At 48.9% G+C, this 57,671-nt stretch carries 51 protein-coding genes, 2 tRNA genes and 3 pseudogenes (1 of these 56 running past the window's edge); 38 read left to right on the top strand and 18 right to left on the bottom strand.

The features are described from left to right. Positions 1-451, top strand: partial view of a bifunctional phosphoribosylaminoimidazolecarboxamide formyltransferase/IMP cyclohydrolase gene (gene purH / locus L3J94_05665; protein ID MCF6218237.1) — the final stretch only. It extends 1,115 nt beyond the left edge of the window; 451 of the gene's 1,566 nt are visible here — the last part of the coding sequence; the start codon falls outside the window, past its left edge; its stop codon occupies positions 449-451. Between the two features lie 47 nt (positions 452-498). Here the strand turns inward: purH and L3J94_05660 are convergent, their stop codons facing one another. The 5 genes from L3J94_05660 to hemC form a co-directional block, all read right to left on the bottom strand. Beyond that, positions 499-870: a hypothetical protein gene (locus L3J94_05660; GenBank protein MCF6218236.1), complete on the bottom strand. Its 372-nt coding sequence runs from the start codon at positions 868-870 to the stop codon at positions 499-501. A gap of 27 nt (positions 871-897) precedes the next feature. Next, complete coding sequence (locus tag L3J94_05655) at positions 898-1,383, bottom strand: hypothetical protein (GenBank protein ID MCF6218235.1); 486 nt, start codon at positions 1,381-1,383, stop codon at positions 898-900. Positions 1,384-1,667: 284 nt separating this feature from the next. Beyond that, positions 1,668-2,849, bottom strand: a complete 1,182-nt coding sequence (locus L3J94_05650; protein MCF6218234.1) for a hypothetical protein — start codon at positions 2,847-2,849, stop codon at positions 1,668-1,670. After that, positions 2,846-4,780 (bottom strand): uroporphyrinogen-III C-methyltransferase, encoded by a 1,935-nt coding sequence (locus tag L3J94_05645; protein ID MCF6218233.1) that lies wholly within the window; start codon positions 4,778-4,780, stop codon positions 2,846-2,848. The genes L3J94_05650 and L3J94_05645 overlap by 4 nt, the downstream gene beginning before the upstream one ends. Next, positions 4,767-5,696, bottom strand: coding sequence for a hydroxymethylbilane synthase (hemC, locus tag L3J94_05640; GenBank protein ID MCF6218232.1), 930 nt, complete (start codon positions 5,694-5,696; stop codon positions 4,767-4,769). The genes L3J94_05645 and hemC overlap by 14 nt, the downstream gene beginning before the upstream one ends. Before the next feature lie 245 nt (positions 5,697-5,941). Here hemC and L3J94_05635 point away from each other — a divergent pair, with 245 nt between their 5' ends. The 5 genes from L3J94_05635 to serB all read left to right on the top strand — a co-directional run bounded on the left by L3J94_05635 (position 5,942) and on the right by serB (position 12,287). Continuing rightward, on the top strand, positions 5,942-6,946 hold the full coding sequence (locus L3J94_05635; protein MCF6218231.1) for a class 1 fructose-bisphosphatase: 1,005 nt from the start codon (positions 5,942-5,944) through the stop codon (positions 6,944-6,946). A gap of 214 nt (positions 6,947-7,160) precedes the next feature. Beyond that, entirely contained in the window at positions 7,161-9,989 is a 2,829-nt protein-coding gene (locus tag L3J94_05630) for a class I adenylate cyclase (GenBank protein ID MCF6218230.1), read from the top strand. A gap of 68 nt (positions 9,990-10,057) precedes the next feature. After that, positions 10,058-10,177, top strand: a complete 120-nt coding sequence (locus L3J94_05625; GenBank protein ID MCF6218229.1) for a lipoprotein — start codon at positions 10,058-10,060, stop codon at positions 10,175-10,177. 8 nt (positions 10,178-10,185) lie between these two features. Next, positions 10,186-11,442 carry a diaminopimelate decarboxylase gene (lysA, locus tag L3J94_05620; protein MCF6218228.1) on the top strand — a complete coding sequence of 419 codons (1,257 nt, stop codon included), beginning with the start codon at positions 10,186-10,188 and terminating at the stop codon, positions 11,440-11,442. Between the two features lie 5 nt (positions 11,443-11,447). Continuing rightward, positions 11,448-12,287 (top strand): phosphoserine phosphatase SerB, encoded by an 840-nt coding sequence (serB, locus tag L3J94_05615; protein MCF6218227.1) that lies wholly within the window; start codon positions 11,448-11,450, stop codon positions 12,285-12,287. A 105-nt stretch (positions 12,288-12,392) separates the two neighbouring features. Here the strand turns inward: serB and L3J94_05610 are convergent, their stop codons facing one another. Together L3J94_05610 and glnK are read right to left on the bottom strand one after the other, a co-directional pair. Beyond that, positions 12,393-13,637 (bottom strand): ammonium transporter, encoded by a 1,245-nt coding sequence (locus L3J94_05610; protein MCF6218226.1) that lies wholly within the window; start codon positions 13,635-13,637, stop codon positions 12,393-12,395. A gap of 18 nt (positions 13,638-13,655) precedes the next feature. Further along, a complete protein-coding gene (glnK, locus tag L3J94_05605; protein ID MCF6218225.1) occupies positions 13,656-13,994 on the bottom strand; it encodes a P-II family nitrogen regulator in 339 nt (112 codons plus the stop codon). A gap of 257 nt (positions 13,995-14,251) precedes the next feature. Here glnK and L3J94_05600 point away from each other — a divergent pair, with 257 nt between their 5' ends. From L3J94_05600 to L3J94_05575, 6 genes are all read left to right on the top strand, one after another. Then, the gene (locus tag L3J94_05600) at positions 14,252-14,503 is read left to right on the top strand and encodes an accessory factor UbiK family protein (GenBank protein ID MCF6218224.1); all 252 of its coding nucleotides are present in this window, start codon (positions 14,252-14,254) and stop codon (positions 14,501-14,503) included. 48 nt (positions 14,504-14,551) lie between these two features. Next, on the top strand, positions 14,552-16,063 hold the full coding sequence (locus L3J94_05595) for a YifB family Mg chelatase-like AAA ATPase (protein MCF6218223.1): 1,512 nt from the start codon (positions 14,552-14,554) through the stop codon (positions 16,061-16,063). 243 nt (positions 16,064-16,306) lie between these two features. Then, positions 16,307-16,765 carry a cytochrome c gene (locus L3J94_05590; protein ID MCF6218222.1) on the top strand — a complete coding sequence of 153 codons (459 nt, stop codon included), beginning with the start codon at positions 16,307-16,309 and terminating at the stop codon, positions 16,763-16,765. A gap of 19 nt (positions 16,766-16,784) precedes the next feature. After that, the gene (locus L3J94_05585; protein MCF6218221.1) at positions 16,785-17,177 is read left to right on the top strand and encodes a DUF302 domain-containing protein; all 393 of its coding nucleotides are present in this window, start codon (positions 16,785-16,787) and stop codon (positions 17,175-17,177) included. A 79-nt stretch (positions 17,178-17,256) separates the two neighbouring features. Further along, positions 17,257-19,116, top strand: coding sequence for a dihydroxy-acid dehydratase (gene ilvD / locus L3J94_05580; GenBank protein ID MCF6218220.1), 1,860 nt, complete (start codon positions 17,257-17,259; stop codon positions 19,114-19,116). A gap of 152 nt (positions 19,117-19,268) precedes the next feature. Beyond that, a complete protein-coding gene (locus L3J94_05575; protein ID MCF6218219.1) occupies positions 19,269-19,859 on the top strand; it encodes a c-type cytochrome in 591 nt (196 codons plus the stop codon). A gap of 127 nt (positions 19,860-19,986) precedes the next feature. On the opposite strand, the gene L3J94_05570 is transcribed toward L3J94_05575, so the two are convergent. From L3J94_05570 to L3J94_05545, 6 genes are all read right to left on the bottom strand, one after another. Then, entirely contained in the window at positions 19,987-21,531 is a 1,545-nt protein-coding gene (locus L3J94_05570; protein ID MCF6218218.1) for a hypothetical protein, read from the bottom strand. Between the two features lie 352 nt (positions 21,532-21,883). Beyond that, the gene (argF, locus tag L3J94_05565) at positions 21,884-22,807 is read right to left on the bottom strand and encodes an ornithine carbamoyltransferase (protein MCF6218217.1); all 924 of its coding nucleotides are present in this window, start codon (positions 22,805-22,807) and stop codon (positions 21,884-21,886) included. A gap of 21 nt (positions 22,808-22,828) precedes the next feature. Beyond that, positions 22,829-24,001, bottom strand: coding sequence for an aspartate aminotransferase family protein (locus L3J94_05560; protein MCF6218216.1), 1,173 nt, complete (start codon positions 23,999-24,001; stop codon positions 22,829-22,831). A 414-nt stretch (positions 24,002-24,415) separates the two neighbouring features. Next, positions 24,416-24,910 (bottom strand): Rrf2 family transcriptional regulator, encoded by a 495-nt coding sequence (locus L3J94_05555; protein ID MCF6218215.1) that lies wholly within the window; start codon positions 24,908-24,910, stop codon positions 24,416-24,418. Positions 24,911-25,254: 344 nt separating this feature from the next. Further along, positions 25,255-26,265: a M14 family metallopeptidase gene (locus L3J94_05550; protein ID MCF6218214.1), complete on the bottom strand. Its 1,011-nt coding sequence runs from the start codon at positions 26,263-26,265 to the stop codon at positions 25,255-25,257. Positions 26,266-26,275: 10 nt separating this feature from the next. Continuing rightward, the gene (locus L3J94_05545) at positions 26,276-27,712 is read right to left on the bottom strand and encodes a glutamate--cysteine ligase (GenBank protein ID MCF6218213.1); all 1,437 of its coding nucleotides are present in this window, start codon (positions 27,710-27,712) and stop codon (positions 26,276-26,278) included. Positions 27,713-27,872: 160 nt separating this feature from the next. On the opposite strand from L3J94_05545, the gene glyQ reads away from it, so the two are divergent. The 5 genes from glyQ (at position 27,873) to L3J94_05520 (ending at position 32,559) form a co-directional block, all read left to right on the top strand. After that, positions 27,873-28,808 (top strand): glycine--tRNA ligase subunit alpha, encoded by a 936-nt coding sequence (gene glyQ, locus L3J94_05540; GenBank protein ID MCF6218212.1) that lies wholly within the window; start codon positions 27,873-27,875, stop codon positions 28,806-28,808. Continuing rightward, positions 28,808-30,910, top strand: coding sequence for a glycine--tRNA ligase subunit beta (gene glyS, locus L3J94_05535; protein ID MCF6218211.1), 2,103 nt, complete (start codon positions 28,808-28,810; stop codon positions 30,908-30,910). The genes glyQ and glyS overlap by 1 nt, the downstream gene beginning before the upstream one ends. Before the next feature lie 7 nt (positions 30,911-30,917). Further along, positions 30,918-31,472 carry a D-glycero-beta-D-manno-heptose 1,7-bisphosphate 7-phosphatase gene (gmhB, locus tag L3J94_05530; protein ID MCF6218210.1) on the top strand — a complete coding sequence of 185 codons (555 nt, stop codon included), beginning with the start codon at positions 30,918-30,920 and terminating at the stop codon, positions 31,470-31,472. 6 nt (positions 31,473-31,478) lie between these two features. Next, on the top strand, positions 31,479-32,198 hold the full coding sequence (locus L3J94_05525) for a 1-acyl-sn-glycerol-3-phosphate acyltransferase (protein ID MCF6218209.1): 720 nt from the start codon (positions 31,479-31,481) through the stop codon (positions 32,196-32,198). Positions 32,199-32,334: 136 nt separating this feature from the next. Then, positions 32,335-32,559 carry an acetyltransferase gene (locus tag L3J94_05520; protein MCF6218208.1) on the top strand — a complete coding sequence of 75 codons (225 nt, stop codon included), beginning with the start codon at positions 32,335-32,337 and terminating at the stop codon, positions 32,557-32,559. 157 nt (positions 32,560-32,716) lie between these two features. Here the strand turns inward: L3J94_05520 and L3J94_05515 are convergent, their stop codons facing one another. Beyond that, the gene (locus L3J94_05515) at positions 32,717-33,043 is read right to left on the bottom strand and encodes a hypothetical protein (protein MCF6218207.1); all 327 of its coding nucleotides are present in this window, start codon (positions 33,041-33,043) and stop codon (positions 32,717-32,719) included. 274 nt (positions 33,044-33,317) lie between these two features. Between L3J94_05515 and L3J94_05510 the strand changes: the two are divergent. Further along, positions 33,318-34,172: pseudogene (locus L3J94_05510) on the top strand (IS1595 family transposase). 126 nt (positions 34,173-34,298) lie between these two features. After that, positions 34,299-34,985, top strand: a complete 687-nt coding sequence (locus L3J94_05505) for an NAD(P)H-dependent oxidoreductase (protein MCF6218206.1) — start codon at positions 34,299-34,301, stop codon at positions 34,983-34,985. Here L3J94_05505 and L3J94_05500 read toward each other — a convergent pair. Continuing rightward, entirely contained in the window at positions 34,960-35,616 is a 657-nt protein-coding gene (locus L3J94_05500) for a CDP-alcohol phosphatidyltransferase family protein (protein ID MCF6218205.1), read from the bottom strand. The genes L3J94_05505 and L3J94_05500 overlap by 26 nt on opposite strands. A gap of 116 nt (positions 35,617-35,732) precedes the next feature. Here L3J94_05500 and L3J94_05495 point away from each other — a divergent pair, with 116 nt between their 5' ends. The 11 genes from L3J94_05495 (at position 35,733) to L3J94_05445 (ending at position 47,879) form a co-directional block, all read left to right on the top strand. Further along, positions 35,733-36,155 (top strand): adenylyltransferase/cytidyltransferase family protein, encoded by a 423-nt coding sequence (locus L3J94_05495; GenBank protein ID MCF6218204.1) that lies wholly within the window; start codon positions 35,733-35,735, stop codon positions 36,153-36,155. 990 nt (positions 36,156-37,145) lie between these two features. Beyond that, positions 37,146-38,618, top strand: a complete 1,473-nt coding sequence (locus L3J94_05490) for an MFS transporter (protein ID MCF6218203.1) — start codon at positions 37,146-37,148, stop codon at positions 38,616-38,618. Between the two features lie 108 nt (positions 38,619-38,726). Next, positions 38,727-40,430, top strand: a complete 1,704-nt coding sequence (locus tag L3J94_05485; protein MCF6218202.1) for a bifunctional protein-serine/threonine kinase/phosphatase — start codon at positions 38,727-38,729, stop codon at positions 40,428-40,430. A 190-nt stretch (positions 40,431-40,620) separates the two neighbouring features. Beyond that, positions 40,621-41,115, top strand: a complete 495-nt coding sequence (locus tag L3J94_05480) for a DUF2780 domain-containing protein (GenBank protein ID MCF6218201.1) — start codon at positions 40,621-40,623, stop codon at positions 41,113-41,115. 43 nt (positions 41,116-41,158) lie between these two features. Further along, positions 41,159-42,010, top strand: coding sequence for a mechanosensitive ion channel (locus L3J94_05475; protein ID MCF6218200.1), 852 nt, complete (start codon positions 41,159-41,161; stop codon positions 42,008-42,010). A gap of 578 nt (positions 42,011-42,588) precedes the next feature. After that, positions 42,589-43,041 (top strand): recombination regulator RecX, encoded by a 453-nt coding sequence (locus L3J94_05470; GenBank protein ID MCF6218199.1) that lies wholly within the window; start codon positions 42,589-42,591, stop codon positions 43,039-43,041. 68 nt (positions 43,042-43,109) lie between these two features. Beyond that, the gene (gene alaS, locus L3J94_05465) at positions 43,110-45,740 is read left to right on the top strand and encodes an alanine--tRNA ligase (protein ID MCF6218198.1); all 2,631 of its coding nucleotides are present in this window, start codon (positions 43,110-43,112) and stop codon (positions 45,738-45,740) included. A 72-nt stretch (positions 45,741-45,812) separates the two neighbouring features. Then, positions 45,813-47,033 carry an aspartate kinase gene (locus L3J94_05460; protein MCF6218197.1) on the top strand — a complete coding sequence of 407 codons (1,221 nt, stop codon included), beginning with the start codon at positions 45,813-45,815 and terminating at the stop codon, positions 47,031-47,033. 229 nt (positions 47,034-47,262) lie between these two features. Next, positions 47,263-47,466: a carbon storage regulator CsrA gene (csrA, locus tag L3J94_05455; GenBank protein ID MCF6218196.1), complete on the top strand. Its 204-nt coding sequence runs from the start codon at positions 47,263-47,265 to the stop codon at positions 47,464-47,466. Between the two features lie 144 nt (positions 47,467-47,610). Further along, positions 47,611-47,700: transfer RNA gene (locus tag L3J94_05450), tRNA-Ser, on the top strand. A 102-nt stretch (positions 47,701-47,802) separates the two neighbouring features. Next, positions 47,803-47,879 (top strand) — tRNA-Arg (locus L3J94_05445). A 361-nt stretch (positions 47,880-48,240) separates the two neighbouring features. On the opposite strand, the pseudogene L3J94_05440 reads toward L3J94_05445, so the two are convergent. Continuing rightward, positions 48,241-49,468 (bottom strand): annotated as a pseudogene (locus tag L3J94_05440) (ISL3 family transposase). Positions 49,469-49,671: 203 nt separating this feature from the next. On the opposite strand from L3J94_05440, the gene L3J94_05435 reads away from it, so the two are divergent. The 3 genes from L3J94_05435 to L3J94_05425 are packed head-to-tail and all read left to right on the top strand — an operon-like array spanning position 49,672 to position 50,668. After that, positions 49,672-50,001, top strand: coding sequence for a type II toxin-antitoxin system RelE/ParE family toxin (locus L3J94_05435; protein ID MCF6218195.1), 330 nt, complete (start codon positions 49,672-49,674; stop codon positions 49,999-50,001). Between the two features lie 10 nt (positions 50,002-50,011). Then, positions 50,012-50,320, top strand: coding sequence for a putative addiction module antidote protein (locus tag L3J94_05430; GenBank protein ID MCF6218194.1), 309 nt, complete (start codon positions 50,012-50,014; stop codon positions 50,318-50,320). A gap of 12 nt (positions 50,321-50,332) precedes the next feature. Then, positions 50,333-50,668, top strand: a complete 336-nt coding sequence (locus L3J94_05425; GenBank protein ID MCF6218193.1) for a carboxymuconolactone decarboxylase family protein — start codon at positions 50,333-50,335, stop codon at positions 50,666-50,668. Here the strand turns inward: L3J94_05425 and L3J94_05420 are convergent. Beyond that, on the bottom strand, positions 50,658-51,023 hold the full coding sequence (locus L3J94_05420) for a hypothetical protein (protein MCF6218192.1): 366 nt from the start codon (positions 51,021-51,023) through the stop codon (positions 50,658-50,660). The genes L3J94_05425 and L3J94_05420 overlap by 11 nt on opposite strands. An 11-nt stretch (positions 51,024-51,034) precedes the next feature. Further along, the gene (locus L3J94_05415; protein ID MCF6218191.1) at positions 51,035-51,409 is read right to left on the bottom strand and encodes a metal-dependent hydrolase; all 375 of its coding nucleotides are present in this window, start codon (positions 51,407-51,409) and stop codon (positions 51,035-51,037) included. Positions 51,410-51,759: 350 nt separating this feature from the next. On the opposite strand from L3J94_05415, the gene L3J94_05410 reads away from it, so the two are divergent. The 5 genes and pseudogenes from L3J94_05410 (at position 51,760) to L3J94_05390 (ending at position 57,477) form a co-directional block, all read left to right on the top strand. After that, entirely contained in the window at positions 51,760-52,629 is an 870-nt protein-coding gene (locus L3J94_05410; GenBank protein MCF6218190.1) for a WYL domain-containing protein, read from the top strand. A gap of 11 nt (positions 52,630-52,640) precedes the next feature. Next, positions 52,641-55,931, top strand: coding sequence for an SNF2-related protein (locus L3J94_05405; GenBank protein ID MCF6218189.1), 3,291 nt, complete (start codon positions 52,641-52,643; stop codon positions 55,929-55,931). 2 nt (positions 55,932-55,933) lie between these two features. Further along, entirely contained in the window at positions 55,934-56,617 is a 684-nt protein-coding gene (locus L3J94_05400) for a DUF4391 domain-containing protein (protein MCF6218188.1), read from the top strand. Positions 56,618-56,712: 95 nt separating this feature from the next. Further along, complete coding sequence (locus tag L3J94_05395; GenBank protein MCF6218187.1) at positions 56,713-57,093, top strand: GxxExxY protein; 381 nt, start codon at positions 56,713-56,715, stop codon at positions 57,091-57,093. Positions 57,094-57,198: 105 nt separating this feature from the next. Further along, positions 57,199-57,477 (top strand): annotated as a pseudogene (locus L3J94_05390) (site-specific DNA-methyltransferase). The last annotated feature ends 194 nt before the right edge of the window (positions 57,478-57,671 follow it).

Below are 57,671 nucleotides of genomic sequence, written 5' to 3'. Positions count from 1 at the left end.
ACGTGTCAATAGCGGTCTGTTAGTACAAGATCGTGACCTGGGTATGGTCGAGATGAGTGACCTTAAAGTGGTCTCAAAACGCCAACCCACTGAGCAGCAGCTGCAAGACCTTATGTTTGCATGGAAAGTAGCAAAATTTGTAAAATCAAACGCCATTGTCTACGTAAAAGATGGATCAACTATCGGCGTGGGTGCCGGTCAGATGAGCCGAGTCTATAGTGCCAAAATTGCCGGCATTAAAGCGGCTGACGAAGGACTTGAAGTACCGGGATCGGTCATGGCATCCGATGCCTTTTTCCCCTTCCGTGACGGCATCGATGCTGCCGCCGCTGCGGGCATCAGCGCCGTGATTCAGCCGGGGGGGTCAATGCGTGATGAAGAGGTTATCGCCGCCGCTGATGAGCACGGCTTAGCCATGGTACTCACCGGAATGCGTCACTTTCGCCACTAAATCACTGACAGCGCCACCGCAAAAAGGGCTGCCTTAGCAGCCCTTTTTTAGGTTTCGTTCTTTTCCATATGCTTGATGATCTGGAATAGCGGTGGATTATTGGGAATAAGCGTCCCTTTAACATCAAAGCTTGGAAAACCAGTACCGCCCACAGAGAAACCGGCCTGATTCAATTTGCCGGTTAACTCATCACTGGCGAACTGTTGACGGTCCACCACATATTCAACATACGGAATATTCGCACGCTGTAACTCGCCCCGTTTCTCCTCACAAGAGCTACAACCGGTCAGTGAGTACATAATCAGCTGATCATGCTGCGTTAGTTGCACTTCGGGATGCTCAACCATCAAATTATCCAGCGCGAGGTAAACAACCAGTGCCGCGAAAGTTAATATCACAATATAAAATTTACGTTTCATTCCATTCCTCTTCTGAAAATAGATCCACTATTCACGCAAGCGCCAAGTGGGTTGCTGCTGCTGATCAATCAGCCCACGACTCAACATCCACTGTTGTGTATCTTCAGCATCCTGCTCAAACCATGCTTGTGCTGAACCAAGGCGAAAACTGTAGCCCCACGTATCCATATCTGCAAACATTCGCCCACGACCACACTGAGGAATATATTCAGCGAGCAGAATCTGCAGATAGTTCACCCCGTTCTCTTCATCATAATCACCCCCCGCATCGGTGTGCAGTCCATCACGGCGCGGCTGATCCATACAGACGTAGTGACACGCCTCATGAAATGCAGAGTGTAGTGGCGTATCGCCCCGTATCAGCAGTCGATTACCTATCAAACCCGCCTCACACTCCCCCCAATAGCTCCCGGGAATAGCCGCACCGTCGGGTACCCACTCGATCACCAGATGATAGCGTGCCAATAGCGCCTCAAATACAGACCGGTCTAAATCACGACATAACAGGACCATTTAGCCTCCTTTGAAAGAGTTATTATCAATGCCGCATTTTAATACCATAAAGGGGAATAACCACTGAAATCAAAAAGCCCAGATAGAGCTCAACCACTCTGCACTCAATGACTACCCTGACCCCCGAATAGAAGCGCGGGGTGATAGGTAACGCATTGGCATTACATAAGGCTCGAAGCTCACTCCTTCGGGCGATTCTGTGGCACTCCGCCTCGGCGTTATAGCGCTTGTCAAGGGAGTAACCATTACCTGCGAGCTATGCCTTGATGCGATAGGTTGCTGCACTAACCCTTAGTCAGCAGCTTCACCCCTTTTCGGCAATACTCCTGTGCCAGTTCATCATCGCCCAGCTGCTCCAATACTTCGGCCAGCAGCGGAAAGGCCTCTTGCTGACCCAAGTCGACCGCCTTCTGCAGATACTCTTTGGCTTTACCCCATAACTGGTTGTTGATGCAGATACGGCCTAGGGCTAACAACAGCTGGGGGTCATTTTTGTGAGTGAGAAGCCACTGCTCAGCGTGGATTAACTGTGCTTGACTCTTACTGGTCTTAATTCGCCCATAGAGTGTCAGCAGCTCGCCATGCCACTGTTTTTGCAACACTGTGCGGAGTAGCTGCTCTGCTTCATCTTCTCTTTTCAGGCTCAGTAGTATGCCGACATAGTGTTGAATAATACCGGGGTCCTGGCGCAGCGATTTAGGGATACGGTGCCACAATTGATTGAGTGTAGGGTAGTCGTGTATTTTTGCGTAGTGGGTCAATAGATGTGAGTAGCAGCCATGTTGCAGCTGTTGCAACTCGTTACTACTAAAAACCTGGTGGCGCTGAAGTGCTGGCAACAGATCTTCCAGCCGCTGCCACTCGTTAAGTTGTTGATAGAGTGGTGCCAGTAGCCGTAATACTGAGGGGTGTTTGGGCACTTTGTGGTAGATGTTTTCCAACAAGGCGAGCGCCTCTTCATACTGCTTATGCTCTAATTGCAAACGCGCCCGGGTGAGCCCTACCACAATGTTTGAGGTCGCCTCTACTTGTGCTGCCTGATTCAAGTATTTATCACGGCGCTCAAAAGCGCCCAGCTCATGAGCAGCGCGGGCGGCTCCCAGATAACTGAGTTGTGGCGAGTGGCTCTGTTTTATATATTTGATCAGCTGTTTTTCTGCCCGTTTCCAATCCCCCTCAAAAAGCGCAAGTATACCGTTATTAAGCGCTGTTTCAGAACGAATAGCCTGTTTATTGCAGCGCCATGCACCGAAACGCTGAGGCGCACCCAGCATACCGGCCAGTGATCGAATGGTGTAGTAACCGATGATCATACTCACCGCTATTGTAGCAACCAGCAGTGTGAGTGAAGTCTCGATACTCCACCCTTGATAGACAATTAAAACATAGCCCGGCTCCTGCGTTGCCACTAAGGCCAGCAGCACTGAGCCGATCAGAACGATCAACAATATTATTAGCCATGTCATAGGGCCGCCTCACCCTCGGTTGATATAACCGGGCTACTGCTTTTTTTCAACTGCTCACGCTGCTGTTGCAATGTTCTGAGTGACCTTGAAATATCAGGCAATGCAGGCGATATCTCTATTTTTTCGAGCTGGTTAATCGACTCAAGGGTGCTTTTGACTGAGGCGACTTCATGGTCAAAGTAGTCATTGAGCCAGTTGCGCGCATGGCTTAGGCTTGATAGCCATATCTGCTGGTCACCCTTAAACAGTGCCATCCGTGCCGTTTCCAGCTGTAGCTCGATGTTGTGGTAGAGATAGCTCTGCTGAGCGGCTGGAATCAACGGTGCAATCAGCTTGTCGTGATGGGTAATCACCACAAGTGAACGCAGCTCCCCCCAAACCCGCGAGACGATACCTTGCCAGCCCTCACCTGTAGGCTCTGTGGATACCTCTTCACTCTGCTGTGACTCAACTAACTGAGCCCCCTTAATGGGCAGTTTGCGGGCGCTCTCGGCCAACCCCATCAGCTGGGCAGAAATCCCTTCTATATCAACCTCTTCAACCATTTTCAGCTGGGTCAGTTCACGGGCAATCTGCTCACGCACCGGTAGCAGCACCGGGTCAGCCATTTGCTTTAGAATGAGGTCTGCACTCTGCAAGCCAATTAACGCCCCCTCTGTATCACCTTGCAGTTGTAGACGGTGGTTTGCCAGGCGCAAAAGATAAGCCGCTTCGGCCAGTTGCCAGGGGCGTTTATCCGCACCGTTTTTTTGCTCCATTTTTCTTAAGTTTTGCCAGAGCAGACTGTTTTCCTGTTGTAGGGTGTCGAGTACTTGACGGAGCGCTGCCAGCTGCTCATTGCTGTTTTTTAGCTCATTGGTTAATTTATTTGAAAGCGCTTGCTCCAGTTGTTCAATCTGCTCGGTGACAAACAGGCGGTTTTCATCTGCCTTCTGAATAATGCTACTTTCAATTTTTTGCTGTTGCTGCCATATAAAATAGCCCGCCACGCTGATCAAAACGATGGTAACAAGCCATACCAAAAGAGTAATTAGCCCTTTTTGAGGCGGCTTTTTTGTTTTGCTCGTGGTTAATTGTGGTTGCCCGGCTTTAGCCGGTGATGGCTTGTTTGCCTTAATTGAAGCATCATCTTTTTTATCTGCCATAGCGCTTTTCCTGGCCCTCTCAATTTTTTGCCACTGCACAACGGCAGCCAGCAACCCTTCATCACTTTGCGTTGCGGCGACGATAATATCGCCCTGATAACCGATTTTTTTGGCACACTCACGATTGCGTTCGCTCATAACGACCAGAGGAAGCGACTTTAACCAGCGCTGGTGGCGTTTGCCCGCCATCTGCCACAGATTTTGTACACTTTGGTTGCTGGTGACAATGGCAATATCAATCGATTTTTTTTCAATTCCATCCAGCTTAGTATTGGGCTTTACTCGGCGATAGACCGCCAGATAATCAACTTCAGCACCCCGCTGGCGCAATATTTCAGCCAGTGTTTCCCGGCCACCTTCACCACGAACAATTAATATTTTTTGATCGCTAACATCTGCAAACTCTGGCAGCGCCAGTAACCCTTCGCTATCAAACTGCTGTGCGGGCAGCACTACATTTTTGATGCTCATTTGTTGAAGTTTGTTGGCGGTGCTGCGGCCAACGGCGGCAATTTTGCAACCCTCAGGAAGGGTTACTCCGCGCTTCTTCAGCAGGGAAAAGGCGTAATCTACGGCATTGGCACTAATGAAGATAAGCCAGTGATAGCGATCCAGTTGCTGCACTGTTTTCTCAGCAAGGGCTAGATCCTGGGGGTCCGTTATTTCCAGAACAGGAAATGAGAGTGTAGTGGCACCCAGTTTCTCAAGTGCCTGGCAGACACCTTGTGCCTGGTGTGCTGGTCGGGTGACCAGCACATGAATACCTTTTAGATCAGTCGCGCCCATAGACTTCTGCCAGAATCTCTTTGGCACCTTTGGCCAACAGCTCATCCGCCACCTTAATGCCCAGCGCCTCTGGATCTGTAACCGGGCCACGCGCCTCTGCGCGAATAATGGTCTTGCCATCTAGGCTACCGACCAGGCCACGCAACCAGATTTGATCTCCCTCCAGAATGGCATGCCCACCAATCGGCACCTGACAGCCACCCTCAAGGCGATTATTCATGGCACGTTCTGCCAAAACACGCGTCATGGTCTCTTGATGTTTTAAGTGGGCAATGGCACTGTTGATGCGTGGGTCATCTATCCGACACTCAATGCCAACCGCGCCCTGGCCGACCGCCGGCAATGATTGCTCCGGTTCGATAAAGCTGGCAATACGCGCCTCAAATTTCAAGCGAATCAAACCAGCCGCCGCAAGAATAATCGCATCATATTGCCCCTCATCCAGCTTGCGTAAGCGAGTATTCACATTGCCGCGCAGATCTGCTATCTGTAGGTCGGGGCGCATCGCCTTGAGCTGTACTGAGCGGCGTAGTGATGAGGTGCCTACCTTGGCCCCTTGCGGCAACTGCTCCAGTGACTGGTAACGATTGGAGACAAAAGCATCTCGTGGATCTTCCCGCTCACAAATAACCGCCAGGTGTAAACCCTCTGGAAACTCGACCGGTACATCTTTCATTGAGTGGACGGCAATATCAGCCGCGCCTTCCAGCATGCCCACTTCCAGCTCTTTTACAAACAGTCCCTTACCCCCCACTTTTGCTAATGGTGTATCAAGAATCTTATCCCCTTGAGTCTCCATTTTATTAAACTCAACCTGAAGCCCGTCGTGGAACCTCTCCAACTCGGCCTTAACAAATTCGGCCTGCCACATGGCCAGCGGGCTTCTACGGGTTGCGACTACAATTTTTTCTGACATTTTAATTCCACTATCTTAATCTTATTGTTGTTGGGCGCTTGCAGCGATACATATTAGAGGTATCCTGATAATAACGTATCAGCCACGGTTTACCCAGTTCTACCGGCTAAATCCCCGGCAAAACCCAGTTAAGCACGAAGCCTTTAAAAATTAAACCTCCTGATATTTTCAAGATTTGCTTTGAGTCTGCTAGAATACCAGCACATTTTTTGAACGATTCCATCAATCTTTAAGGGATAGAACCTATGGCAAATGCTATTAGTCTGAAACAATACTTGGCTGACGAACTGCGTAAAGGCAACATTGACGCTGATCTGGTGGGCCTACTCGGTGACACCATGACCGCATGCAAACAGATCTCCTACGATCTGAGCCAAGGCGCATTGATGGGCATTCTGGGCATGGCCGGTTCTGAGAATGTTCAGGGTGAAGACCAGAAGAAGATGGATATTATCTCCAATGACGTGATGATTGAGGCCAACAATCGCTCAGGTTATGTCTCCGGCATGGCTTCTGAGGAAGAAGAGACCGCTTACACGCTTCCAGCTGATGCGCCCCGTGGCAAATACATGCTGTTGTTTGATCCGTTAGATGGCTCTTCAAACATCGATGTTAATATCTCGGTCGGTACGATTTTCTCTGTACTCAACTCTCCTGAAGGGGTTGAGAACCCGACAGATGAGGATTTCCTGCAAGCGGGAACCACTCAAGTCGCAGCAGGTGCCGTTGTTTATGGTCAATCCACACTGTTAGTTCTGACGCTGGGCAACGGCTCACACGGCTTCACTCTGGATCGCAATATCGGTGAGTTCGTCCTTACTCAACCCGACATTCAAATTCCGGCGGATACCCGTGAGTTTGCCATCAACGCCTCTAATCAGCGCTTTTGGGAAGCACCTGTACAGCGTTATGTTGATGAGTGCCTGCAGGGCGCTGAAGGCCCCCGTGGTGAGAACTTCAACATGCGCTGGGTCGCCTCAATGGTTGCCGAGGTTTATCGCATTCTGACCCGTGGCGGTGTCTTTTTGTATCCCATGGATGAGAAAATGCGCGCACAGGGCGGCAAACTGCGCCTGATGTATGAAGCCAACCCAATGGGCTTCATTGTTGAGCAAGCAGGTGGCGCATGCTCAACCGGTCGTGAGCGCATCATGGAGATCAAACCAACCGGTCTGCATATGCGTGTGCCGGTTATCCTGGGCTCCAAAAACGAAGTTGGGCGTATTATCTCATACCACGATGAGGCTTAAATAAGTTCTGAACAAGCCATGATTGTGCTGTATTAAGAGAGGGAGGTCCGCAGGGGCTTCCCTTTTTTATTGCCATATTCCCGTTCTCAAGCCCAAATCCCTTTGCCCATCGATGTCAGCTGCTCAGAGATTCTGAGTTAAGTTATCCAGGATCTGCCGAATATCTTCTGGTAATGTAGACCCCTCAACCCGACAACCAAAAGCCGCCCCGCCCATGGATGTGAAAGCAATACTGAAACGGTTCCTTCACCTAAATCAGGCACGCTTAATGCGCGCTCGGGATGCACTGCGCCCGGTGCAGCAAGATGTTATTGATGTTTTACCTCTGCTTTTCCATGTTAACCACCCGAGTCTGCCCGGCTATATCTCTGATGAAACACCGAGCGGCATCTCCAACTACCGCAAAGAGGGGCAGGCTATTCAGGCGGGGCGGCATCTGTTTAAGCAGTTTGATTACCATCGCAGCATCTACAGCAGCTATGACATTCAGTCGCTCTTTTTAATCGGCAGCAGTGGCACCATTGCTCAGTCTAACAAGAGTGACTTTGATGTCTGGCTCTGTCACACCCCCAATTTAAGTAAGCAGCAGCTTTCTGAGCTGCGAGAAAAGAGCATTGAGATAGAGAGGTGGGCCGATGGTTACAACATAGAGGTCCATTTTTTCCTGATGGATGCCCAGCGCTTTAAGCGTGGCGAAGTGCTGGACCTGAGTGCTGAGAGCAGTGGTACCGCGCAACATGATCTGTTGCTCGATGAGTTCTACCGAACGGCACTCTGGCTGGCGGGAAACTACCCCATCTGGTGGTTAATACCACCCGATCAAGAGCATCATTACGATCAATATGCGAATAATCTGTTTCAAAAACGCTTTGTTGAGTCGAGCGAATTTATCGACTTTGGCGGCTTGGGCAATATGCCGGCATCGGAATTTTTTGGCGCGGCGGTCTGGCAAATATATAAAGGGGTCGATTCGCCCTATAAGTCATTGTTAAAAATATTGTTGATGGAGATATACGCCAGCGAATACCCCCGCATTAACTTTCTCAGTCTGATGTTCAAGCGAGAAATCTACGAAGAGTATGATGATGACTTTGATCTCAATGAAGTGGACCCTTACATCATGCTGGCGAACAAGCTGATCAACTACCTCCGCACCCAGGGCGACCAGCAGCGGCTTGAGTTGGTACACCGCTGCCTCTACTTCAAAATTGATATGCCACTCTCTAGAATGCGCTACCATTCCGGCGCTAACTGGCAGCAAGACCTGCTCATGCAGATGATCCATAGCTGGGGCTGGGAGATGGAAGATCTGCGAGAAAATGACAATCGAAATACCTGGAAAATAGATACCATAAGCCGCGAGAAGAAGATTCTGGTGAGTGAACTTAATCAGAGCTACTTTAAGCTTTCGGAGTTTGCCCGCGCCAACAAAGGCCTCATGATCAGCAAGCAGGATCTGCACATTCTTGGGCGTAAACTTTTCGCGGCCTTTGAGCGTAAAACGGGCAAGCTTGAGATTTTAGTGAAAGGGTTTACCGCTAACCTGCATGAGCCACTCATCGGCTTGTCGCAGCAAAACTCAGCGGGCAGTCGAAGCTCCTGGTTTATGTTTCGTGGCAATGGCTTACATACCGATGACAGTGATAACCCGCCACTTAAGCGAGCCACATCTGCTCTGGAGCTAATCAGCTGGGGTTATTTTAACAAGCTGATTAACCGCTGCACCTCTTTTGCGATTAAAGGAGAAGAGAACACACTCACTGACCGTGAAATCAGCTCAATTATCGACACCCTTGAACAGCACTTTCCGGAAGGTGACCTACCCTGTGCTGATATTAATGACTTTTCTGCCAAGTCCAAGCTACTCAAAGTGCTGCTATTTGTTAATGTAGGTATCAGCAACCCCATAAAAATCGGCCACCTGGGCCACTTGATTACCGACCGAGATGATGCTTTCAGCTATAGCAATCTGGGTGAAAACCTGGTGCAGTCCGTCAGCGCTATCTTTATCACCTCTTGGGAAGAGGCGCTGCTATTTCACTACAAGGGTGATCAGGGCCTTCTCGACTGCATCAGCCAATATCTCCAGTGGTCGCCACTCGAAGAGCATACGGCTCCACCCGCACCTGATATTTACTGCTTCTCCTCAAGCTACCACTCAAAAATAACCCAGCGTATGCAGCACCTATTTCAGGAGGCAAGAGGGGCATTTCATGGCCTACACAACAGCCAGCAACATCTGCGCTATCTCTTCCCCCTGCGCAAAGGGTATGCGATGCTCGCTGAAGAGGATGGCGTGATCAGACACCCTGTTTTTAACGGTGACTCGCAACTGCTCAAAGCACTCGCCCAACCACGATCTCACTACAGCACTCTGATCTTTGATACCCAAGCGCAGCAGCCGCTACTGAAACTTATCTACAATAACGCTCGACCCAATCGCATTCAGTTCTATTTCTACCCTAAAGGGGGCGCGCTGGAGATCTTCGTAATCGATGAGCGAGGCTCGCTGTTCTTCCATACACTGCCACTGTTTGAGCCTAAGCTGATACTTCAGCACTATCACTCCTTCCTAAGTGCCATTATAAAACGCCAAACAGCCATGTTGAACCACACCATGGAGGCGTTGGGTAATCTATTTTGTTATCAGATCCTGGAGCCTAAAAAAGGCCCGTTAACACTTGAACACCGCCAGATACACTTCTCACTACCGAACCCGTACTACAATGTGCAGGTGATTGGTGATAGTGCTGAAGAGAGCGAACAGATCACTGTCTACTGCAACGACCGGGAGTTCTCCTCATTTGAATATGGCCAGCATGTCTTCGAGGTGGTGGCTAAGCACATTCTTTCGCAACGCAAGAGTGGTGCGAACTATCCCATCTATATCACCGATATTGACCTGCCTGAGCGTGTTCTAGGGGTTGAGGCGGGTGGCACGATTCAGACTATTCACTATCTCAACTATAAAAAACGAATAGAAGCTCAACTTAATGAGGTGCAGCTGAACCCACATAAAAACGACGCGCCGCACAGCGGTTGAGCACAATGGCACAATACCGTTTATAATGGCCGATGAGTGAGCAAGGCTGATAAACCCCGGAGCCGCCAATGAAAAAATCGTTAAAACAGCTGGTAGTGGTAATACTCATACTCCATATCACCGGCTGCGGCTTAAAGGGCAGCCTAGAGCTCCCCGAACAACAACAGCAAACAATGCAACCTGCATAGAGATCACCATGAACCATTTTGAATACCGTAGCGAACAACTGTTTGCCGAAGATGTACCCCTACGTGAAATTGCCCAACAACTCGGCACGCCCGCTTACGTCTATTCACGAGCCACCTTGGAGCGTCACTGGCACGCCTTTGATCAGGCGTTGGGTGAGTGGCCTCACCTCATCTGCTACGCAGTCAAAGCAAACTCTAATCTGGCTGTTCTTAATCTACTGGCTCGCTTGGGATCAGGGTTTGATATCGTCTCCGTGGGCGAGCTTGAGCGCGTGTTGGCTGCAGGTGGCGATGCAAAAAAAGTCCTCTTTTCAGGTGTAGGGAAAAAAGCCGCAGAGATGCAGCGTGCTCTAGAAGTCGGTATTCGCTGTTTCAATGTGGAGTCAGTTGCCGAATTAGAGCTGCTCAACCAAGTGGCTGCCCGCTGTAATACCACGGCACCGGTTTCGCTCCGGGTGAACCCGGATGTCGATGCGGACACTCACCCCTACATCTCCACGGGCTTGAAAGAGAACAAATTCGGCATTGATATTCAGCAAGCTGCAGAGATCTATCAACAAGCCGCCGCTATGGATAACATCACCATTCAGGGTGTCGATTGTCATATTGGCTCTCAACTCACCAGTGTCACCCCTTTCATTGACGCACTTGAGCGTGTACTAGCGCTTATCGCACAGCTTAAAGCGCAAGGCATTGAACTCAAACACCTTGATTTAGGTGGCGGCCTTGGCATCCAATATAACAACGAAACACCTCCAGAACCCCGAGAATATGCGGTCGCACTCAAGCAAAAGCTGCAACAGCACGGCTTACAAATCGAGTTAATTCTTGAGCCGGGCCGGGCCATTGCGGGCAATGCCGGTATTATGCTGACCCAGGTGCAGTACCTTAAACATACCGCGCATAAAAATTTCGCAATCGTTGATGCGGCCATGAATGATCTGATTCGCCCGGCACTCTATCAAGCGTGGCAGGCCATTGAACCCGTTAACCGCAGCCAGAAATCGGAGCCACAACAGTACGACATCGTCGGCCCCATTTGCGAGACCGGCGACTTCATTGGCAAGGAGCGCACCTTGGCCCTGCAAGCAGGCGACCTGCTGGCGGTGCGCTCATCCGGAGCATATGGATTCACTATGAGCTCTAACTACAATAGCCGTCCACGTCCTGTTGAAGTGATGGTGGATGGCGATAATTTCCATGTTATTCGCAAGCGTGAAAGCATCCCAGAACTGTTTGCCAATGAATCCCTACTTCCGGAATAACCGCTATGTACACAACCATCATTCACGCCAGCCAGCTCAATCAAGCGGCACGCCTCAATATAGAAGAACGCTTCGTCGCCACACTTGAGGCACGCAGCGGCTACCACCGCATCCGCCATCCACAGCCGGTAAACCGCCAAAATATCCAGTTATTAAGCGATCAACTGCGCATCGATATCAACACCTTGCCCGTCGATTTTAACCCGGCCACAACAAAGCTACTGGTCAGCGATATGGACTCAACGCTGATTAGCATTGAGTGTATCGACGAGATTGCAGACCACCTCGGCATTAAGCCGCAAATAGCCGCGATTACCGAATCCGCCATGTGTGGGGAAATTGACTTCACCACCTCGCTTCTCCAGCGCGTGGCACTGCTCAAAGGTGTCAGTGCAGCAGCACTGGAGCTGGTTTACAACGAGCGACTACAACTTAACCCAGGCGCTGAACAGCTGATCTCCGGGCTGAAAAAAGAACGTATTAAATTTTGCCTCGTTTCAGGTGGTTTTACCTTCTTCACCCATCGCCTGCAAAAACACCTCAAACTCGACTACGCCCACGCCAACCAGCTTGAAATTAAAGAGAATAAACTGACCGGCAAACTGCTCGGCAATATTGTGGATGGAAAGGCCAAAGCGGACCGACTGCTCTCACACTGCAAGCAGCTCGGCATCTCACCCAGCCAAGTGATCTCGGTCGGTGATGGGGCTAACGACCTGCTGATGATGCAGCAGGCTGGCCTAAGCATTGCCTACCATGCTAAACCGGCGGTGCAGGCTAAAGCCTCCACCGCTATCAACTATGGCGGCTTAGATGCCATATTGCACTTCCTTAAAGAGTCATAAAAGCCGCCCACTTTTCAAGGGTGAAAGGCTTTATCTCAAATAATTTTAGGCATAAAAAAAAGGGGCGCATAAAGCGCCCCTCAAGTAGAACCACCGAATGGTGGACTATTTGTTAGTAAACTCCGGGTAGGCTTCCATGCCACACTCGGCAAGGTCGACACCTTCGTACTCTTCTTCTTCAGTGACACGGATACCCATCACCGCCTTGATAATGCCCCATACCACCAGTGAAGCGATAAATACCCAAGCGAAGATCACCGCAGCACCAATCAGCTGTGTTACCAGGCTTGCATCCGGGTTGGTAAAGGAGACTGCGATAAGACCCCAGATACCCACAACACCGTGAACAGAGATGGCACCCACCGGGTCATCGATTTTAACTTTATCCATACCGAGAATAGAGAAAACAACCAGCACACCACCGATAGCACCCACTAGGGTTGATGCGAGTGGCGAACCGGTAAGCGGCTCGGCGGTAATGGCAACCAGACCCGCTAATGCGCCATTCAGTGCCATGGTCAAATCTGCCTTGCCAAACAACAAGCGAGAGGTGACCAGAGCAGCGATAACACCACCGGCTGCAGCCATGTTGGTATTAACAAATACCTGCGCAACCGCATTGGCTTCGCCAACATCAGAGATCTTAAGTTCTGAGCCACCGTTAAAGCCGAACCAGCCCATCCAGAGAATGAATGTACCGAGTGTAGCCAATGGCATGTTACAGCCTGGAATAGCGTTTACAGAGCCATCCTTACCATACTTCCCTTTGCGAGCACCCAACAGCAGCACACCTGCAAGTGCCGCAGCGGCTCCCGCCATGTGAACCACACCTGAGCCAGCAAAATCTAGGAAGCCCATTCCGTCCAGGAAGCCACCGCCCCATTTCCAGTAGCCTTGTACCGGATAGATAAAGCCTGTCATAACAACAGCGAAGGCCAGGAAAGCCCACAACTTCATGCGCTCGGCAACCGCGCCCGAAACGATAGACATTGCGGTAGCAACAAAGACGACCTGAAAGAAGAAGTCAGACATGCCTGAGTAGTATGGCGCATCATCACCACCGGCAATGACATCGGCAACACTGTTATCACCGCCAATCAGAAAGCTGATGCCGGGGATGATGGAGCTGTCTGAACCACCATACATTATGTTATAGCCCACCAGCATGTACATGATGCAGGCGATAGCATAAAGTGTGATGTTCTTGGTTAATATTTCAGCGGTATTTTTGGCGCGAACCATACCCGCTTCCAGCATCGCAAAGCCTGCGGCCATCCACATGACCAGTACACCGGAAATCAAAAAATAAAATGTATCCAGTGCATAACTTAACTGCAGTAAATCTTCCACGTTGTGCCCCCCAAGAAATTAAAGTGCTTCAGAACCGGCTTCACCGGTGCGAATACGAATGACCTGCTCCAGCGGAACAACAAACAGCTTTCCATCGCCGATTTTTCCGGTTTGTGCTGCCTTGGTGATGGCATCAATGACGGACTCAACCATCTCATCATCAACCGCAACATCAATTTTTACCTTGGGTAGAAAATCAACCACATACTCTGCGCCACGGTAGAGTTCGGTGTGGCCTTTCTGACGTCCAAAGCCTTTCACTTCTGTGACCGTAATTCCCTGAATGTTGATGTCAGAGAGCGCCTCACGCACATCATCCAGCTTAAAGGGTTTAATAATTGCTGATACCAGTTTCATTTGGATCTCCTAGCGAATACAAAATTTTATGAGCCTGCCCATTATAGGTTTATAGCAGTCGGTGTGCCAATTGTTATTATTGCTTTATATACAACAGGTTACAAGACAAGGCCGCAATCACCAGGTGATAAGCGGCCCTTTCACGGTGCACCATGGGGGGTGGCTGACTTGAAATGGTGCGCCTATTCAGTACTGGCAGAGAGAGGGGAAAGTTGCGTACACTAGCGGTTCAGTTAACGCAGCAGGATCGAGTTTACATGATAGATCATAAGGTGATGGATGAGTTGGCAAGTAAAATTTCAGGCCTGGTTCCGCCCGGTGTAAAAGGGATTCAGGAGGATATTGAGAAGAGTGTTCAAGGGGTTCTTCAATCCGCTTTTTCCCGCATGGAGCTGGTAACCCGTGAAGAGTTTGATGTGCAGAGTGAAGTTTTGTCCCGTACCCGCAGCAAGTTGGAGTTGTTGGAGAAGCAGGTTGCAGCGCTTGAAAAAACAGTACTGAATAAATAATCAGCCCGCGTTTCTATCTGATAAGCCGGGCTTTTGGGAGGGATTCCTTTGTCACTTGCAGTTGTTTATAGCCGCGCACAGGTGGGTGTGGATGCCCCCTTGGTGACCGTGGAGGCTCATCTCTCTAACGGCCTGCCGAGCCTCTCCATTGTGGGGCTGCCAGAGGCGGCCGTAAAAGAGAGCAAAGACCGTGTACGCGGAGCGCTACTAAATAGTCAATACGACTTTCCCGCACGACGCATCACCATTAATCTTGCCCCGGCTGATCTGCCCAAAGAGGGTGCTCGCTTTGACCTCTCCATCGCCATCGGCATTCTCGCCTCATCTGAGCAGATTCCCGCTCAACAACTGGATCAATATGAATTTATAGGTGAACTGGCGCTCTCGGGCATCATACGCCCAGTCACCGGCTTGCTGGCAGCGGCAATTGCAGCGCGAGATGCTAGCCGCACATTAGTGGTACCCAAAGAGAACCAAGCCGAGGCACTACTGGTCAGCGGCTGCCGAGTCTTAGTAGCGGAACACCTGCTGACCTTATGTGCACATCTATCAGGGGCAAAGCCCCTGCCGATTGCTGAGGGGTCGGGGTTGATGGCAGAGCCGGTTGAGTCACTGCATGATCTGGCTGAGGTGCGCGGGCAATCACATGCCAAGCGAGCACTAGAGATTGCCGCCGCAGGTGGGCACAGTTTATTGATGGTAGGGCCCCCCGGAACGGGTAAGACAATGCTGGCTTCTCGACTGCCCGGCATACTGCCGCTATTGACCGAGCAAGAAGCGTTGGAGAGTGCCGCGATAAACTCACTGCGCAGCGCACATCTGGAGACAAAAAAGTGGGGACAACGCCCTTTCCGGTCACCCCACCACACCGCCTCAGCCGTCGCATTAGTGGGGGGCGGTAGTAATCCCCAGCCGGGGGAAATATCGTTGGCGCACCACGGTGTGCTATTTTTGGATGAGCTGCCTGAATTTGACCGCAAGGTACTGGAAGTGTTGCGAGAACCACTGGAGTCTGGGTGCATCACCATCTCCCGAGCGGCTCGTCAGGCGGAATACCCTGCCCGCTTTCAGTTGATCACCGCAATGAACCCCTGCCCTTGCGGATATCACGGCCACTATAATGGCCGTTGCCGCTGCACCGGTGAACAGGTTCAACGCTACCGCAGCAAAATATCGGGACCACTGCTGGATCGTCTGGATATTCATATCGAAGTCCCGGCGTTACCGCCATCACAACTACAAGGCACCCAGAGTAGTGCCGTATCAGAGAGCAGCGTAGAGGTAAGAGAGCGCGTCGTTACCGCACGCCTGCGTATGCAGTTGCGTGGCGTGGTTAACAGCCGCATGAACAACAAGGTGATTGAAAAGTACTGCCTCCTAAGTGAAGCAGACCAAGCGCTACTGATTCGAGCGATTGATCGACTGGGGCTCTCTGCTCGGGCCTACTACCGCATCCTTAAGGTGGCCCGTACCATTGCTGATCTGGCGCTGTGTGAAGAGATTCAAACAGCTCACTTGAGTGAGGCGATCTCCTATCGACGGTTGGACCGCGCACTGTAGGGGGAGATATTTTTTTGTGGTCGATGAGTTATTGCCAGCGTAGAATGGTAAGGATTAATTCGGATAGGGCATGGCATGGGGGTGCCAGCAGTCACTGATTCGTAACTATTCAACAGATAATTATAAGGACAAGTGGGGTGCTTACAGAGATCTCAACATACGCCGGAGAAGCATCAAAAAGTTCATTTAGACGCGGAGATTATGAATTATTCGGGTTGGGTAACAGTTATGAGGTGAGATGAGATGCGAGTTGTTTTTTTAGTGGTCATAGGCACGCTATTGCTGGCCTGTGATAGTGTTGACCACACTAACCACACGACAGAGGTTCAAGCAGAAGCCCCCCCCAGAAACTTGAACCCCGAGCTTCTGGAGACCGGAAAGATGGTTTACGAGAAGCATTGCAAACGCTGCCATGGTGTTGATGCCGTTGGCTCTAAAAACTGGCAGGTACAGGGGCCGGATGGTAAATATCCTGCACCACCCTTAAATGGCACCGGTCATACTTGGCACCATCCCAAAGCTGTTTTGATCAATGTGATCAAAAATGGTAGCCCCGGAGGCATGGGAAACATGCCCGCAATGGGCAACAAAATCAGTGATGATGAAATAGAAGCACTGATTATCTGGTTTCAGTCGCTCTGGAGTGAACGGGCGTACCAGATATGGTATCAATATGAGCACGCTTACAATAAAGATACTTAACCGCTTTGGAGAGATGATTATGTACGGTTTTCATGCAACAAATGTTTCTGGGCAGTTTGATGAAGTGGTTGATAATGTCACCAAGGCACTGGCCGTTGAGGGTTTCGGCATTATCACCGAGATTGATTTTCAGGCCACAATGAAAAAGAAGCTTGATCATGACCGCCTTCCCTACCGTATTTTGGGAGCCTGTAATCCAACATTAGCCAAGATGGCGATTGAGGCAGATGCTGACATTGGCCTGCTACTGCCCTGCAATGTAGTGGTACGAACCGAAGAAGATGGTTCGATTACCGTCGCCTTTATGGATCCGGCAGCGGTATTGGGCTTAGTGGAGAAGCCCGGCGTTGAAGCGCTGGCTGCCGAAGTTCGGGGGAAACTGATTAAAGTACGCGATGCGATTATCGGCTAAGCCCGACAGCCTCCACAGCACCTCTGCGGTTAATGACAAGCGGGTGTATATTTTAAAAGATTTAAATAGAGGATTTTTCATGCCTGACTATCGTTCTAAAACATCCACCCACGGTCGCAATATGGCAGGAGCCCGTTCGTTGTGGCGTGCCACTGGCATGAAAGATGACGATTTTGGCAAGCCGATTATTGCGGTGGCCAACTCCTTTACCCAGTTTGTACCTGGCCATGTACACCTCAAGGATATGGGGCAGCTGGTGGCCCGTGAAATTGAGAAAGCAGGCGGAGTGGCAAAGGAGTTTAATACCATTGCCATCGATGACGGTATCGCCATGGGCCACAGTGGCATGCTCTATTCCCTCCCTTCTCGCGACTTGATCGCTGACTCGGTTGAGTATATGTGTAACGCCCATTGTGCCGATGCACTGGTCTGTATCTCTAACTGTGACAAAATCACCCCGGGTATGTTGATGGCAGCGATGCGCCTGAATATCCCGGCAATTTTTGTCTCCGGTGGGCCGATGGAGGCCGGTAAAGCGACGATTAAAGGCAAAGTTGTGGCGCTGGACTTGGTGGATGCCATGGTCTCTGCCGCTGACCCCAACGAGACAGATGAAGATGTCGCTATTATGGAGCGCTCAGCCTGTCCGACCTGTGGCTCTTGCTCCGGTATGTTTACGGCTAACTCGATGAACTGCCTTACGGAAGCGCTGGGATTATCCTTGCCCGGTAACGGCTCACTGCTGGCAACCCATGCCGATCGTAAAGAGCTTTTTTTGCGTGCAGGGCGTGAAATTGTCAGCATGGCGAAGAGCTACTATGAACAGGATGACCACTCAGTGCTACCCCGCGAAGTGGCCAGCTTTAAAGCGTTTGAGAATGCCATGAGTCTGGATATTGCCATGGGTGGATCAACCAATACCATTCTGCATCTACTCGCGGCCACCCAAGAGGCGGGTATTGACTTTACCGTGGCGGATATTGACCGCCTGTCACGCAAAGTACCGCAGTTTTGCAAGGTGGCTCCCAGCACCCAGGAGTACCATATGGAAGATGTGCACCGCGCAGGTGGTGTGTTTGGCATTCTAGGTGAGATTGACCGTGCGGGATTGCTGCATACTGACATTCCCACCGTGCACAGCGCCACATTGGCTGAGGCGCTGCAAAAGTGGGATGTCATGCGCAGTGATGATGAAACTATAAAGACGTTCTATCGCGCCGCCCCCGGTGGTGTGCCAACCCAGCAGGCTTTTAGTCAGTCTGAGCGCTTTGACAGCCTAGATGATGATCGTCAGTCGGGTTGTATTCGTGATCAGGCCCACGCTTTCAGCCAAGAGGGTGGCTTGGCAATATTGTTTGGCAACATTGCGGAGGAGGGGTGCATTGTCAAAACCGCCGGTGTGGATGAGAGCATTCATGTTTTTTCCGGCCCCGCTCGTATTTTTGAGAGCCAGGATGCCGCCGTCGAAGCAATTCTTGATGACCGTATCAATGAAGGCGATGTGTTGATTATTCGTTATGAAGGGCCGAAGGGTGGCCCCGGTATGCAGGAGATGCTTTACCCTACCTCATATCTAAAATCAAAAGGGCTGGGCAAGGCGTGCGCTCTGTTGACGGATGGTCGATTTTCTGGGGGCACCTCAGGCCTCTCAATAGGCCACGCCTCGCCCGAAGCGGCTGAGGGTGGTGCCATCGGGTTAGTGGAAGAGGGTGATTGTATTAAAATTGATATTCCCAATCGATCGATTCATCTGGAACTGAGTGATGATGAGTTGACCCATCGCCGCACCGCAATGGATGCGCAAGGTGATAAAGCCTGGATGCCGGTTGATCGAAATCGTCAGGTCAGTGTGGCGCTGCAAGCATATGCAGCAATGACCACAAGTGCTTCTCGGGGTGCGGTGCGTGACCTTTCTCAGCTGGAAAAGAGCCACAAATAAAAGGTCAGTTTTGAACCTGAGTGATCCGCACTGCTTGATCACTTTTGACCCGTTTATATTTGTTGGGTATATTGGGTTCACTTCGTGGCTCGTACAAGGGGCGGGCTGAGTTTACAGAATAAATCAAAAAAATATTACTGAGGGTGGAGAGAATGAACAAGCGTCATCTATTAGGCTTAATGGGGGCAGCTCTATTATCGTTATCGACAGTGGCAGGTGCAGCGGGCAATGCGGAAAATGGTGCGGAACTGGCTGCCGGTTGCTTTGGTTGTCACGGTGAAGATGGTCACAGTGTAGTGCCCAGCTTCCCCAAGCTGGCTGGACTGCAAGCTGATTATACTGCCAAACAAATTTTCGACTTTCAAAACGGTAAGCGAACGGACGAGACAATGGTTGGCATGTCTTACATGGTTGCCAGCAAGCAGGATGCGCTGGATATTGGTGCCTACTTTGAAGCACAAAGCGCTATGAAAGGTGAAGCAACGGGTAGTAAAATCACTCAGAAAGGCGCTAAAATATATGCCGATCTTGCCTGTGCAAGCTGTCATGGTAAAGGCGGCGAAGGCAAAGGTAACCTGTTCCCCCGTATTGGCGGGCAGCACCTTGATTATTTGGCTAAAACACTACAGGATTTTCGTTCTGGAGAGCGCACTTCAGACCGCACCGGCATGATGGCGCCGATCGCTAAAAAATTGACGGATGAGCAGATCGAAGCGCTGGCTGATTATATCACTGGCTTGTAATCTCGCTAGTCGAAAAGATGTGCTGTTGCCGCTTCCATTTTTGGGCGCAGCATAAAAAAGGACACACCTGATTTTTGCAGGTGTGTCCTTTTTGTTATGTAGAGGTGGTCGTCTGTGTGGCCAGACGTTACGCAACAACCCGGTAGCTGAACTGTTGAAAATCTGGCCCTGGCTTCAATGCCTTGAGTAGCTCAATTTTTACCTGGGAGTGGGCAGTCATACACTCTATCGTGTCACCCTCCTGATACTCTGCGGGCAATATCAGTGTTGCCAGTGGATTATCAAAACTCCCACGGGGTAAAAGTAAACCACCACTGTTTTCCTCGCCTTTGGGGCGTGTAATAATCAGGGGCGCAGCATCCTTGGCGAGCAGCGAAACGCCGAGTATAGAATCAGTGTTATCATCATAAATCTGCTTCCAACACGCCTTGCCAACACTCCACGGCTTCTCTTTATCATCGGCATTCCGAATCAATAGCAGACTCCCCTTTGCCAGCTTGTCAGTGTGCTGTTGTGGGCAGCTTAAACCATAGCCACCGATGCCCACATCGATCTGGTTTATCTCTTTTAGTATGCGTTTTTGAGGCTCAACCTCCGCCTCTAGCCAGCGGTTAGCCAGGTGCAGAGACCAGGTAGAGCTGTGGTTGGTTGAAAGCTGAACCTCATCATCAATCAGCAGTTGATGGCAGTTCTTCAAACCAACGGCAACGCTCATCTCCTGAAAATTCCTGCGGCGCTCGTAACTGCGGGGTGGCATTATTGTCCAACCATTACGCAACCGATCCAGCAGCACCTGCTTAAGTTTTGTATGTTCGGAATTTTTATCTCCCTGGTCACTCTTTTCCGCCTGCAGTATGTCTTTGTCGAGGATTGAGTCAATGTTGATTTTCAATAGATCCTCTGTCTCTTCAGGCTGTTGTTCTAGCGGGAGGTATTCGGGTGGACGGTCTGATTTAAGGCAAATAACCCACTCGCCACCGGAGTGCCACTTATCATCACATGGTTCAACACGACACTGATGAGCCCACTCACTGAGGATATGATAGCTGGTGAGAATCTCATTCTGCTTAAGGCGAAATGGGTTGATAGCGGCAAAAAGCAGTACCGCAATAAACGCCTCTTCGACCGTTTGCACCGCACCGGTTTTATCATAAAGAGGCATGCTGGCAAGCTTTAACTCCAGTGCCTGGCGATAGAGCAGCTTTATTTTATCCCAGATATCATTGCTAATAGGTTCGTAGTTAAGATAGTGCTCCATTAAATAGCGTGATTCAAGCCGCAACATGTGGCAAAAACTTTGTGAAAGCAGCTCTTGATAGAGACCAGGATCACCGCTGGACATGAGTTCTTTGATGATAATGTCGTAACCGTTAATACTCTCTTGAATGAGATGTCGAGTGAGCTTCACAGAGATGCTATTGCGCGCTTTTTTGGCATCGCCCTCTGAGGTGTTGAGTAGCGCATTGCTCTGCTTGTAGAGCTTTATCATCAGCTGATAGCGATAAGGCGTGGAGAGTGCCACGTTGTTGAGGTAACGCAGGCTTTTTATCATACTCTGTTTTATCTGCTGCGTTTTCATCGAGTCAACATCATCTAGCCATGATAGATGCTCTTCAACTTGTTTTTTGTCGATGGTCACTTTTTGAACGGTATCACTCTTAACTGCGCACATGAAGACTCCGTATTTTAACTGGTAACACTTGTTTTTATGGTAGGGAGTGCACTTCTAGAGGTGCTCCCTGCTAGGCTAACGGCATACCAATGACATTTGTAAAGTAATTTTAACATTTTGCTTGCGGGATATTATTTTAATTGAGGCACAAAGAGCCTCTGCCGCGACTGGAGTGAATCCACACTGGGGTGATGATGGCGTGTTAGACACCCTGACGGGTTGCTTCAAGGGTGTTAATGACCTTAAGAGGGTGAGCACCCCATGGTATTTTACGCTAGGAGGCTATCGGGCTGAGGTGATCGTAGCGAGGGAAAGCCATTTGCCCTAACCCCCGACAGCCTCCTAGCTAAACCTAACCGGGCTTGTTCAGAGCCTCTTTAAGCAGAAACTCCATTAATGCCTTTTGCGCATGAAGGCGGTTTTCTGCTTCATTCCAAACAGCGCTTTGCGGGCCATCAATCACCCCAGCACTCACCTCTTCGCCTCGATGGGCGGGCAGGCAGTGCATGAAGAGCGCATCGGCTTTTGCTGCGCGCATTAATGACTCATTGACCTGGAAATCAGCAAAGCTGGCTTCACGCGCCTTCTGCTCCTCCTCTTGACCCATGCTTGCCCACACATCGGTTACAATTAGGTCGCTGTCATGTGCGGCTACCAGTGGATCGTTGCTTAAACTAACCCGATCACCGGCAGTGGCGACCAGGGCACTATCCGGCTCATAACCTACAGGAGTCGCAATCTTCAGTTTAAAGTTAAATTGGCGTGCGGCATTGATGTAGGAGTGACACATATTGTTGCCATCACCAATCCAGGTGACGGTGCGCCCTTTGATCGAGCCACGCTGCTCAACGTAGGCCTGAATATCAGCCAGCAGCTGGCAAGGGTGATACATGTCGGTTAGCCCGTTGATAACAGGGACTTGGGAGTAGGCCGCAAAAAGCTCGATTTTCTCATGCTCAAAGGTTCGGATCATGATGATATCAACCATGCTCGACAAAACCCGCGAAGAGTCCTCTATCGGTTCACCGCGGCCCAGTTGAGTGTCGCGGGGAGATAAGAAGATGGCATGACCACCAAATTGAGCGGTGCCCGCCTCAAATGAGACACGGGTACGAGTGGATGATTTTTCAAAAATCATCCCCAGCACTCTGTTTTTCATTGGTTCGTGGATTTCACCACGGCGCTGCATCGCTTTTAACTCAATGGCGCGAGAAATTAAGCCGTTGAGTTCATCAGAGCTGAAGTCCATCAGGGTTAGAAAATGACGAGGTGCCATCGATGCTTCCTTGGGTCGGTTTTAACGTAGAAAGCTCTTCACCAGCGTACTAACGTCGGTGATGAGTTGTTCTATTTCACTGTCGCTTAATAACAACACGGGTAATAAACGTATGACGTTGCCAGCGGTTACATTAATCAAAAGCTTCTGCGCCAGTGCCTGCTTGACCAACGCTGCACAGGGCCGGCCCAACTGAATACCGATCATCATGCCGTGGTGGCGAATATCGATAATACCCGCCACTGCACCCAGCTCGGCTTGAAGCCCATCAACAATCCGCTGGCTACCTTGCTCGGCGCGTTGCTTGGCATCGCTTTTTGTCATCACATCAATAACCGCCAATGCGGCCTGGCAAACAAGCGGGTTACCGCCAAAAGTGGAGGCGTGATTGCCAGCCCCCATCACACCCGTTGCTTTGCCATGGGTAAGGCAAGCACCAATCGGCACGCCATTACCTAGCGCTTTAGCCAGCGTCATAACATCAGGGGTAATATCGCTGTGCTGGAATGCAAACCACTCTCCCGTTCGACACATGCCAGTTTGCACCTCATCCAACATCATCAACCAATTATGCCGGTCACAAATTGTTCGTAGCTTACCAAGAAAATCACTACTGGGGATATTAACGCCCCCCTCTCCCTGCACCGGCTCAAAGAGTACCGCGACTATATTGGGATTATTGTTGGCAACCGCCTCAATAGCAGCAATATCGTCATAAGGAACCCGCACAAAGCCTTCCAGCAAAGGGGCAAACCCATCCTGTACTTTGGGGTTTCCGGTTGCGGATAGCGTCGCCATGGTGCGGCCATGAAAACTACCATCGGCAACAATAATGGTGGGGTTGTCGATCCCATTATTATGGCCAAAAAGACGGGCAATTTTAATCGCTGCTTCATTAGCCTCGGCACCCGAGTTGCCAAAAAACACCTGCTGCATACCCGCAAGACGGGTTAAATTATCCGCCAGCTGTTGTTGGGCAGGAATGCTGTAGAGGTTTGAAGTATGTAGCAGGCGGCTCGCCTGGTCGCTAATCGCTTTGGCAACCTGCGGATGGGCATGACCTATGCTGCACACCGCGATGCCACTGATCGCATCAAAGTATCTATCGCCTTCACTATCCCAGAGCCACGGCCCTTCTCCCCGCTCAAAGCTAACCGGTAGCCGTGCATAGGTTGGCATTATTGAATCATGCAAAGGTCTCTCCCCAAGGACACACCAAGAGCGGGACAAGCTGTGCCCTTCCGTATCCCCTAAAATGACAAAAGGCAGCGCTAAAAGCTGCCTATCCGTTAATCCACCATTTTATATCGGATATAACAATAATGTAAATCCCTAACCACCACCCTAACGCTTAAATAGCCGCACGCATGCTACACAAACTGCCGATTCCACAATAAAAAATAATAATCACCGCACCGACAGGCACAACTCATATCTGTTCATTTCGTGGCACTGTGGCAGCCCCTGGATTCGCATCACTGAGTGACGGACGATAGCGGAGTAGTTCCTGTGGAATCAATAGATAAGTAAGAGAGGATAAGTTACTGAACAGCCAAGCACCCCTTCCGATGAATGGGGTGCGCTAAAGACCACCCTTTTAAGCGGTATTTAGTGGGAGCTAAGACGTTTAGTTTGATTTAAAGTGCTGGACTGATCTGTTACGCCCACCAGTGGTTTTTCAGTGGATTGCTCGGCGCGTGCTGCCTCTTCGGCGTAGCCTGATTGGTCTAGAAGATCCTGAATGGTAATGCTATCCAGATAACGTGCGACTTTTCGGCTAAGCTCATCCCAGAGTAGATGACTGAGATCGGTAACACTTTTATTACCATTGTTAAGCGCACCAGCATCATCATCTACGGCTTCCAGCACTTGTGCAATGGTGATCTCATTCGCAGGCCGTGCGAGGCGGTAACCTCCACCTGGGCCACGAGTACCCTGAACAAGATCATGCTTGCGTAGTCGCGCAAAGAGTTGCTCCATGTATGACATGGAAATTTCCTGGCTAACCGATATGTTATTGAGTGTTGTTGGACCAAAAGGTGCTTTTAGTACCAAATCCATAATCGCAGTAACTGCGTATCGTCCTTTTTTAGACAGCTTCATGACTTCCCCCATGTTCCTATATATATCTTACCCTAGCCTGAATATTTCATAAATTCCGCACAATTTCGCTTGTTCATTGACTCCACAGGAGCTATTTCCGCTATCGTCCGTAATTCAGTAATACGGTGTGCTTACTCGGTAATTTACCTGTAAGGCCAATACTCTTTGTGCAACTCCACGAAATATCCAGGTTAGCCTAGTAAGTGGTATGGTGTTTCTGTTTATGCGTATATATTATTTTTATTCATTATATCTATCACAATAAGGTATATCCATACAAACCCATATTGAGAGTAGTAACGACAATAGTCACTGTTTTGAGATGCGCGTCACAAGTTTTGTTGTTATTTCAACCGTGACAGACGCTCCATCAGATAACAGAGACAATCTTGCCGTATAACTTCTCTATCCATGGTCAACATTGAAGGCATCACTCTCCGGTTGGTGTGAATCTCTCCATTTTGCAGGGTGAAAAACTGCTCTGTCACCTCCTCTCCCTGTTCATTGATCACATCTAAGTGCTGTAGTGTGTCACTGTGGGCGATGCGAGTACCTGCGGGTAACTCTTGAAAATTAAGGTACTCAAGATCATTGCTGAATCTCAGGTCACTCTCATGGCATTGGAAGCCAAATGTGGTTTTTAGGGGAATACGCACTTGGGCGACCGTATGAAAAAGGTCGATGTCATTTTTGGCTACCGGGTGCTGCGGGTGCTCTGCAAGATGTAAGCAGGCATCAATATACTCAAAGGCGTGCTCGATGCCGTGGCGATCACCCACTTTTCCGCACTCCAAGGTGATTGAGGGGCAGAGTGTCGAAAATGCGAGGGATTGCACCCCCTTTGGACGTGTAAAGTAGACGCAAGTTCGGCTGAACATCGCCGCCAGGTGCATAAAGGGTGCATCCAGCCGGTTAATGCAGCCGTAGTGGGGGTTAAGCCCCGTGTTGTTGTGTATATCGATACTGGCGAAGGGGGTACGACTCTCCATCTCGTTATACACCGTCTGCACAGCCGCTTGCTCTGGAGTGACAATATCGAGCTCTTCGCAACCCGGCCATACGCGGTTATAATCTGGCTGGCCGTCGAGGTGGCGCAGATTATGTTTGGCTGCTTCTACATTACCGATAAAGAGTGAGAGTGCCCGTGGCAGCGCTCTGTGCTGATACTTTTTAAGTAGCTGTTGCAAGGCGTAAAAGCTGGCGTGCTCGTTACCATGCAGCAGCACCGAGATAAAGAGCGGCTGCTCGCGGCGACCTGCTAGGTGAATCAGCGTCGGGCCACCGAGTAGCTCATAAAGCTCGTCATGGCGGCAGCTAAGAAGTCCTGCCGGAATTTGCTCAATAACATTCAACATGGTTGGCTCGCTATAGTGTCCATTGGTGGACAGGTATGTTGCTCTGTTGTCGCTCGGCATAGCGGGCAGTAAGTTGCACCATGTCCCGTTGATACTTCTGCCTAAATTGTCGCTGCCAAGCGGCACCATTTTGTTTGTTGAGAGTGCGTTGCTCAATGATGCCCAGCAACCGTTGTTGATCTTTTTCATCAATACCCAGCCGTGCTAACCCCTGATAAGCAAGTGGTAGCAGCTGCTGCAAAATAAGTGTTTGCACCGGATGCAGCTTGCCATCTAACCACAAAACCTCAGCATCCAGCCCGTGTTGAGCAGCTTGGTAAAAATTCTTCTTTGCCGCTGCAAAAGGGAGCTGTTTTTCTGGCGCATCAAGTTGATCGGCCAGCGCTCTGACCAATCCAAAATAGAAAGCTGCATTAGCGATCATATCCACAATAGTCGGGCCAGCAGGGAGCGGGCGATGTTCAATACGCAAGTGGACACTCCCCTGTTTATCAACACCGACCAGGGGCCGGTTCCAACGCCAAATAGTACCGTTATGCAGGGCGAGGTGCTCTAACCGCTGTTTTGATGGTGAGAGTGCAAGGGGAAGTAGCACCTCATAATTATCCAGATTATGCTGAAAAGTCTCCACTAATGAGTCCGCAAGGTATCCATGGCCAAACGTCACCCGGCGCATGGCCTGGTGAGGCGAGTTGGGGTGAGCAACCACATCAACAGCCTGCTCAAAGAGTGGTATCCGTGACTCATCCCACAGTTGATGGTTGAACAGAAAGGGGGAGTTGGCTGCGATAGCGACCAACGGTGCGGAGACCATTTTACTGGCATTATAGTGGCGAACCGCCAATGCGGGTGACGTTTGAAGGTGTATCTGAAAAGAGGTGGCTGCGGACTCCAACATCAGGTCGTTATGTGTGTGTTTCAGGTGCTGGTGGCCCTGGATGTCCAGCTTCAACGGCTCGCCCTTGCGTAGTCGTAATACCTGCTCACACAACGCCCGATAACGTTTCATCTCGCTCATATTTTTGTTTGAGAGATGTTGCGGCGTGACGGTGGGTAAAATACCAATTGCCAGCAGGTTTCCACCGTTTATCTGTCGTGCAATTTGCTGCCCTTTTTGCCAATGCCGTTGCAACGCTCTCTCCGCTTTGCAGAGGGCGTTACCGGTAAGTGGCCATGGCTTAGTGTTCAATTCAACATTGAACTTGGCCAGCTCCAGAGTAACCAGTGGGCTATTGAACTGCTCGACAAATCGTTGGTTGAGGGGGGCGGGTTGTTGCGCTTGATCCAGCAACCACCCCTCAAGCTCAAAACCCATGACAAAGCCATTGTCTGCGAGTTGCCGGTTTTGCTGTAGAGAGTGCAAAAGAGCCGTCTCATCTCGCAGCGCCTTGTTAAAGCGTTGAAAGTCGCACCGCTTAAAATGTGCCTGCTCAATCTCTTGTCCCATATGGCTCTCAAATACCCTGAATTTAGCGGCTTCTTTAAAAGGTTAGCGGGTTTTTAATAAAAATCGATGGCTTGGCGGCTTAACTCCCTTATCAAGGCCATGCCGCTCAGGCTATACTAGGCCACTATTTTTGACAGAATCAACCATAAGGGTAGTGATTGTGAGTGCGGACACCGGTGAAGCGTGCAAACCAAGGCATGATGTAAAGACTTTCCAAGGGCTGATTTTTGCCCTACAGGAGTATTGGGCCGCCCAAGGGTGTGCCATTTTACAGCCCCTGGATATGGAAGTGGGAGCGGGCACCTTCCACCCCGCCACTTTTTTACGCTCTATTGGCCCCGAACCGTGGGCAGCAGCCTACGTTCAGCCCTCTCGCCGCCCAACGGATGGCCGCTACGGCGAAAACCCCAACCGCCTACAACACTACTACCAGTTTCAGGTGGTTATTAAACCCTCGCCGTTGAATATTCAGGAGCTCTACCTGGCCTCGTTACGGCTCTGCGGAATCGACCCTTTAGAACATGATATTCGTTTTGTTGAAGACAACTGGGAGTCACCCACGCTGGGGGCTTGGGGATTAGGCTGGGAGGTGTGGTTGAATGGCATGGAGGTGACTCAGTTCACCTATTTCCAGCAGGTGGGTGGCCTCGAATGCACACCCATTACCGGCGAAATCACCTATGGACTGGAACGTATCGCGATGTACCTGCAAGGGGTTGAGAGTGTTTATGATCTGGTTTGGACAAACGGCCCCCAGGGTGTGATCAGTTATGGTGATGTTTTCCATCAAAATGAAGTGGAAAACTCCGCCTATAACTTTGAACATGCCGATGTTGAGTGGCTATTTTCTCAATTTGATCGTTGTGAAAAAGAGAGTAAAAAGCTCATTGAACTGGGTTTACCACTACCCGCATATGAGATGGTTTTGAAAGCATCACACACCTTCAATTTACTGGATGCCCGTCACGCCATCTCGGTTACTGAGCGCGCCCGCTTTATTGGCCGAGTGAGAACACTCTCCCGGGCGGTGGCTAAAAGCTACTACGAACGACGTGAAGCCCTGGGCTTTCCCATGTGCCAGCAGGAGTCGAAATAATGAGTGAAAAACGTAGCCTGCTAATTGAAATTGGCACCGAAGAGTTACCACCCAAATCGTTAAAACGGTTATCGGATGCACTGGGGGCCGGTGTTGTTGAAGGGATGCGTGATGCCAACCTCCATTTTGGTGAGGTCACACTGTATGCCACACCCCGTCGCCTGGCGATGCTTGTAAAAAACGTGGATCTTCAGCAGCCCGACAAACAGACCGAGCGCCGTGGCCCGGCAGTAAAAGCGGCCTTTGATGCCGATGGCAACCCAACCAAAGCGGTACAAGGCTTTGCGCGTGGCTGTGGGGTAGAAGTGGCTCAGCTTGAACAGATAGAGACAGCCAAAGGAGATTGGCTGGTATATCGCAGCGAACAGAAGGGGGAAGCCACCGCAAAGTTGATTCCAGCGATTGTTCAGTCATCGCTTGATAAACTGCCTATTCCCAAACGTATGCGCTGGGGGAGTCTCAATACCGAATTTGTGCGCCCCGCGCACTGGGTTGTGATGCTGCTAGGAAGTGACGTGCTGGCGGCTGAAATATTGGGCATTAAAGCGGGCCGAGAGAGCCGTGGCCACCGTTTTCATCATCCAGCTACTCTATCCATTAGTGAGCCGGAAGCGTATGCGCCGCTGCTGGAGAGCGAAGGCTATGTCGTGGCCGACTTCGCAGTACGTCGCGAGGCGGTGCGTGCGCAAATTCTTTCCGCCGCTGCCAAATTAAACGGTAGTGCCGTAATCGATGAAGAACTGCTGGATGAAGTGACCTCAATGGTTGAGTGGCCCAGAGCTGTAGCCGGTGACTTTGATGCCCGCTTCCTGGAAGTACCTGCCGAAGCGCTGATCACCACCATGAAGAGTAACCAAAAATATTTTCACCTCGTGGATGAACAGGGCAAATTGATGCCGCACTTCATCACCATCAGCAACATTGCCAGTAACAACCCGAATGCCGTAAAAGAGGGCAATGAGCGTGTGATTCGCCCACGCTTGGCAGATGCTGACTTTTTCTGGAAGCAGGATCGCAAGCACACACTGCAAAGCCATCTCCAGAGCTTAGAGAGTGTGGTTTTTCAGAACAAGCTAGGCACGCTCTATGACAAATCCCGACGTATCGAAAATTTAGCCCGTGAGCTTGCCGCTGATATTGGCTGTGACTCCGAGCAGGCAGCGCGTGCGGCGCTGCTATCCAAGTGTGACTTAATGACCAATATGGTAGGCGAGTTCCCTGACCTACAAGGCGTTATGGGGCGCTATTACGCGACCCATGATGGCGAGAGCAACGAAGTGGCTTGCGCCCTGGATGAACAGTACCGACCACGCTTTGCCGGTGACCAGCTACCAGAGGGTGGCGTAGGACAAGCGGTGGCCATTGCCGATAAGCTCGACACCCTGGTCGGCATTTTTGCCATAGGCGAAGTACCCACCGGCGATAAAGATCCATTTGCACTGCGGCGCGCAGCGCTGGGTGTACTGCGCATATTGATTGAAAAAGAGCGGGATATCGACTTAATGGCGACATTGAGAAAAGCCTGCGCCACCTTCCATGCACAACAGGGCACCCATGATCTATTTGCCACCACAGACACAAGTGAAAAGGTAGCGACTGCCGTATTTGACTTTATGATGGAGCGCCTGCGAGGCTATTTTCATGATAAGGGGTATCAGATCGATGAGTTTGAAGCGGTCTCAGGCGTACGCCCGACCCGCCCCCATGATTTTGCACAACGCATAGAAGCGGTACGCCTGTTTCGCACCCTGCCAGAAGCGACGAGCCTGGCCGCTGCCAATAAACGCATACACAATATCCTGAAAAAAGTAGCCGGCACACTGCCCGAAAAACTGGATGCTGCGCTACTGGTTGAAACGCAAGAACAGGCGCTAGCGGATGCAGTTGACGAGTTGAGTGATGAGGTTCATAAACTCTTTGATAACCGAGACTATCCCGCCGCACTGAGCCGGTTAGCCCGCTTGCGTGAGCCGGTGGATAACTTCTTCGACCATGTCATGGTGATGGCAGAAGATGAAGCGTTGCGAAACAACCGCTTAGCGCTATTAAACCGCCTGCAAACACTGTTTTTACGGGTCGCCGACCTCTCTCGCTTGCAGTAACTGAGTGATGAGCATGAAACAGAAATGGGTTATTTTGGATCGTGACGGTGTCATTAATCAGGACTCTGATAATTACATCAAATCACTGGATGAGTTTATCTTCATCCCCAACAGCCTGGCAGCCATTGCACGACTCTGCCAGGCGGGTTATCAGGTTGTAGTCGCCACCAACCAATCGGGTATCGCCCGCGGCTATTATGACATAGCCACACTAAATACCATGCACGCCACGCTGCACCGTGAACTGGAAAAACGAGGCGGTAAAATCAAAGACATCGCCTACTGCCCTCACCTCCCCAATGACAACTGCGCTTGTCGCAAGCCCAAACCGGGCCTCTACCAAACATTGGCACAGCGCCACCACTTTGCACTGGCAGGGGTACCGGTGATTGGCGACTCACTGCGAGACCTACAGGCCGCCCAGCAAGTAACCGCCCGCCCCCTACTGGTGCGTACCGGCAAGGGGCTGCGCACCATCGCACAAGGAGAGGGTCTTGAAGGCATTCCCATCTATGATGACCTGGCTGCCGCCGTCGATGCACTGCTAGCTGAGGAGAAGTAGTTGATCATGTTTTTACGTTCATTGATGTTCACCCTAGGCTCACTGCTTGCGTTAGTGGTTATCTCCCTTGTGGGTCTCTTACTGTTTCCACTGCCCTTCAAAATACGCTACGCCTGGATTACCCGCTGGGCCTGGTTCAACCTACACTGGCTACGCATCACCTGCGGCATTAACTACGTGATTGAAGGGTGGGAAAATGTGCCAGAAAAGCCCTGCATCGTCTTCAGCAAACACCAATCCACCTTTGAAACCTACGCACTGCAAGTGATCCTCCCCCCCCAGGCATGGGTATTAAAACGAGAGCTGCTATGGGTACCGATATTTGGCTGGGGGCTAGCCCTCTGCCGCCCGATTGCGATTGACCGTGGCGCAGGTCGCAAAGCAGTAAAGCAAATTATTGAGCAGGGTACTGAGCGGTTACAACAGGGGCAATGGGTACTAATTTTCCCTGAAGGAACCCGAGTCGCACCAGGTGAAAAGAAAAAATATGGAATGGGTGGTGCCATCCTAGCGAATAAAAGTGGCTACCCAGTACTCCCCGTGGCACACAACGCCGGGGAGTTCTGGCGCAAAAAGCAGTTTGTAAAAACCCCCGGCACCGTCCGCCTGGTGTTTGGCCCACTGATTGATAGCAAGGGAAAGGAGGCGCAAGAGATCAATGAAGAGGCTAAAGCGTGGATGGAAGCCAAAGCAACAGAGATCTTAAACAGCCCCCAACCTAAATAGAGACCACTGATCACCCTACTATTTGTTAACAAACTTCCAAAGCATAGCCTAGGCTTAAAGTGAGGCGCTAAACAAACAAGCAACCGCTGCTTGAAACAGCCAGCCTCATTAACTTGTTCAATAATGGGAGGGTGTCATGTTTCTTAAATATAACAAGTCAGATGATCTGCTTGAGGTACTCGATGTAACTGAGCTATTTGATCCGTTCAAATCCACGGTATCCGCTCGCTCTCACTGCGGCGAAGAGCTGCAAGAACCTGCTAATTATGCAAAATCAGAACTGATTTTCCCGTCAGGCGAACCCCTGCCACTCTGCTGGCAAGATAGCCACTATGCAAGCGCAACCCATCACACAAAATAGACGAACATGCCAGCCATCACCCATTGGTGGCTGGCTTATAGCCCAGATATTTCGAACTACCCAGGGTATTCGCCTTTTGCCCCAACACCCTATTTTAGACAAAACCTAAACACACTGTATCGCTATTAGAGATATCAGGTTGCGCATCATTTATGAATTACTCAGAGCAGGGGAATCGTCTGATTTCAATCCACGCACCCGTGGAGGGTGCGACGAGGATAATCTTGCCCTTTAGGCCATCAAAATCAACGTAATTTTCTTCGCCTAATTTGATTTTCCCAGTGGCTGAGCCTATGTATGATTGAAAGTCCGCACTAAATTTACCGAAGTCATGGAGCAGACCGATTAATCTTCCAGCACATGGGGCGCCAAGTTTTGAGGCTAGCTGCGCAGAAATATCTCCGACCTCTGTCAGGTGTGTGATTAAAAGCTGTTCATCATTCCCTTTTCTATGGGCAATGAATTGATCGGTAACATTTTCCATTACACGCTCCCTTTCCATGTTCTCGGAAAACATTACCACAAAGGGTATAGGTCAACCTACAACAACGACTCTACCCGTTCGTCCACCTCCCTCGCCTACTCCACCCGCTCGGTTACAGCGTCTTGATGTTAGAGGCAAAGCCTAAACACGCTGTACAGTTATGGGAAATGTCAGGTTATGCATTATTTAGAGTTACCTGATCACCCCCAATCCTCAGCTATTCTCCCAAGAGGTTCTATTCTTAAATGGGTAGGTGTCGAGTGAGGATAAGCCCATGAAAAATAAAATTAAATTTAAAAAAGGCTACAGTTTACCTCGGTTTTTGAAGGAGTATGGGGTAGCGGAGCAATGTCGGAAAGCGTTGTTTGAATGGCGATGGCCGCAAGGTTATCACTGCCCTAAATGTAATAATGAGCGCTACTGCCAGCTCAAAGTATGCCGTGCTTTTCAATGCAATCGCTGCCACCATCAGCATACGCTAACCGGGGGAACTCTTTTTGCTTCAACCAAGCTCCCCCTGACCACTTGGTTTATTGCTATCCATCTACTCACACAGGCTAAAACGGGTCTCTCGGCGCTTGCGCTGCACCGTCAATTGGGGGTCAACTACAAGACGGCTTGGAGTATTAAACACAAGCTGATGCAAGTCATGAAAGAGTGAGGTGATAGTAAGCCGCTTTCAGGTATCATTCAGTTAGATGACGTGTATTGGGGTGGTGAATTCAGGGGAGGAAAACGAGGCCGTGGCTCTCCCAACAAAACTCCTTTTGTTGCCGCTGTATCCGTTGATACAGAAGGCCACCCTATCGCAATGAATATGAATGTTGTTAAGGGCTTTCGATCCAATGAAATTGAACGCGGGGCTAAGAGACACTTACAGCCAGGTAATCTCATTGTCTCTGATGGATTGGCTTGTTTTTTAGCGGTCAAAAAAGCAGGGGGTGATCATACCGTCATTGTCACGGGTGGTGGCCCGGACTGTGTCAGCCTTGAGAGCTTTACTGGGGTGAACACCCTGATTGCGAATGTAAAACGATCAATGGATATGCTACCAAGGTTTGGTTATATTGCCGCGAGAACGCCGCCTATGCCAAATAGGCTTCTAAAGCTGGCTGAGAATTATGGGTAATCAGGAATATTTTTCCTTTAAATTACTGCAAGTTTCTAACCGGACACTACTAAATCAGTTAAGGTTTATGGTCATGATATTAAATCAACCCTGCTTTCCTAACGCGCCAATAACAAGGACTATAATATGATCGATAAAAATAAAATTATTGAAGCTTACAATTATAGGCATGCTTGTAAAGTATTTGATGCTAATCAAAAGATAAATGATGAAGACTTTTCTTTTATCTTGGAAACTGCCCGCTTAAGTCCCAGTTCCTTCGGTTTTGAGCCGTGGAAATTTTTAGTCGTACAAAATATGGGGTTACGGGAAAAACTTAAACGGGTCACTTGGGGCGCACAAGGCACCTTGCCAACCGCTAGTCACTTTATTGTTATCTTGGCTCGCAAGCAAAAGAGCATGCATTACGACAGCCCGTATATTAAACATATGATGCAAGATGTTCATCACTTACCTGATGAGGTTATAAAAACACGGCGTGGTTTTTATAAAAAATTTCAAGAATCTGATTTCAACCTTCTGGAAAGTGAGCGAGCAATATTTGATTGGTCAAGTAAGCAGACTTATATTGCATTAGCTAATATGATGACATCAGCTGCTATGATAGGTGTCGATAGTTGCCCTATTGAGGGCTATAAAGCCAAAGAAATGGAAAGTCTTATGACCGATGATTTTGGTATAGATTGCACTGAGTTTGGCGTGACCTGTATGGTGGCTTTTGGTTATAGAGTGGATGAGCAACGAATCAAAACCCGTCAAGGTATAGATGATATTGTTCAGTGGTTTCCTACCACATCATCCAGCCATAGATAGCGGTTATTCCGAGAGTATAGGCCGCAAGAATGAAGACATTGGTCGGGTTTCCAGACAGTTTAGGTGTTTTTATCTGTGACACATTCAAGGCCGCCAGCCCGACCACGCTGACATAGACAATGATGGAAAAAGCACCGTGACTAAACAGCCCCTCAAACAGAAATATGAACACAAGTATTATGTTGTTGTTATCAAGAGCCAGTCCCGTATATTTGGTGCCGCCAGCAAGACCGAAGGTGGAAAAATAACTGAGTCGCAGCGCACTAGCGGCCAGTATCAAAAATGCACCTAGCAGATAGATAGTCTCGAAATTTCCATAGCTTAAAAGCAGAATAGCAGGCGTGACACCATAGCTAACAATATCTATCAACACATCAAGTTGGCCGCCAAAAATACGGTCATCACCGGTACGCCCTTTCATCCTGCGCGCAATTAGGCCGTCTGCCCAGTCAAAAGCAACCGCCCATATCATTCCAATCATTGCTGCGGCGTAAAGCCCTGAAATACTGAAGTAAATAGCCAAAAGGGTACAAGCCAATCCAAACAGCGAACAAATATTAGGTAAATCTTTAGCGTAGGAGAGAATGGAGTTGGGCTGTAACTCATGAGGTTCGGCGTTTTTCGTGGTCATTGGCATACCTTAATTAATCAGGGTGATTTATAACTTAGACCTTGAATCCGTGAAAAAGTAGATCTGAAGACGTGGTATACTACCACTCTTAACTCAATCTTAGGTGGGAATAATGAATGCTTATATACACGGTAGGTACGTGGGATCTATTACATGTCGGTCACTTGGAATTACTCCAGCATTGTAAAACATTAGGTGACACCGTTGCCGTTGGCGTTGCTTCAGATGAAGTGGTCGCCAGCTATAAGAAGAATACCCCTGTTGTTCCTCTTGAACAGCGGATGAGCATGCTAAAAGCTTTGCGCTGTGTTGACATTGTACGTCCCTACTATGAACTGGAATACGCATCTGCCTGTAAAGAGCTGGGTGTAGATGTTTTTGTTATTGGAGAGGATTGGGGCAAGGAACCTCACAACCTTGAAGTAGAGTCTTTTTTGCAGGCAAGAGGCAAGTCCATCATTCAAGTTACCTACCACCCCCTTACTTCATCCACAAAAATAAAAGAAAAAACCATAGCCCAACTTCAATCAGCTGCATAAATTTCGCAAGCTGTCGCATGGTAATAGTTTTATTTTTTTAGCATACACATCAATGAGTTATAATTACCACGCCTAGGAGGCTGTCGGGCTTAGGTGATCGTAGCGAGGGAAAGCCATTTTGAGTCCATTTTTTTGATTGTTTGAGGCGAATATTGAGCATATTCAACGAAAATGATCGGAGAAATGGGCCTGAATGGCTTTTCTGCAGTAGATTCACCCTCAGTCCGACAGCCTCCTGATATGTATTAACTCGCAACTCATTATTCCAGAAGTCTTTTTTTCTGGAATAATGATTGTCTAATACCATCGGTCTTTATGTATTTACTCGCCAACAATCCATATTATGGATAATTAAGCTGGTGGCGAGTTAATACATAAAGTCTAGATAACAGCCTGCTGTATTTCAGGGGGTTAGAGCTACGCCGTGGGCCTTCGCCCAAAACGCTACTATTGGCGCGGGTAATACTACCGGCCATTGCCGATCGAAAATGCGCACCGAGTCTCATCATACTTCTTACCTTGGTACGTGGCCTACGCCGAATCCAGTGATTCAGATCAACACAGCGTTGACAATCGCTGGCAAGACCAAAATAATTTACCGCTCTATTGCATCCCTGCCATCACGGTGTTCGCATTTCCCTATACGCCCTCCAGCCCCGTAGATATTAGCTGATTTTGAAGAGCTGATATTTCATCGATGCGCCTCAATTGCGATGACTGTATTTCTCAAGCTCTTTGCCCAAAGAGTCGAGAGTGGTATTTACCGATAGCTTTCGACCATTCCATTAAATCTACTGTACTGCATCATTATTCCATAATCGAGCATGGCCCATGTGGTAGGCCAGCTAAGCGCACCAATATGGCTCCTGTAGTGGGGTTTTTCCCTGTAGATCCTCTGTAATTCATTGTTTTGTTTGAAAATTAAATCATGGCACGATATTTGCTTTTTTTGCTCAGAAGTGACTTTTAACTTTTTGCAGGAATTTTTAAATGGCCGGGAACAGACTGAATATACTAAAGCTGGGGCAGGAGAATATCCGAATACTGCACTATACATGGTTTGCCTTTTTTATGACCTTTGTGGTCTGGCTGGGGCTTGGCCCGATGATGCCTTTTATCAAGGAGGCGCTTGACCTTACCGACCAACAAGCCAAGGTGCTGTTGATCCTGAATGTGGCGATGACTATTCCTGCACGTATTGTGGTGGGTATGTTGGTGGACCGGCTAGGACCACGCATTATGTATACCAGCATTCTGGTTCTGGGTGGCTTGGTTAGCATCGCCTTCGCTTGGGCCGATGACTATCAAGAGCTGGCGCTGTTACGCTTTCTTGCGGGTTTCATCGGCGCTGGTTTTGTGGTGGGTATTCGCATGATTGGCGAGTGGTTCCCGGCGAAACAGACCGGTCTGGCTCAAGGCATCTACGGTGGTTGGGGTAATTTTGGTTCTGCGGGTGCAGCCATGACTCTACCCTTTATTGCCGTTGCGATTGGTGATGCCGATGGCTGGCGCTATGCTTTGACCTTCGCCAGTATTGCCGCCATTGCTTACGGTCTTCTCTACTTCTTTATTGTGAGTGATACTCCGAAAGGCTCCACCTATTTCAAGCCGAAAAAGATGGGGGCTATGGAGGTAACCAGTACCGGTGATTTGATCCTCTATATTCTGATGAACATCCCACTGTTTCTGGCGTTGGCGGTGCTCACTTGGAAGCTCTCCCCCGCACAAATGGGTATGATTGACCCGCTAACTACTTACCTTATATATGCTGCGCTGGTGGGCACTTATCTGATTCAGGTATGGAAGATATGGCACGTGAACGGTCACATCATCAAGCAGCCGGTGCCTGAGTTGCACCGTTACAAATTCAAGCAGGTGGCGGTATTAAACTGGGCCTACTTTGTTACCTTTGGAACGGAGCTGGCGGTGGTGTCAATGTTGGCAATGTTTTATGTGGAGTGGTTTGATATTCCGAAAGTGACGGCTGCACTGTTGGCGGGTATCTACCCCTTTATTAACCTGGTAGCGCGCCCAGGTGGTGGTTGGGCCAGTGATGTTATTGGGCGCAAAAAGACTCTGATCATTGTCTTTACCGGTATCACGGCGGGCTTTTTGATGCTGGGCACGGTTAGCCAGGAGTGGCCTGTTTGGGTGGTGGTAGCGATAACGATCTTTGCGGGCATCTTCTCCAAAGCGGGTTCGGGTGCGGTCTATGCCATGGTGCCGTTGGTGCAGCGCCGCATGACGGGGCAGATCGCCGGTATGGCGGGTGCTTTTGGCAATGTGGGTGCGGTCACCTTCCTAACCGTCAACTCATTGGTTGATTACGATGTGTTTTTTATGGTGATTGGCATCGTATCAGCGGTGGTGCTTTTTCTGATACTGTTTGTCTTGGAAGAGCCTGCCGGGCAAATTGCAGAGACCCTGCCCGATGGCACCGTGCAGATGATCGATGTGAAATAAACATTTCACCCATCGATGCATAAACCAGAAAACGCGGTTGCCTCGGCAAGAGGCAGCCGCGTTTTTTATCAACCCAAACAATGATGTAGCCAGCCTATGACAACCCAAATGACACAGCTCACTATCAACGCCGGGCAATACAGCGAAAAAGGCATTAAAGAGCAAAACGAAGATGCCTGCGGCATACTCATTCCCGAAGAGACGCAATTGATTAACAAGGGGATCGTGGTGGCGATTGCCGATGGTGTGAGTAGTGCGGATCATGGACGAGAAGCGGCAGAATCGTGTGTAACCGGTTTTATTAATGACTACTACAGCACCGCCGACTCCTGGACAGCCAAAAACTCGGGCCGAAAAGTGCTGGGAGCGATTAATCGCTGGTTGTATGGGCAGGGGCAAAGTGCACTCTCCGGGCAGGGGATGCTCACTACTTTTTGTGGCCTGATTCTTAAATCGACTACCGCACACCTGTTTCATGTGGGTGACAGCCGCATCTATCGCCTGCGCGATGGCGATTTGGAGCAGCTTACCCGCGACCACCAAAGCTGGGGAGGGGCTGAAAAGGCTTTTTTAAGCCGTGCCATGGGTGCAGATTCGGGCGTTGAAATTGATTATCGCAGTGAGCCATTGGAAGAGGGTGACCTGTTTTTTCTCAGCACCGATGGCGTGCATGAGTTTATCAGCCACAAAGAGCTAAAACAGCTGCTCACCGAGTTGCGCAGCCACCCCGAGCGAGCGGCGCGCACCATCGTGACCCGCGCACTGGAGCACGGCAGTCATGATAATGTCACCTGCCAGGTGATCGACATTGCAGCACTACCTTGCCAAAATCAGCAGGAGTTTTACCAGCATCTCACTGAGCTCCCGTTCCCCCCTACGCTGGAAAACGGCATGATTTTGGAGGGTTACCGAATTCTTCGTGAGCTGCACGCCAGCAGTCGCAGTCAGGTCTATCTGGCGCGTGATGAAGAGAGTGGCGAGTCGGTTGTGATTAAAACCCCATCCGTTAATTTTGAAGATGATGCTGAGTATATCGATGGCTTTCTGCATGAAGAGTGGGCAGGAAAACGTATTAATAGTAACCATGTTTTAAAAATGATCGAACCCAAAAAACCACGCCGCTTTCTCTACTATGTAAGCGAATTCATTGAAGGGCAAAATCTGCGCCAGTGGATGAATGATAACCCCGATCCGCCACTGGATGATGTGCGCCGTATCATGGAGCAGGTTTGCTCAGGTGTTCGAGCCTTTCACCGACTGGAGATGTTGCACCAGGATCTTAAGCCTGAAAACATCATGATAAACAAAGATGGTGTAGTGAAAATTATCGATTTTGGCTCTACCCGTATTGCCGGTATTCAGGAGATTGCCAGCCCGATAGAGCACGGCAAACTACTGGGCACCTATGATTACGCCGCGCCAGAATATTTTATCGATCAACCCAGTAGTAACTGCTCAGATATCTACTCACTGGGTGCCATCAGCTACGAAATGCTGACCGGCCAGCTCCCTTATGGCCGCGCACTCTCACAGCGCGCACTCAAGCGAATCCGCTACCATCCAGCCCATGAAATTAACAGCAAAGTCCCGCGTTGGATGGATGCCGCGCTGGAAAAAGCGTGCATGATCAACCCGCAACGCCGTTACCCGCTACTCTCTGAATTTACCCACGACCTGTGGCACCCCAACGCCTCGCTGCAATCGAAAGAGTTTCAGCCTCTACTGAAAAGAAACCCGCTGGCCTTCTGGCGAGCCAGTGCGTTAGCGCTACTGACTAGCAATCTGGTGCTGCTCTATCTGTTGTTGAAATAACGCCTCTCTATACGTGAGTCATAATATAACTTCAGATAGAAATGCCTGCACCATATTTTACCACGTGTTTTTTGAGGTATGACCTAAGCTCACGCATTAGGTAATATGTAGGAATAGCTCACAATTTTTCCCCGAGAAAAAGAGGCTCTGGGAGTCAATCTTAAAAAACCGAACCAATAAAGGGAACACTATGAAAAGAAAACTATTAGGCAGCTTTTTCATTCTGGCGCTGATCATGACGGTTAACGGATGCTCCTCTATCCCAGGATTAGGCGGTGGGGGTGATTCAGCCGCAAGCAATATGGGTCTGGTCAATTTGCTGACTAGTCAGTTGGGTGTCTCTAATGACCAAGCGACGGGTGGTGCGGGCGCGCTGCTTGGCTTGGCCAAAAATTCTTTGAGCTCCAGCGATTTTGCTCAGGTCAGTGACTCCATTCCCGGTATGAGTTCCCTGTTGGCGGCTGCTCCAAAGAGTTCAGAACTGAGCGATAAGCTTGGGGGCGTGGGTGATATGTTAGGTGGCAGCGCTAAAAAAGCCACTGGGTTGGGCGCTGCTGCGGGTAGCTTTTCAAAGTTAGGGTTAAGCCCGGATATGGCGGGAAAGTTCGCCCCAGTTATCATGGATTACGCTCAATCTAATGGCGGTGATAGTGTTATGAATCTGCTAAAAAGTGTCTGGAAGTAAACATTAAAAAATCTATTAAAATAATGGCAGTGGAGGCGACAAAATGAGTGAAATCGATAGTGCCGTACAACAGATGGAAGTTCTCACATCAAAGGCTTATGAGTTAGGTCTGGAGTATGCTCCCAAGCTGGCTCTGGCCATTATAACGCTGATTATTGGCCTGCTCGTTATCAGAGGTGTCGGCAAGGTGCTGCGGGCTTCAATGGAGAGGTCAAAGGTAGACCCCACCCTGGTTCCCTTTATAACCAGCCTAGTGGGTTGGATACTCAAGCTACTGCTGTTCATCTCTGTGGCCTCGATGATCGGCATCGCCACCACCTCCTTTATCGCAGTTTTGGGTGCGGCTGGTTTGGCGATTGGCTTGGCACTGCAAGGCAGCCTTGCTAACTTCGCTGGGGGTGTTTTGATCATGATCTTTAAGCCCTACAAAGTGGGGGATCTGATCGAATCACAAGGGCTTTTGGGCGTGGTAAAAGAGGTTCAAATCTTCAATACCATACTCACCTCACCGGAGAACAAGCAGGTTATTATTCCAAACGGTGCTGTCTCAAATGGCTCGATTATTAACTATACCGTTGAAGGAAAAATACGTGTCGATCTGACCATTGGCATCGCTTACGATGCGGATATTAACCAGGCCAAATCAGTACTGATGGAGGTCTTGACCAAGCATGACAAAGTCATTGCAGAGCCTGCTCCTTTCGTCGGCGTACTGGAACTGGCAGATAGCTCAGTCAACCTTGCCGTAAGGCCCCACTGTTTGCCTGAGCACTACTGGGATGTTTTCTTTGATGTTAATGAAAAGATGAAAGTATCGCTGGATCAAAATAGCATCACCATCCCCTTCCCACAGCGCGATGTGCATTTGATTAAACCTGGCGCGCTCCCAGAGTAAGTTTGGCTGGGTTTCCGGGTTCCCGCGATTCTTCGTGAGAACCCGCGCTATGTCACCTCGTTCTACGGCTGTTTCTTAATAGATAAAAATATGCTAACGTCTATTTAACAAAAGAAGAACAAAAAAGTAACTACCACATCCTCCCCCGGATACTTAGCGGCTCCTCCTCGCCGCTTTTTTTTCTCTTTTTCTAATGACCATCCCTAATAACGCCTACTCCCCAGACAGAAATACGCATACAAGCTGCTAATTACACATTAAAACCAAAAAAAGTCGCCGAACCTACCGGTGGTGGCGGTAACATTTGCTGTTAAATCAATAGACAAGTTAAGTTGTACGCAATGTATGAGTTATTCCCGCTTGCACCCATTTGTCGTCTATTTGCCCTCTTTGCAGCTACCCTAGACTTTATGTATTAACTCGCCACCAGCTTAATTATCCATAATATGGATTGTTGGCGAGTAAATACATAAAGTCCGATGGTATTAGACAATCATTATTCCATAAAAAAAGACTTCTGGAATAATGAGTTGCGAGTTAATACATATCAGGGAGTACCCTTCAAAGGGTGTAATTAAATGGGACAACCCCAACAACAGGCCGAGGCTCGCCAGCATGCCATGTTGCTATTGGCTCGTCGAGAGCATGCGCGTTTTGAATTGGTTGTAAAGCTGTCGGCTAAAGGCTTTGAGTCATCACACATCGAGTCTACTTTGAACAGTCTCGAGAGTGAAAATTTATTGAGTGATAAACGTTTTGCAGAGTGCTACATTCGTTCCCGAGTTAACAAAGGGTATGGGCCATACCGCATTCGCATGGAGTTGCAAGCGCGCCAAGTTGATGATGAAATTGTAAATGAGCTTTTGTACCACGGTTGGGACTGGGGTGAGCGGATTATCGAAGTGCGTAGGAAACGTTTTGGTGATGTGCCAGTGACAGATATAAAGATGCGAGCGAAACAGCAGCGCTTTTTGCAATATCGCGGCTTTAGCTCAGAGCAGATAAACGCCGCGATACGGCAGGATGATTAGGCGAGAACTTTGTAGTAAGTGGATGCAGAGCGCTGTAGGCATACGCCACAAACCAAGAGAGTTGTGAAATGAAGAGTGCAGCAATACGTAAGGCATTTCTGGAGTTTTTCCATAAACGCGGGCATAAGCCGGTGGCGAGCAGTTCATTGGTGCCGGGTAATGACCCCACACTGCTTTTTACCAATGCGGGTATGGTTCAGTTTAAAGAGACATTTTTAGGCCTAGAGGATAGAACTTACCATCGTGCGGTCTCTTCGCAGCGATGTGTACGCGCAGGTGGTAAGCACAATGATTTGGAAAATGTAGGCTATACCGCACGTCACCATACTTTTTTTGAGATGCTGGGTAATTTCAGCTTTGGCGATTACTTCAAGGAAGAGGCGATACAGTATGCGTGGGAATTTCTGACAGAGGAGCTGAAGCTGCCCAAGGAGAAACTTTGGGTGACAGTCTATAGCGAAGACAGTGAAGCGGCTGATATCTGGATTAAAAAAATGGGTATTAGTGAAGAGCGGCTGAGTCGAATCGGCGATAAGCCTGGTGGAAAAAAATATGAGTCGGATAACTTCTGGTCAATGGGTGATACTGGCCCTTGCGGCCCTTGCTCAGAAATATTTTATGACCACGGCCCTGATGTTGCGGGTGGCCCACCAGGTACACCGGAAGAGGATGGTGATCGCTATATTGAAATATGGAACCTGGTCTTCATGCAGTATGAGCGTGATGCGGACGGTACTCTGCGCCCACTGCCCAAGCCCTCAATCGATACGGGTATGGGGCTTGAGCGTCTCGCAGCAATTATGCAGGGTGAGCATAACAATTATGACATTGACCTGTTTCGCAACCTCATTCATGCGGCCGCAAAGTTAACTCATACTGAAGACCATAGCCATAAATCACTGCGTGTAATTGCAGACCATATTCGTGCTTGCTCATTTTTGGTGGTTGACGGAGTGGTACCTTCCAATGAGGGGCGTGGCTATGTGTTGCGCCGGATTATTCGTCGCGCCATTCGCCACGGTAACAAATTAGGCACCAAAGGGCCTTTTTTTAATAAGCTGGTGGGTCCACTCTGCGAGGAGATGGGGGAGGCCTATCCTGAGCTGAATAAGCTTCGCGAACATATTGAACGTATTTTGAGTATGGAGGAGGCACGCTTTGCGGAGACCCTTGAGCAAGGATTGCAAATTCTCGAATCAGAAATAAGCAAACTTGACGGTGATATTATTCCGGGTGATGTGTTGTTCCGTCTATATGACACCTATGGCTTCCCTGTCGACTTAACCGCGGATATTGCACGAGAGCACCAATTGGGGGTTGATGAGGCGGGGTTCGACGTTGCGATGACAGCCCAGCGTGAACGTGCCCGGGCCGCCAGTTCATTTGAGGGGAGCTTTGGTAAGAAAATTGAGTTGCAAGGCCATACCGATTTTTTAGGCTATGAGCGCTTAACGGTTGAGGCCAAGGTGCTCTCCATCTACAAGTCGGGGAGGTCAGTTGATACGCTAGACGAAGGTGAGCAGGGGATGGTGGTGTTGGATAGAACCCCCTTTTATGCAGAGTCGGGCGGGCAAGCGGGTGACGCTGGGCTGCTGAGTCGAAAGGGTGTGCGCTTCGAAGTAATTGACACCCAAAAACAGGGTGCAGCGGTGTTCGGGCATCTGGGTAAGCAGCTGAGTGGATCGCTAAAAATAGGTGACAAAATAGATGCTGATGTCAATGCGGCTACTCGTCGTCGCATCGAGTGTAACCACACCTCAACTCACCTGTTGCATGCGGCGTTACGTGTGACCCTGGGCGAACATGTTGCACAGAAAGGGTCACTGGTTGAAGCAGAGCGCTTACGTTTTGATTTTTCACACTTCGAAGCGATAAATACCGAACAGCTGTCGGCTATTGAAGTGCTCGTGAATAGCCAGATTCGTGCGAATTATCCCATTGAAACCAAGGTGATGACCCCCGATGATGCGGTCGCTGAAGGTGCCATGGCGCTCTTTGGTGAAAAGTATGGCGACTCAGTGCGTGTCTTACGGATAAGTGACTTCTCAATGGAGCTATGCGGCGGTACGCATGTAGAGCGTGCCGGTGACATTGGTTTTTTCAAAATCGTCTCAGAAGGCGGTGTTGCGGCGGGTGTGCGCCGAATCGAAGCCGTTACAGCAGAGGGTGCTCTGCGGTGGGCAAACGAAAGTGATGCCATACTGGTTGAAGTTGCGGCGCGGGTAAAAGCAGCGGGTCGTGATGATGTTGTCGCAAAAGTAGAGCAGCTGTTGGAACGTACTCGGGGCTTGGAGAAGAGCCTTACCACGGTTAAAGCAAAGCTGGCGAGCGCAGCAGGTTCTGATTTGGCCTCACAGGCAGTTGATGTTGGAGGGGTTAAGGTGCTAGCTGCAAAGCTTGAAGGGGCTGATGCCAAAGGGTTGCGTGAAATCGTTGATCAATTAAAAAATAAGCTCGACTGTGCGGCCGTCGTCGTCGCTTGTGTTAATGACGGAAAAATCAGCTTGGCAGCCGGTGTTACAAAAAATGCGATAGATCGCATCAAAGCTGGCGAGCTGGTAAATCAGGTGGCTCAGCAGGTGGGCGGTAAAGGGGGTGGTCGTCCTGATATGGCCATGGCGGGCGGAAATCAGCCTGAAAACCTGGACCAAGCACTACTATCTGTTCAAAATTGGGCAAAACAACAAATTATTTCGTGAAATTGTGTAGGAAATTTCCTACAATACCGGCAAAGGATGGAAGGGAAGACCCTTACCATGTAAAAACAGATCATGGCTCTGATAGTTCAAAAATATGGCGGCACCTCGGTTGGCACCACAGAACGCATCGTAAGTGTTGCTGAAAAGGTAATTAAAGCCAAGATGCAAGGGAATGATGTAGTGGTTGTGGTCTCTGCCATGAGTGGAGAGACAAATCGCTTGATCGAACTTGCCAGTGATATATCTGCGCAGCCAGCGGCACGAGAAATGGATGTGCTGGTCTCCACGGGTGAGCAAGTGACCATTGCGCTGTTGACAATGGCGTTGAGTGCGCGTGGTTGCCCCGCAATATCATATACCGGTTCACAAGTGCGTATCTTGACCGATAGCACGCACAGTAAAGCGAGAATCAAAGAGATCGACGGTTCACGTATCAGCCGCGATTTATCATCGGGCCGGGTAGTTGTCGTTGCCGGTTTTCAAGGTATGGATGGTAACGGCAATATCACAACGCTTGGGCGTGGCGGTTCAGATACCTCTGCGGTTGCCATTGCGGCGGCACTAAAGGCAGATGAGTGCCAGATATATACGGATGTTGATGGTGTCTACACCACCGACCCCCGGGTGGAGCCTCGGGCGCGTCGACTTGAACGTATCACCTTTGAAGAGATGCTTGAAATGGCGAGTCTGGGTTCAAAGGTGTTGCAGATTCGTGCGGTAGAGTTTGCAGGGAAATATAATGTACCGTTACGCGTGCTTTCAAGCTTCACTGAAGGCGAGGGTACCTTGATCACCTATGAGGAAGATGGCGTGGAAGAAGCACGAATTGCAGGAATTGCATTTAACCGGGATGAAGCAAAATTAACCGTATTGGGCGTGCCCGATCATCCCGGTGTCGCTTACCAAATATTAGGCCCCATTGGTGAGGCTAATATTGAAGTGGATATGATTATTCAAAATGTTGGCCGAGATGGAACAACAGATTTCACCTTTACCGTGCACCGAAATGATGTGCAGCGGGCCGTTGAAGTGCTCAACAAAGTAGCCAATGATCTCGGTGCGCGGGAGGTGAATAGCGATGACTCAATTATTAAGCTTTCGCTGGTGGGTGTTGGCATGCGCTCCCACGCAGGCATTGCGAGTAATATGTTTGAAATTCTCGCAAAAGAAGGTATTAACATAAAGATGATTTCGACCTCTGAAATTAAAATTTCAGTGGTTATCGATGAGAAATATCTGGAACTGGGCGTTCGTGCACTGCACGATGGTTTTGGTCTGGAAAAGACAGCCTAGGAGTGGCTGTATCAGGGTGGCGGGTGTTTTTTTATATTAATTCACCTATAATTTGTAAGGCACTAAGATGGAGCTAGTATTAGGATGATGGTGCCCCTAAATTTTAATGTTAACAATTGTTGACAATGAAGCTGTGACATTAAGCTCGAAAAAGAGCTATATTAGTCGATAGTTATATTGCGTTTGGTGATATCACAGTTTTGGATGTAGTTGTAAAGGAGAGATGTAAATGTTGATTTTAACCCGTCGAGTGGGCGAGACCCTGATTATTGGTGATGATGTTACCGTGACTGTACTCGGTGTAAAAGGTAATCAAGTACGGATTGGTGTGAATGCTCCAAAGGATGTATCAGTTCATCGTGAGGAGATTTATGAGCGTATTCAGCAAGAGAAAGCACAACAGGCTACTGCAGCAGCTGGTGAACAGGATTAGTTTTTGATCGCTGGTTTTATGGCAGTCAGTAGGTAGTTTGAACGGCGGAGTCGCAAGACTCCGCTTTTTTATGAAAAAATATCAAATAAATTCGAGATTTAGCTTTTATCTTGGTAGTTTTTTTGCGAGAATACGCCGCATGTTGGAGAGCTGGCCGAGTGGCTGAAGGCGCACCCCTGCTAAGGGTGTATAGGGGTAACTCTATCGAGGGTTCGAATCCCTCGCTCTCCGCCATTATTTATTGATTTTATTGGAAAAACTCCCCCGATAAATAGAAGATATAATGAGTTGACATGTGCTTGTGAAATTAGCATAATGCGCAACTCAGCGAACAATGCGCTCGTAGCTCAGCTGGATAGAGTACCTGGCTACGAACCAGGGGGTCGCAGGTTCGAATCCTGCCGAGCGCACCATTTTTTAGTAACAAACACAGTCGGTTACGAGATATTCTCTAGCCGACTTTTCTTTTGGTTAAAGTCAGCGTGGGCGTTTCGTGGACACCCCGTTGACCTTTAGTCAAACAAAGTCGATTTACCTCTTCAAGTAGTTCCGCGACTTCAAGCCGAATAGTCGGTCGTGATGTCACCATTTGTGTGCCCTAGCAGCACTCTCCTTGTTTCGTTGGATACACCAACGGATCGGAGCCGTCTTCCAAAAGTGTGCTTTAGATTGTGTACTCCTCTAGTCACATTTCTACTGACTGGAAGCTTAGCCTCCCTCCAAGCTCGTTTCCAACCTGTGTTATTCATTTTCCCCACGCGATAACCTTTGGCTCTATGTGAAATAGAGTGGGTAATTGAACTTTAGTTTTCCACAAATAAAATAAACCATATTGATGAAATTATCGATATTACGATAACCTCTTGCTCGACGTTTGGCGAGCTGAACCTTGCTGTTGATGCCTTCAAGAATTCCGTTGGTGATACGGCTTTCAACAAAATGAATAATCCCGCTCCAATGTGCTTTGATCGTCCTGGGGAATTTTTCAAAAGCAGGTATTTTTGCAGCCTACTTCGCCGCACCACTGCGCCAGAAAAGCCTCTGCTGTTTGTTTGTCTGGCATGCCCCAAAGATCGTTAAAAAGCTCTTTTAAACGATAGGCTTTTCCTAACGTAGGATAGAGGGTGATCATTTCAGAGAGCGCATTTTCCTGCTTGTCTGATAAGTTATTTCGATTTCTTAAAAAGGTGTATTTGTGGCCTTTTAGCTGGTCGTGCTCTTTACGTTCGGCCATTCGAACTTGGTTCATTGCTTCATTGAGAATCTTAACAACATGAAATCGGTCAAGTGTGATTTGTGCCTTTGGAAATGACACCGCCGCTCCTGCAATGAAGGATGGGGATAAGTCCATGCTGATCTGCTGAACCTGTTCTTTCTCAACGCCTTTGCTCTCCAGGTGCTTCTGGATGCTTTTGATGGTTGCTTTACCCTTGCCTTCGGTGACATGAATCACTCGAGACTCATCCAGATCAACACCCAGTGTCAGATATTTATGGCCTTTTTTTGATGACGTTTCATCAACCCCGAGCTTACTTATAGAGGATGCATCATCCACTTCTTTTGCTTGACTGATCCAGTAGTTGAACAAATTACAGACTCGCTGAGGGTTGACCTGGAGCATCTCGGCGACTCGATTGACAGGCATTTCTCGCTCAATCAGTGCCAGAGCCAATGCTTCGAATAGCAGGGCAAAGCCACTGCCTGGTCGTGACCAAGGAACCTCGATAGTTTGCACTTTTTTGTCTGTGGTGATGATGCGTGGTACGGCGCAATGAAGATAACAAATGTGCTCAAAGAAGCTGAGGTGTTGCCACTTTCTGGGGACGGTGTCATGCACTGAGCACAGTTCTCCCGTCTTGTCAGGAAAGCGAGTTCCCGATATAAAACCAATATGTAAATGGAGCTCTCTGCTTCCGTTTTCATTATCAGTAAAGGAGATATCTTTAACTTCCCAAGGAGTTTGCAGGCTCAACGCCATGCTGAATAAATGTGCGCTGCTCATGGTTGTCGATTATGACAGCTACCCACTACAAATCACATAGAGCCAAGCATTTTTGACGAATGAGTAGGAGCAGAACTGTTCTGTCTACATGACTAAGGGATGTGAATGTGCGGATCCCAGTGCTATCCATTTAATTTATAAGAGAATTGTTTGGTTGGTATGGCGGGGTTGTGTTACTCGTATCCTAAAGGATACAATTGATTATGCCGATAACTGATATTATCCACGAGTATTTGGATTCTGGAGGCCGTTCCCCTTATGGGATCTGGCTGGCATCGCTGAGTGACCCTCGGGCAAAAGCGAAGGTCATCATGCAAGTGGATCGGATGGAGCTAGGGCTATTTGGTGACTCCAAGCCCGTTGGTGAAGGCGTGAGTGAGTTGCGTATTCACTATGGCCCAGGTTATCGCGTCTACTATGCAAAAGATGGTGTGAATATTTATCTTCTGCTGTGTGGTGGTGATAAATCCACTCAAAAGAAAGATATCAAACGTGCTTTGAAGTATTGGTCAGAGCACAAAAGTGAGAAGTGAGGTGAAATTAATGGCGACCCGTAACGTACGACAAACACATACAGAGATGCTGAAAGACCTGGATGTTGCCAGTGAATATCTAAATGAAGCACTGGAAGGTGATGACCCTGCCGTTGTGTTGATGGCGCTACGCAATATTGCGGAAGCGCAAGAAGATGGTATTTCCGGTCTGGCGGAACGAGCCTCGCTCGGTCGTGAGAGCATGTATAAAATGCTCTCCAGCAGCGGTAATCCAAAACTTTCCAGCTTCGTTAAGCTTGTGCATGGTCTTGGGTTGAAAATTCAGGTGCAGCCCGATACCGGCCACGCTTCTCGTTAATGGCTACTGGGTATGTTGACGGAAAAACAACAACAAGCCTATGAGCAGTTCTACGAGTCCACCCACGATAATGAGTTTCTGGACGAGAAAACAGAACTGCTTGTCGGGCTTGCGGCAGCTATGGCGCTCGACTGCGCGCCTTGTAGCAACTACTATCTAGGGAAGGCAAAAAGTGCGGGTATCAAGAAAGGAGAAGTCTCCGAGGTACTGGCTAAAGTGATGGCGGTTTCGGCAGGTCAAAAGCGGCTTCAATTTAATTGGGCTGCGAACAAGCCCGAGTGCATGATGCTCGGCAGGGTAGTGGCCTGGGAATATTGCCTCAGTGGCGGCCTTGTAATTAATGGGTGAGGTGTGTTCTCCAATATTGGCCCCATATAGAAGAATATGGCTTTTTTTGTTGGGTGTAATTGATGCCGCCAGATCGACTCTCTCCTCGTGATCTTTTTTCATCTTTAAGAGAAGCGAGACAGAATATTTTTTCCCCATCCTTGTCTTCGTCGATTAATGTATGGCATTCATGACATGCCAACATGAGGTTTCTTAGGTCGTTGATATGCTCCTCATCAATTTCTTTAGTCACTCCATTTTCCCATAGGCGTTTGTTGCAGCCCTCAAATTGACAGCGCCCAGCTGATTTTCCCCACAGCATCAATTGAACAGGAAGCTTGATATGGCGATTATGGGTAACTTCCTGTTTGCTCACAGTGATATCCCTCAAAGCTTGCCAATAACGGGAAGGGATCGACTAGAGAAAGAATCAACCACCAAGTGGCTAATATATGCACCAGTAGCGACTAGCGCGAAGCCTCGAAGTAAGGATTCCCAATCATTTTCAGATTCCCAGTTATAGGCTTTTTTGAACGCGTATCCTGTGGCGCTTAAAAAGGCAATGCTATGAAAGAACTGCCTGTGATGAGGGTTTCTCAAAGAAGGCTCGATGGTGTCAGGCAGTTTCCCAAAAAATGCACCGACGCCCACAGCCGTAAGAGGATGATGGCTAATAGCGTTTGATTTAGCAGGGTGATCGGCTAGTGCAACGGCTAATCCTGTTAGTCCACCAACGACTAGGTGTGTTTTTCCATTCGCCATGGTTACTTCTCTTTCCTAACACCCTTGAAAGGTGTCTTGTCAGTTGTTTTAACGTCCATAAAACGACCAGTGTCGCTATCCCGCTTCACGTAGTGCCCCGAAGGGGTTTGTGTTTGGGAGCGGCCTCGAACAGCGCCGTTTCTGTGATCGTCACCTTTGGGAGGATTGGTAGCCATGATTTTTGATTCCTATATTTTGTGAGTTAACTAAAGCCTTTCTTTAGTTTTACAAATCATAATAGGATCATATTGATCTTGTAAAGAACAAAAAAGATGCAAGGATAAAAAAGATTCGCAAGACGGATGTTTTTAGGGCAAAATACCTCTGGTAGTGATATTAGAGGGGTTAGAGTGATACTTTCAGACATTAAGCAAGCTCAAAGAGAGCGCCTGCTGCATATAGACTTCCGAGCCTATTTTTTGGGGGATGTGGGGCGGAGTGACTTAATCAAGCGCTTCGGAATAAAGTCGGCGGCGGCTACGCGGGATATCATTATCTATAATGAGTGTGCGCCTGATAATTTAAGTTATGACACAAAAACAAAGTCTTATCTGCGTACCGATGGCTTTAAACCTTTATTCGAATACAACTCCTCTCAGGTATTAGCATCGCTATCACAAGGGGTCGGTGAGGGCTTTGTTGAGCCTCAGCATTCGATCCTTGCCTGTGAAACTCCGTCAAAACTCAATAAGCCAAAGTTGGATGTACTTTCTGTTATTACCCGCGCTATTCATCAGCGCAAAGCGGTGAAAATAGAGTATTGCTCAACGAGTTCTGGCTCATCTAGTCGAGAAGTTGTTCCTCATGTGCTCGTTGATAACGGTTTGCGCTGGCATGCGAGAACCTATGACCGGAAAAATGGCCGGTTTGGAGACTTTGTTATCACCCGGATCACTAAGGTGAAGCTGTTGGATGAGCCTGTTCAGGAACATGAAGACTTAAAGCACGATATTCAGTGGAATCGCATTGTTGAAATGGAGTTGGTACCACACCCCAACATTAAACACACGCAAGCGATTGAGTTGGATTACGACATGATTGACGGGGTGCTCAAACAAAATGTGCGGGCGGCAGTTGCAGGTTATGTGCTCCGGCGTTGGAATGTGGATTGTACTGAAGGCCACAGCCTGAAGGGTGGAGAGTATCAATTGTGGTTACGTAATAGAGCCGCATTGTATGGCGTGGGAAACCTGACGCTTGCTCCAGGGCACGATGGTTAAGGGAGGCTGGTATGGATTTTATTGATAATATAAACCAGCTCTTAGGAGACAACCTGAAGCAGACCATCAAGCCGGGTGCTAGGCTGAAAATTGCGGCCTCCTGTTTTTCTATCTATGCCTATGAAGCCTTGAAGAGAGAGCTTGAAAGCATTGAATCACTGGAATTTATATTCACATCCCCTACGTTCGTGCCAGAAGAAGTTACCGATAAGGTCAAGAAAGAACGTCGAGAATTTCTTATCCCAAAGAATGAACGGGAACGTAGTATCTACGGCACCGAGTTTGAAATACAGCTCAAGAATAAACTGACTCAACGGGTCATAGCCAAAGAGTGTGCAGACTGGATGCGGCGCAAAGCTCGTTTTCGCTCCAACCGCACCCAAGCCCCTATGCAGCAATTCGCCAGCGTACAAAATCAACAGGCTGAATCTGTCTATCAACCATTGCAAGGGTTTACAGCAGTAGATCTGGGTTATCAGCAAGGCGATGCCGTTTCCAACTTTGTGAATAAAATGGATGATCCATCCATGACGGGGCGATACATCACCCTGTTTGATCAAATTTGGAATGATACTGACAAGCTGGATGACGTAACCGACAGGCTGCGTGACCACATCGCCTCGGTCTACCGTGAAAACTCGCCTGAACGCATCTACTTCCTGATGCTTTACAACCTGTTTAATGAGTTTCTGGAAGATATTTCAGAAGATGTATTACCCAATGAGCGCACCGGTTATCAAGACACACTTATCTGGAGCAAGCTTTTCAACTTCCAGCGCGATGCGGCCACCGGCATCATCAACAAGCTGGAAACATACAGCGGTTGCATATTGGCAGATAGTGTTGGTTTAGGGAAAACTTTTTCAGCACTGGCGGTGGTTAAATACTACGAGCTGCGCAACAAGTCTGTGCTGGTGCTATGCCCTAAAAAATTGGCCGACAACTGGCTTAACTACAATAGCAATCTCACCACCAATATCTTTGCTAAAGATCGTTTTAATTACGATGTGCTTTGCCATACCGATCTACAACGCACCTCGGGTGACTCCTTTGGAATGCCGCTTAATCGTATCAACTGGGGCAACTATGATCTGGTGGTGATCGATGAGTCGCATAACTTTCGTAACAACGATGTCTATAAAGATCGTGAGACCCGTTATCAGCGGTTGATGAATGCCGTCATCAAGGCGGGGGTAAAAACCAAGGTTTTGATGCTCTCGGCCACGCCGGTTAATAATCGTTTTACGGATTTAAAAAACCAACTCGCGTTAGCCTATGAAGGCGATTCTGAAAATCTCACCAAAAAACTACGTACCGAAAAGGGTATCGATGAAGTTTTTCGCAAGGCACAAGCCGCTTTTAACCATTGGACGACATTGCCAGCGGAAGATCGCAGCGCCGGGGCGATATTGAATGCCCTGGATTTTGATTTCTTCGAGCTGCTAGATAGCGTCACCATTGCCCGTTCGCGTAAACATATTGAAACTTTTTACGATACGGCTGAGATTGGGAAATTCCCTGAGCGCCTCAAGCCAATATCAGTTCATAGCCCACTGACACAACGTGAAGATGTTATTGGCTTCAATGAAATTTTTGCCCAACTTTCATCGTTGAATCTGTCGGTGTATGCGCCGGTTAGCTATATCCTGCCGAGTCGCTTAGCCAAATATGAAGCGCTTTACGACACCGAGGTAGAGGGTGGCAGAGGTAAACTGCGCCAAGTAGACAGAGAAAGAAGTCTGCAAGCACTCATGACCACCAATCTTCTCAAACGTTTGGAAAGTTCGGTTCACGCCTTCCGCATGACTTTGCAACATCTACAACGTCGCCACCTAAACACACTAGAAAAAATAGACGAATTCAACAAAACAGGTAGTGACACCGATTTTGACGATATCGCCACCGCGTTTGAAAATGCTGAATTTGACGACGATGACCTGCCGAATTTGGACGATGCCAGCCTTGATGATACGACCATTGGTAAAAAGATCAAAATCAGCCTGCATGATATGGACTTGCCCGCCTGGCAGCACGACCTCAGCGCTGATTTAGTGGTTATTGAGGCCCTGCTGGATGAAATGCACAAAGTGACACCACAGGATGATGCCAAACTTCAACACCTCAAAACACAGATCGAAAGCAAGCTGGCCTCGCCGATTAACCCCGGTAATAAAAAGATCATCATCTTCACCGCCTTTGCAGACACGGCAAACTATCTTTACGACAACATTGCAGCACACACGCTCAAAACACGTGGCCTGCACACGGCTAAAGTCACTGGCAGCGATAGCCCTAAATCGACGCTTAAAAAAGGCTACGACTTTCAATCACTGTTAACCCTGTTCTCACCCATCTCCAAAGAAAAAGCCGCCGTGTTACCTAACGAACCTGATGAGATAGATATTCTCATTGGTACCGACTGCATCTCCGAAGGCCAAAATCTGCAAGATGGTGATTACCTGATTAACTACGATATTCACTGGAACCCGGTGCGTATCATTCAGCGCTTTGGGCGCATCGACCGTATCGGTTCCAAAAACAAGTGCATCCAGCTAGTGAACTACTGGCCAGACATCACGCTTGATGAATACATCAATCTCAAAGAGCGGGTTGAAAATCGCATGGTCATCACCGACCTCACGGCCACAGCAGATGATAATGTGCTCAATACCCAATCCAATGATGTCTCCTACCGCAAGGAGCAGCTACGTCGTTTACAGGATGAGGTGATCGAGATGGAAGACCTCAAAACCGGTGTCTCCATTACTGACCTCGGTTTGAATGACTTCCGCATGGATCTGCTTAACTACATCAAGCAAAATGGCGATCTGGCCAATATGCCCAGCGGTATGCACGCGGTGCTACCCGCCGATCCTGAACGGGGGTTACTGCCGGGGGTGATTTTTGTGCTGCGTAATCGCAATCACGGCATCAACATCAATCAGCAAAATCGCCTACACCCATATTATCTGGTCTATATGGGGCAAGACGGCGAGGTACTGATCAACCACACCGAAGTCAAACCGTTGTTAGATAAAGTGCGTGCTGCCAGCAAAGGTCGAAATCAACCACTGCAAGCGGCCTGTTCCATCTTTAATCAGGCCACCCAGGATGGGCGCGACATGGCGGTCTATTCCGAGTTGCTCGATCAAGCTATCGGTTCCATCATTGAGCTAAAAGAAGAGAAAGACATCGACAGCCTTTTTTCGGGGAGTAGTGCTAGCACTGCGCTACGCAATACCATCAGTGGTTTGAATGATTTTGAGTTGATCTGCTTTATGGTGGTACAGGCCACGCCATGACGATGAATATGCCAATCCAAATGACAGCACCGCTCTATCAATTCCCCGCCAAAGCGGCCTATAACAAAGTGATCCCCAAGGCTAAAATTTACCAGCAAGCCAAGGTCGGGCAGAAGTTAAAAGAAAAATTTGTCCGTCAGTTGGATAAAATCATTTGGCGCTATGTGTTGGCACCTGAAACCATCAATCTGCCCGCTAAGCAGGGCATTGCTGAAATTGCCGTGATCGAATTACGGCTCAAAACGCCAGAGCTGGATGACGCGGTGTTATATGCGATTGATAAACGCGTGCGTATTCCTATCATCTATCAACTGCTTTATAACCAGCAGATTAAAACGGTTGTTGGCTATAAACGCCCCAGCGATGCCGATGCCAAGCTCTGGGTGGTCGAGGCCTATTTTGCCAGCGAGTGGCAGCCAGAAAACAGCCCAAGATTTGAACTGCCGGTGGCGCTGAATTTAGCCGCGCTGTATGAGCAGCTTCTGCAAGCGGTTATACCGTATCCACCGCGCCAAGGTGAAAACCTCAAAGAACAGGTGGCGCGGATACAATCGCTGTGCGCTCAGCAGCAAGCCTGTAAAAAACTGGAAACACGAATGAACAGAGAGAAGCAGTTTAATCGAAAGGTCGAGCTGAATACCGAACTACGAGAGCTAAAGCAAGCAATTGAAAGATTAAAAGCATGAACCACGAAATACACGAAGAACACGAAAGGTAAAGCAAAGAATATTATGTTTTGTTTTCGTGTATTTAGTGTATTTCGTGGTCAAGAGAGATTTTAGTGGATAAAAAATTATTATTTAAGGACGAGGCTTATGCTATTCAGGGCGCGATTTTTGAGGTGTATCGTGAAATGGGTTGTGGTTTTTTAGAGGCCGTTTATCAGGAGTGTTTGCAGCGTGAGTTAAGTGACAGAAATATCCCTTTTGTTACCCAGCCCATTTTGTCGCTTAGCTATAAAGGGAATAATCTTGAACAGCGTTATCAGCCAGACGTTATCTGTTATGACAAAATCATTCTTGAACTGAAAGCGGTTCAAGAGATTGCGCCAGCGCATGAGGCGCAGTTGCATAATTACTTGAAGGCCTCAGGGTTAAGGCTGGGGCTGTTGGTGAACTTTGGGCATTATCCTAAGGTGCAGATTAAACGAATTATTTTATAAAATAATTGACCACGAAATACACGAAGAACACGAAAGGTAAAAGCAAAAATAATGATGTTTTATTTTCGTGTATTTAGTGTGTTTCGTGGTTAAAAAGAGGTTTGAATGGAAAAGCTAAAACTACACAGCCCGGATTTTACCGAAGAGAATATTGCCAAGCTGGCTGAACTGTTTCCCGGCTGTGTCACCGAAGCAGAGGACGAAAAAGGGCAACCAAAAAAGGCCATCGACTTTGATCTGTTGCGTCAGGAGTTATCCAGCAACATCGTTGAAGGCCCGCAAGAGCGTTATCACCTCAACTGGCCTGGTAAGCGTGAAGCCTTGCTTACCGCCAATGCACCTATCGCTAAAACCCTGCGTCCTTGTCGTGAAGAGAGTGTAGATTGTAAGCGCATAAACAACAGCACACTTGCGCCAGTACAGCGGGTAAGGTTGGCGAATTTAGTTTCTTTGATGAGAGCGGGAATTCAAATGCTGGTTGCGAGCGGTATCTATTGTGCTAGATTGACCAATGACAGGGGTGCAGTGGTGTGGAGACAGGGAGTTTCTTAAGTCGGTATCGTCGGCAAGTATCCTCA

The sequence above is a fragment of the Gammaproteobacteria bacterium genome (genome assembly GCA_021647245.1).
GTDB lineage: Bacteria > Pseudomonadota > Gammaproteobacteria > RBG-16-57-12 > RBG-16-57-12 > JAFLJP01.
Note: the sequence above shows the minus strand (reverse complement) of the source record. Positions and strands in the feature narration are given on the sequence as shown.

Excerpts from the sequence above, each read along its gene's own strand:
- L3J94_05660 (MCF6218236.1), bottom strand. The coding sequence starts at position 870 with ATGAAACGTAAATTTTATATTGTGATATTAACTTTCGCGGCACTGGTT.
- L3J94_05655 (MCF6218235.1), bottom strand. The coding sequence starts at position 1,383 with ATGGTCCTGTTATGTCGTGATTTAGACCGGTCTGTATTTGAGGCGCTA.
- L3J94_05650 (MCF6218234.1), bottom strand. The coding sequence starts at position 2,849 with ATGACATGGCTAATAATATTGTTGATCGTTCTGATCGGCTCAGTGCTG.
- L3J94_05645 (MCF6218233.1), bottom strand. The coding sequence starts at position 4,780 with ATGGGCGCGACTGATCTAAAAGGTATTCATGTGCTGGTCACCCGACCA.
- hemC (MCF6218232.1), bottom strand. The coding sequence starts at position 5,696 with ATGTCAGAAAAAATTGTAGTCGCAACCCGTAGAAGCCCGCTGGCCATG.
- L3J94_05635 (MCF6218231.1), top strand. The coding sequence starts at position 5,942 with ATGGCAAATGCTATTAGTCTGAAACAATACTTGGCTGACGAACTGCGT.
- L3J94_05630 (MCF6218230.1), top strand. The coding sequence starts at position 7,161 with ATGGATGTGAAAGCAATACTGAAACGGTTCCTTCACCTAAATCAGGCA.
- L3J94_05625 (MCF6218229.1), top strand. The coding sequence starts at position 10,058 with ATGAAAAAATCGTTAAAACAGCTGGTAGTGGTAATACTCATACTCCAT.
- lysA (MCF6218228.1), top strand. The coding sequence starts at position 10,186 with ATGAACCATTTTGAATACCGTAGCGAACAACTGTTTGCCGAAGATGTA.
- serB (MCF6218227.1), top strand. The coding sequence starts at position 11,448 with ATGTACACAACCATCATTCACGCCAGCCAGCTCAATCAAGCGGCACGC.
- glnK (MCF6218225.1), bottom strand. The coding sequence starts at position 13,994 with ATGAAACTGGTATCAGCAATTATTAAACCCTTTAAGCTGGATGATGTG.
- L3J94_05600 (MCF6218224.1), top strand. The coding sequence starts at position 14,252 with ATGATAGATCATAAGGTGATGGATGAGTTGGCAAGTAAAATTTCAGGC.
- L3J94_05590 (MCF6218222.1), top strand. The coding sequence starts at position 16,307 with ATGCGAGTTGTTTTTTTAGTGGTCATAGGCACGCTATTGCTGGCCTGT.
- L3J94_05585 (MCF6218221.1), top strand. The coding sequence starts at position 16,785 with ATGTACGGTTTTCATGCAACAAATGTTTCTGGGCAGTTTGATGAAGTG.
- ilvD (MCF6218220.1), top strand. The coding sequence starts at position 17,257 with ATGCCTGACTATCGTTCTAAAACATCCACCCACGGTCGCAATATGGCA.
- L3J94_05575 (MCF6218219.1), top strand. The coding sequence starts at position 19,269 with ATGAACAAGCGTCATCTATTAGGCTTAATGGGGGCAGCTCTATTATCG.
- L3J94_05570 (MCF6218218.1), bottom strand. The coding sequence starts at position 21,531 with ATGTGCGCAGTTAAGAGTGATACCGTTCAAAAAGTGACCATCGACAAA.
- argF (MCF6218217.1), bottom strand. The coding sequence starts at position 22,807 with ATGGCACCTCGTCATTTTCTAACCCTGATGGACTTCAGCTCTGATGAA.
- L3J94_05555 (MCF6218215.1), bottom strand. The coding sequence starts at position 24,910 with ATGAAGCTGTCTAAAAAAGGACGATACGCAGTTACTGCGATTATGGAT.
- L3J94_05550 (MCF6218214.1), bottom strand. The coding sequence starts at position 26,265 with ATGTTGAATGTTATTGAGCAAATTCCGGCAGGACTTCTTAGCTGCCGC.
- L3J94_05545 (MCF6218213.1), bottom strand. The coding sequence starts at position 27,712 with ATGGGACAAGAGATTGAGCAGGCACATTTTAAGCGGTGCGACTTTCAA.
- glyS (MCF6218211.1), top strand. The coding sequence starts at position 28,808 with ATGAGTGAAAAACGTAGCCTGCTAATTGAAATTGGCACCGAAGAGTTA.
- gmhB (MCF6218210.1), top strand. The coding sequence starts at position 30,918 with ATGAGCATGAAACAGAAATGGGTTATTTTGGATCGTGACGGTGTCATT.
- L3J94_05525 (MCF6218209.1), top strand. The coding sequence starts at position 31,479 with ATGTTTTTACGTTCATTGATGTTCACCCTAGGCTCACTGCTTGCGTTA.
- L3J94_05520 (MCF6218208.1), top strand. The coding sequence starts at position 32,335 with ATGTTTCTTAAATATAACAAGTCAGATGATCTGCTTGAGGTACTCGAT.
- L3J94_05515 (MCF6218207.1), bottom strand. The coding sequence starts at position 33,043 with ATGGAAAATGTTACCGATCAATTCATTGCCCATAGAAAAGGGAATGAT.
- L3J94_05505 (MCF6218206.1), top strand. The coding sequence starts at position 34,299 with ATGATCGATAAAAATAAAATTATTGAAGCTTACAATTATAGGCATGCT.
- L3J94_05500 (MCF6218205.1), bottom strand. The coding sequence starts at position 35,616 with ATGACCACGAAAAACGCCGAACCTCATGAGTTACAGCCCAACTCCATT.
- L3J94_05495 (MCF6218204.1), top strand. The coding sequence starts at position 35,733 with ATGCTTATATACACGGTAGGTACGTGGGATCTATTACATGTCGGTCAC.
- L3J94_05490 (MCF6218203.1), top strand. The coding sequence starts at position 37,146 with ATGGCCGGGAACAGACTGAATATACTAAAGCTGGGGCAGGAGAATATC.
- L3J94_05485 (MCF6218202.1), top strand. The coding sequence starts at position 38,727 with ATGACACAGCTCACTATCAACGCCGGGCAATACAGCGAAAAAGGCATT.
- L3J94_05480 (MCF6218201.1), top strand. The coding sequence starts at position 40,621 with ATGAAAAGAAAACTATTAGGCAGCTTTTTCATTCTGGCGCTGATCATG.
- L3J94_05475 (MCF6218200.1), top strand. The coding sequence starts at position 41,159 with ATGAGTGAAATCGATAGTGCCGTACAACAGATGGAAGTTCTCACATCA.
- L3J94_05470 (MCF6218199.1), top strand. The coding sequence starts at position 42,589 with ATGGGACAACCCCAACAACAGGCCGAGGCTCGCCAGCATGCCATGTTG.
- alaS (MCF6218198.1), top strand. The coding sequence starts at position 43,110 with ATGAAGAGTGCAGCAATACGTAAGGCATTTCTGGAGTTTTTCCATAAA.
- L3J94_05460 (MCF6218197.1), top strand. The coding sequence starts at position 45,813 with ATGGCTCTGATAGTTCAAAAATATGGCGGCACCTCGGTTGGCACCACA.
- csrA (MCF6218196.1), top strand. The coding sequence starts at position 47,263 with ATGTTGATTTTAACCCGTCGAGTGGGCGAGACCCTGATTATTGGTGAT.
- L3J94_05435 (MCF6218195.1), top strand. The coding sequence starts at position 49,672 with ATGCCGATAACTGATATTATCCACGAGTATTTGGATTCTGGAGGCCGT.
- L3J94_05430 (MCF6218194.1), top strand. The coding sequence starts at position 50,012 with ATGGCGACCCGTAACGTACGACAAACACATACAGAGATGCTGAAAGAC.
- L3J94_05425 (MCF6218193.1), top strand. The coding sequence starts at position 50,333 with ATGTTGACGGAAAAACAACAACAAGCCTATGAGCAGTTCTACGAGTCC.
- L3J94_05415 (MCF6218191.1), bottom strand. The coding sequence starts at position 51,409 with ATGGCGAATGGAAAAACACACCTAGTCGTTGGTGGACTAACAGGATTA.
- L3J94_05405 (MCF6218189.1), top strand. The coding sequence starts at position 52,641 with ATGGATTTTATTGATAATATAAACCAGCTCTTAGGAGACAACCTGAAG.
- L3J94_05400 (MCF6218188.1), top strand. The coding sequence starts at position 55,934 with ATGAATATGCCAATCCAAATGACAGCACCGCTCTATCAATTCCCCGCC.